Origin of the sequence: Aquabacterium sp. A7-Y, assembly GCF_026153205.1 — a bacterium.
Taxonomy (GTDB): Bacteria; Pseudomonadota; Gammaproteobacteria; order Burkholderiales; family Burkholderiaceae_C; genus Caldimonas.
In genome coordinates this window covers 1-45,542 of the sequence record NZ_JAPFBW010000047.1, presented here as the reverse complement: position 1 = coordinate 45,542, position 45,542 = coordinate 1, and the positions used below count along the sequence as shown (strand labels likewise).

Annotated in this window: 39 protein-coding genes and 1 pseudogene; 14 read left to right on the top strand and 26 right to left on the bottom strand. The window is 68.8% G+C overall.

Features of this window, described 5'->3' with window-relative positions:
• Window positions 1-1,945 (bottom strand): Rne/Rng family ribonuclease (locus OOT46_RS28300; protein WP_265406968.1); only part of this gene is annotated, 1,945 nt, incomplete at its 3' end.
• A gap of 856 nt (window positions 1,946-2,801) precedes the next feature.
• Here OOT46_RS28300 and OOT46_RS28295 point away from each other — a divergent pair.
• The 4 genes from OOT46_RS28295 (at window position 2,802) to OOT46_RS28280 (ending at window position 5,865) form a co-directional block, all read left to right on the top strand.
• Window positions 2,802-3,758, top strand: a complete 957-nt coding sequence (locus OOT46_RS28295) for an RluA family pseudouridine synthase (protein ID WP_265406971.1) — start codon at window positions 2,802-2,804, stop codon at window positions 3,756-3,758.
• Entirely contained in the window at window positions 3,755-4,423 is a 669-nt protein-coding gene (locus tag OOT46_RS28290; RefSeq protein ID WP_265406967.1) for an HAD family hydrolase, read from the top strand. The genes OOT46_RS28295 and OOT46_RS28290 overlap by 4 nt, the downstream gene beginning before the upstream one ends.
• A complete protein-coding gene (locus OOT46_RS28285; protein WP_265406966.1) occupies window positions 4,420-4,800 on the top strand; it encodes a Rieske (2Fe-2S) protein in 381 nt (126 codons plus the stop codon). The genes OOT46_RS28290 and OOT46_RS28285 overlap by 4 nt, the downstream gene beginning before the upstream one ends.
• Window positions 4,801-4,863: 63 nt before the next feature.
• Window positions 4,864-5,865 carry a S49 family peptidase gene (locus tag OOT46_RS28280; protein WP_265406965.1) on the top strand — a complete coding sequence of 334 codons (1,002 nt, stop codon included), beginning with the start codon at window positions 4,864-4,866 and terminating at the stop codon, window positions 5,863-5,865.
• 80 nt (window positions 5,866-5,945) lie between these two features.
• Here the strand turns inward: OOT46_RS28280 and OOT46_RS28275 are convergent, their stop codons facing one another.
• From OOT46_RS28275 to OOT46_RS28235, 9 genes are all read right to left on the bottom strand, one after another.
• A complete protein-coding gene (locus tag OOT46_RS28275; RefSeq protein WP_265406964.1) occupies window positions 5,946-7,094 on the bottom strand; it encodes an ABC transporter substrate-binding protein in 1,149 nt (382 codons plus the stop codon).
• Between the two features lie 129 nt (window positions 7,095-7,223).
• A complete protein-coding gene (gene ureG / locus OOT46_RS28270) occupies window positions 7,224-7,871 on the bottom strand; it encodes an urease accessory protein UreG (RefSeq protein ID WP_265406963.1) in 648 nt (215 codons plus the stop codon).
• Complete coding sequence (locus tag OOT46_RS28265) at window positions 7,868-8,566, bottom strand: urease accessory protein UreF (protein ID WP_416136268.1); 699 nt, start codon at window positions 8,564-8,566, stop codon at window positions 7,868-7,870. Before OOT46_RS28265 ends, ureG begins: the two co-directional genes overlap by 4 nt.
• A gap of 11 nt (window positions 8,567-8,577) precedes the next feature.
• Complete coding sequence (gene ureE / locus OOT46_RS28260; RefSeq protein ID WP_265406962.1) at window positions 8,578-9,204, bottom strand: urease accessory protein UreE; 627 nt, start codon at window positions 9,202-9,204, stop codon at window positions 8,578-8,580.
• Window positions 9,205-9,256: 52 nt separating this feature from the next.
• Window positions 9,257-9,907, bottom strand: a complete 651-nt coding sequence (locus tag OOT46_RS28255; RefSeq protein ID WP_265406961.1) for a LysE family translocator — start codon at window positions 9,905-9,907, stop codon at window positions 9,257-9,259.
• Between the two features lie 14 nt (window positions 9,908-9,921).
• Entirely contained in the window at window positions 9,922-11,649 is a 1,728-nt protein-coding gene (ureC, locus tag OOT46_RS28250) for an urease subunit alpha (protein WP_265406960.1), read from the bottom strand.
• 43 nt (window positions 11,650-11,692) lie between these two features.
• The gene (locus OOT46_RS28245; RefSeq protein ID WP_265406959.1) at window positions 11,693-11,998 is read right to left on the bottom strand and encodes an urease subunit beta; all 306 of its coding nucleotides are present in this window, start codon (window positions 11,996-11,998) and stop codon (window positions 11,693-11,695) included.
• Between the two features lie 10 nt (window positions 11,999-12,008).
• On the bottom strand, window positions 12,009-12,617 hold the full coding sequence (locus OOT46_RS28240) for a HupE/UreJ family protein (protein WP_265406958.1): 609 nt from the start codon (window positions 12,615-12,617) through the stop codon (window positions 12,009-12,011).
• Between the two features lie 89 nt (window positions 12,618-12,706).
• Window positions 12,707-13,009, bottom strand: coding sequence for an urease subunit gamma (locus OOT46_RS28235; protein ID WP_265406957.1), 303 nt, complete (start codon window positions 13,007-13,009; stop codon window positions 12,707-12,709).
• A gap of 76 nt (window positions 13,010-13,085) precedes the next feature.
• Here OOT46_RS28235 and OOT46_RS28230 point away from each other — a divergent pair, with 76 nt between their 5' ends.
• The 7 genes from OOT46_RS28230 (at window position 13,086) to urtE (ending at window position 23,404) form a co-directional block, all read left to right on the top strand.
• Window positions 13,086-16,565 (top strand): ATP-binding protein, encoded by a 3,480-nt coding sequence (locus OOT46_RS28230; protein WP_265406956.1) that lies wholly within the window; start codon window positions 13,086-13,088, stop codon window positions 16,563-16,565.
• Window positions 16,546-17,496 (top strand): response regulator transcription factor, encoded by a 951-nt coding sequence (locus OOT46_RS28225; RefSeq protein WP_265406955.1) that lies wholly within the window; start codon window positions 16,546-16,548, stop codon window positions 17,494-17,496. Before OOT46_RS28230 ends, OOT46_RS28225 begins: the two co-directional genes overlap by 20 nt.
• A gap of 145 nt (window positions 17,497-17,641) precedes the next feature.
• Entirely contained in the window at window positions 17,642-18,925 is a 1,284-nt protein-coding gene (gene urtA, locus OOT46_RS28220; RefSeq protein ID WP_265406954.1) for an urea ABC transporter substrate-binding protein, read from the top strand.
• Between the two features lie 167 nt (window positions 18,926-19,092).
• Window positions 19,093-20,661, top strand: coding sequence for an urea ABC transporter permease subunit UrtB (gene urtB, locus OOT46_RS28215; RefSeq protein ID WP_265406969.1), 1,569 nt, complete (start codon window positions 19,093-19,095; stop codon window positions 20,659-20,661).
• A complete protein-coding gene (urtC, locus tag OOT46_RS28210) occupies window positions 20,658-21,788 on the top strand; it encodes an urea ABC transporter permease subunit UrtC (protein WP_265406953.1) in 1,131 nt (376 codons plus the stop codon). Before urtB ends, urtC begins: the two co-directional genes overlap by 4 nt.
• A complete protein-coding gene (gene urtD / locus OOT46_RS28205) occupies window positions 21,785-22,672 on the top strand; it encodes an urea ABC transporter ATP-binding protein UrtD (protein WP_265406952.1) in 888 nt (295 codons plus the stop codon). Before urtC ends, urtD begins: the two co-directional genes overlap by 4 nt.
• 39 nt (window positions 22,673-22,711) lie before the next feature.
• Entirely contained in the window at window positions 22,712-23,404 is a 693-nt protein-coding gene (urtE, locus tag OOT46_RS28200; RefSeq protein WP_265406951.1) for an urea ABC transporter ATP-binding subunit UrtE, read from the top strand.
• 77 nt (window positions 23,405-23,481) lie between these two features.
• Here the strand turns inward: urtE and OOT46_RS28195 are convergent, their stop codons facing one another.
• Genes OOT46_RS28195 through OOT46_RS28160 form a run of 8 tightly spaced genes read right to left on the bottom strand, consistent with a single transcriptional unit; the run spans window position 23,482 to window position 34,373 of the window.
• Entirely contained in the window at window positions 23,482-24,858 is a 1,377-nt protein-coding gene (locus OOT46_RS28195; RefSeq protein WP_265406950.1) for a protoporphyrinogen/coproporphyrinogen oxidase, read from the bottom strand.
• Complete coding sequence (locus OOT46_RS28190) at window positions 24,855-28,487, bottom strand: type I polyketide synthase (protein ID WP_265406949.1); 3,633 nt, start codon at window positions 28,485-28,487, stop codon at window positions 24,855-24,857. The genes OOT46_RS28195 and OOT46_RS28190 overlap by 4 nt, the downstream gene beginning before the upstream one ends.
• Window positions 28,488-28,492: 5 nt before the next feature.
• Window positions 28,493-30,307 (bottom strand): fatty acyl-AMP ligase, encoded by a 1,815-nt coding sequence (locus OOT46_RS28185; protein ID WP_265406948.1) that lies wholly within the window; start codon window positions 30,305-30,307, stop codon window positions 28,493-28,495.
• 5 nt (window positions 30,308-30,312) lie between these two features.
• A complete protein-coding gene (locus tag OOT46_RS28180) occupies window positions 30,313-31,104 on the bottom strand; it encodes a thioesterase II family protein (RefSeq protein WP_265406947.1) in 792 nt (263 codons plus the stop codon).
• A gap of 59 nt (window positions 31,105-31,163) precedes the next feature.
• Window positions 31,164-32,081 carry an SAM-dependent methyltransferase gene (locus tag OOT46_RS28175; RefSeq protein ID WP_265406946.1) on the bottom strand — a complete coding sequence of 306 codons (918 nt, stop codon included), beginning with the start codon at window positions 32,079-32,081 and terminating at the stop codon, window positions 31,164-31,166.
• Window positions 32,082-32,092: 11 nt separating this feature from the next.
• Window positions 32,093-32,386 carry an acyl carrier protein gene (locus tag OOT46_RS28170; RefSeq protein ID WP_265406945.1) on the bottom strand — a complete coding sequence of 98 codons (294 nt, stop codon included), beginning with the start codon at window positions 32,384-32,386 and terminating at the stop codon, window positions 32,093-32,095.
• Between the two features lie 48 nt (window positions 32,387-32,434).
• Window positions 32,435-33,418, bottom strand: a complete 984-nt coding sequence (locus OOT46_RS28165; RefSeq protein ID WP_265406944.1) for an acyl-CoA desaturase — start codon at window positions 33,416-33,418, stop codon at window positions 32,435-32,437.
• A gap of 49 nt (window positions 33,419-33,467) precedes the next feature.
• Window positions 33,468-34,373, bottom strand: coding sequence for an alpha/beta fold hydrolase (locus OOT46_RS28160; protein WP_265406943.1), 906 nt, complete (start codon window positions 34,371-34,373; stop codon window positions 33,468-33,470).
• A gap of 518 nt (window positions 34,374-34,891) precedes the next feature.
• Between OOT46_RS28160 and OOT46_RS28155 the strand changes: the two are divergent.
• Together OOT46_RS28155 and OOT46_RS28150 are read left to right on the top strand one after the other, a co-directional pair.
• A pseudogene (locus OOT46_RS28155) lies at window positions 34,892-35,146 on the top strand (hypothetical protein); the annotation flags it as partial.
• A 477-nt stretch (window positions 35,147-35,623) separates the two neighbouring features.
• Window positions 35,624-35,992 (top strand): hypothetical protein, encoded by a 369-nt coding sequence (locus tag OOT46_RS28150; protein WP_265406942.1) that lies wholly within the window; start codon window positions 35,624-35,626, stop codon window positions 35,990-35,992.
• A 37-nt stretch (window positions 35,993-36,029) separates the two neighbouring features.
• Here OOT46_RS28150 and OOT46_RS28145 read toward each other — a convergent pair whose 3' ends face one another.
• The 8 genes from OOT46_RS28145 to OOT46_RS28110 form a co-directional block, all read right to left on the bottom strand.
• Window positions 36,030-36,866: an urease accessory protein UreD gene (locus OOT46_RS28145; protein ID WP_265406941.1), complete on the bottom strand. Its 837-nt coding sequence runs from the start codon at window positions 36,864-36,866 to the stop codon at window positions 36,030-36,032.
• A 76-nt stretch (window positions 36,867-36,942) separates the two neighbouring features.
• On the bottom strand, window positions 36,943-37,605 hold the full coding sequence (locus tag OOT46_RS28140) for a Crp/Fnr family transcriptional regulator (protein WP_265406940.1): 663 nt from the start codon (window positions 37,603-37,605) through the stop codon (window positions 36,943-36,945).
• Between the two features lie 130 nt (window positions 37,606-37,735).
• Window positions 37,736-38,737: an NAD(+) synthase gene (gene nadE / locus OOT46_RS28135; protein WP_265406939.1), complete on the bottom strand. Its 1,002-nt coding sequence runs from the start codon at window positions 38,735-38,737 to the stop codon at window positions 37,736-37,738.
• Between the two features lie 26 nt (window positions 38,738-38,763).
• Window positions 38,764-39,018, bottom strand: a complete 255-nt coding sequence (locus tag OOT46_RS28130; RefSeq protein WP_265406938.1) for an acyl carrier protein — start codon at window positions 39,016-39,018, stop codon at window positions 38,764-38,766.
• Window positions 38,967-40,574 carry a class I adenylate-forming enzyme family protein gene (locus tag OOT46_RS28125; RefSeq protein ID WP_265406937.1) on the bottom strand — a complete coding sequence of 536 codons (1,608 nt, stop codon included), beginning with the start codon at window positions 40,572-40,574 and terminating at the stop codon, window positions 38,967-38,969. Before OOT46_RS28125 ends, OOT46_RS28130 begins: the two co-directional genes overlap by 52 nt.
• A gap of 6 nt (window positions 40,575-40,580) precedes the next feature.
• Window positions 40,581-42,551 carry an asparagine synthase (glutamine-hydrolyzing) gene (gene asnB, locus OOT46_RS28120; RefSeq protein ID WP_265406936.1) on the bottom strand — a complete coding sequence of 657 codons (1,971 nt, stop codon included), beginning with the start codon at window positions 42,549-42,551 and terminating at the stop codon, window positions 40,581-40,583.
• A 9-nt stretch (window positions 42,552-42,560) separates the two neighbouring features.
• Window positions 42,561-43,607 (bottom strand): hypothetical protein, encoded by a 1,047-nt coding sequence (locus tag OOT46_RS28115; RefSeq protein WP_265406935.1) that lies wholly within the window; start codon window positions 43,605-43,607, stop codon window positions 42,561-42,563.
• 277 nt (window positions 43,608-43,884) lie between these two features.
• A complete protein-coding gene (locus OOT46_RS28110) occupies window positions 43,885-44,472 on the bottom strand; it encodes a helix-turn-helix domain-containing protein (RefSeq protein ID WP_265406934.1) in 588 nt (195 codons plus the stop codon).
• A gap of 74 nt (window positions 44,473-44,546) precedes the next feature.
• Here OOT46_RS28110 and OOT46_RS28105 point away from each other — a divergent pair, with 74 nt between their 5' ends.
• Window positions 44,547-45,464, top strand: coding sequence for a DMT family transporter (locus tag OOT46_RS28105; RefSeq protein WP_265406933.1), 918 nt, complete (start codon window positions 44,547-44,549; stop codon window positions 45,462-45,464).
• Window positions 45,465-45,542 lie beyond the last annotated feature (78 nt).

Sequence of the window (45,542 nt, the reverse complement as noted above, 5' to 3'; positions counted from 1 at the left end):
GTTCCTCCCGGCCGGCGTCGCGGGCATTGCGGTCGCGACCGCCGCGGCGCTCGCCGTCCTTGCGTTCACCCCGTTCACCGCGCTCACCGCGCTCACCGCGGTCGCCGCGGCGGCGGTTGTCCTGGCCTTCCTTCGGCGCGGCGGGCGCCGGGGTCGCCACCGCAGGAGCGGGCGCCGGCACCGGGGCCGGCGCCTCGACCGGGGCGAACAGCTTCTTCAGCCAGCCGAAAAATCCGCCGCTGGCCGGGGCCGGCGCGGCCACCGGGGCCGGCGTTGCCACCGGAGCGGCGGCCACCGGCGCCGGGGCGGGCGGCAGCTCGGGCTTGGCCAGCGAGATGGGGGCGGGCTGCTCGGGCAACAGGCCCTTGATCACCGGCTCCTGCTTGGGTTTGGTCTTCTCGCGCCGCGTGATGCCGACCTCGTCGTCCGGCTCCTCGATCATCGAGTAGCTGGCCTGCAGGTTTTCGACCCGCGGGTCGTCGTGGCGCAGGCGCTCGAGCTTGTAGTTGGGCGTCTCCAGGTGCTTGTTGGGCACCAGCAGCACCTTCACGCTCTGCTTGAACTCGATCTTGTTGATCTCCATCCGCTTTTCGTTGAGCAGGAAGGAGGTGACCTCGACCGGCACCTGCACGTGGACCGCGAAGGTGTTCTCCTTCATGGCCTCTTCCTGCACCATGCGCAGGATCTGCAGCGCGCTCGACTCGGTGTCGCGGATGTGGCCGGTGCCGTTGCAGCGCGGGCAGGTGATGTGCGAGCCTTCGCTGAGCGCCGGGCGCAGGCGTTGGCGCGACAGCTCCAGCAGGCCGAACTTGGAGATCGAGCTGAACTGCACGCGGGCGCGGTCCTGGCGCAGCGCGTCGCGCAGCCGGGTCTCGACCTCGCGGCGGTTTTTCGACTCCTCCATGTCGATGAAGTCGACCACGATCAGGCCGCCCAGGTCTCGCAGGCGCATCTGGCGCGCAATCTCGTCGGCGGCTTCCAGGTTGGTGCGGGTGGCGGTCTCCTCGATGTCGCCGCCGCGCGTGGCGCGGGCCGAGTTGACGTCGATGGACACCAGCGCCTCGGTGTGGTCGATCACGATCGCGCCGCCGGAGGGCAGGTTGACGGTGCGCGAGAAGGCCGTCTCGATCTGGTGCTCGATCTGGAAGCGGCTGAACAGGGGCGCGTCGTCACGGTAGCGCTTCACGCGGCCGGAATTGTCCGGCATCACGTGGTTCATGAACTGCTGGGCCTGATCGTAGATGTCGTCGGTGTCGATCAGGATCTCGCCGATGTCCGAGGTGAAGTAGTCCCGGATCGCGCGGATCACCAGCGAGGATTCCTGGTAGATCAGGAAGGCGCCCTTGCGCGCCGTGGCCGCGCCATCGATGGCGGTCCACAGCTTGAGCATGTAATTCAGGTCCCACTGCAGCTCGGCCACGCTGCGGCCGATGCCGGCGGTGCGGGCGATCAGGCTCATGCCTTTCGGGTAGTCGAGCTGGTCGAGCGCTTCCTTCAGCTCCTCGCGGTCCTCGCCCTCGATGCGGCGGGATACGCCGCCGCCGCGCGGGTTGTTGGGCATCAGCACGAGATAACGGCCGGCCAGCGAGATAAAGGTGGTGAGTGCCGCGCCCTTGTTGCCGCGCTCTTCCTTTTCAACCTGGACCAGCAGTTCCTGTCCTTCACGGATCGCGTCGGAAATCTTGGCGTTGCGCACGTCGACGCCGTCCTTGAAGAACTGGCGCGAGATTTCCTTGAAAGGCAGGAAGCCGTGGCGCTCCTCGCCGTAATCCACGAAGCAGGCTTCGAGAGAGGGCTCCACGCGGGTGACCACCGCCTTGTAGATATTGCCCTTGCGCTGCTCGCGCCCTTCGATTTCAGTCTCGAAATCGAGCAGTTTCTGGCCATCGACGATGGCCAGGCGACGCTCTTCCTGCTGCGTCGCATTGATCAGCATGCGTTTCATCAACACTCCTCTGCCGCGGCCGTTGCCGGCCGCGGGCGCTCGAACACGCCGCCTCCCGGAGTTGTCAGATCCGAGGGCGGCTCATCGATGCACAAGCAACGTGGAGGAGAACCGGAAGGAATCGCCCTGGACTGCCATGACCGCGAGGATCACGAAGACAGCGTTGGCGCATGCATCCGCAAGACCACGCCCTTTGCGAAAAGGGCGGCCCGGAGGCTCCCCGCCTCCTTCCCGCGGCGGCATGCGCGCATGCGCGCCGCGCCATGCCGAGCAGGCACCGCGTCCGGGGTCACGACCGGAAGGGCGCCTGGCAGGGAGGAAAGCGAGGGGAAGGGGAACAGCATCCGTGGGGAAGTCTCGGGAGCGGGCTGCAGGCGGGCGCCGGGTGCCGGTGCGGGCATGCAAGCCCGCGGGCATCCGACGTGACCGGCCTGCCGCCGGAAACCTTGTTGTTGGGTTCTTTCGACGTTGGCTCTACCGCAGACCGTTCCGGGCCGCCGCTTCACCTTGGGAAGCGGCCGGCCGTGCTGGCCTGCGTTGCATCACCGTTTATTTCAGGCCTCGCGTCATTCACTTCTCGACGAAAAAGGCCTGCCGACCACTTTGGTTGCCAGTGTTGCCGGCACTTTTCCGATCAGGGTCGGGAAAGTGCCGGGTAAACTCTTGAAAATCAAACACTTACAACGCAAACGTGGTGCAACGGATTATAGGGGTGAAAAGGCCGCGTCAGGTGGACCCCGCTGAAACCGCGTCCGGCGCCCCGCGCGGCGGCTCTCGCGGACGCACTCGGCAGGTGGCGGCGGCCCCGCCTTCCCGGGCGACGGCGGCCAGCCCTGCGGCCGCCCCGGCGCCCTCGGTGCAGCGCCTGCTGATCGACGAGGCGTCGGCCGGTCAGCGGCTCGACAATTTCCTGATCAAAACACTGAAGGGTGTGCCCAAGACCCATGTCTACCGCATCGTGCGCAGCGGCGAGGTGCGGGTGAACAAAGGGCGCGCGGCCGCCGACACGCGGCTGGCGCTGGGCGACGAGGTGCGGGTGCCGCCGGTCCGCATGGCCGACAAGCCGGCCGCCGCCGAGGTGCCGGCACGCGAATTTCCGGTGCTCTACGAGGACGACCACCTGCTGGCGGTCAACAAGCCGGCCGGCGTCGCCGTGCACGGCGGCAGCGGCGTCAGCCACGGCGTGATCGAGCAGCTGCGCCGGGCCCGGCCGGAGGCGCGTTTCCTCGAGCTGGTGCACCGGCTCGACAAGGAGACCTCCGGCGTGCTGCTGCTGGCCAAGAAACGCAGCGCGCTGACCACGCTGCAGGACCAGTTCCGCCAGCGCGAAACCGGCAAGACCTACGCTGCCCTCGTGATCGGTGGCTGGCCGGAAAAGCGCAAGGTCATCGATGTCGCCTTGCACAAATACCTGACCGGCGAGGGCGAACGGCGCGTGCGTGCCGTGTCCCCGAGCGCCGAGGAGGGACGCCGCTCGATCACCCTCGTGAAGGTGGTGGGCGCCTACTCCGGTTTCACGCTGCTCGACGTCACGATCAAGACCGGCCGGACACACCAGATTCGTGTCCATCTGGCGCACGAGGGCCACCCGATTGCCGGCGACGAGAAGTACGGCGACTTCGCGCTCAACAAGGCGCTGGCGCGCGGCGAGGCCGTGCCGGGCTTGCGTTTCGACCGCATGTTCCTGCACGCGCGCCGCCTGCGCTTCGATCATCCCGGCAGCGGCGAGAGCATTGAGCTGGAAGCCGCCTTGCCCAAGGAATGTAGCCAACTGCTGGGGGCCCTGGCCGCCTCCGGCGCAGAGACCCCATGACAGTTTCACGACCCCGCCAGTACGACCTGATCGTTTTCGATTGGGACGGCACGCTGTTCGATTCCACCGCTCTCATCGTCAAGAGCCTGCAGTCCGCCTGCTTCGACATGCAGGTCCCCATGCCCGCGGACCGCGACGCGGCCTATGTCATCGGCATGGGCCTCTACGAGGCCTTGGCCCATCTGGTGCCCGGCCTGCCGCCGCGGCAGTACGAGGCGCTGATCCAGCGCTACCGTCACCACTACTTCGCCCGCCAGCACGAGCTCACCCTGTTCGAGGGCGTGCTGCCAATGCTGGAGGCCGTCAAGGATCGCCACCACTGGCTGGGCATCGCGACCGGCAAGTCGCGTCGCGGCCTGAACGAGGCGCTCTCGACGGTGCAGCTGCGCGGTGTGTTCGACAGCACCCGCACCGCCGACGACACCCTGCCCAAGCCGCATCCGCGCATGCTGCAGGAGCTGATGGGCGAGTTCGGCGTCGAGCCCGAGCGCACCCTGATGATCGGCGACACCACCCACGACCTCCAGCTGGCCCTCAACGCCGGCACGGCCAGCGTGGCGGTCAGCTACGGCGCACACGAGCCGGCCTTCTTCAAGGACTACCAGCCGCGTTTCGTGGCGCACTCGGTGGCCGAGCTGGACCAGTGGTTGAGGGAGCACGCATGACCCCGGAATTGAAGGGCGTGGAGCTGTGCGAGAGCGCGGCGCTGCAGGAGCGTGGCCTGGCGGTGTCCTTCGACGTGCTGCTGTGGGGCGGTGCCGCCCGCGCCTTCGCGCTGCGCTTCGACGGTCGCCCGGTGTCCTACGTGAACCGCTGCGCCCACGTGCCCACCGAGATGGACTGGCAGCCGGACCACTTCCTCGACGACAGCGGCGAGTGGATCATCTGCTCCATCCACGGCGCGATCTACAACCCGCGCGACGGGCGCTGCGCCGGGGGGCCTTGCCCGGGGGCGAAGCTCATCGAGGTCAAGGTTGATGAACGGGACGGCAAGGTCTATTGGTATCCTTCTGCCGACGTCCAGCCTGTCTTCCAAGACTGACCGGGGCTGACGCGGCGGCTTCGTCGCTCCCTCAGCAGGCTTCCATTTTTTTCCAGGGACACCATGAGCTCCATCGATCCTGGCCATGAGGCCGGCTTGCCTGAAACGACGCCGGCGCCCGCCCCCGCGGCGGCGCCGGTCGCCGCGGGCGACAGCGCGCTGATCAACCAGCTGGCGCGCGCCTACCTCGAAGACCGGCGCCGCGAGCGCCGCTGGCGCATCTTCTTCCGGCTCGCCTGGCTGCTGCTGGGCCTGGCGCTGGTGCTGATGGCCTGGTCGCAGCGCGCCTCGACCACGGCCGAGGCCGGGCCACACACCGCGCTGATCGATGTGCGCGGCGAAATCGCCGTGGATTCCGAGGCGAGCGCCGAAAACCTGCTGTCCGCGCTGCGCAGCGCCTTCGAGGACGCCGGCTCCCAGGCCGTGGTGCTGCGCATCAACTCGCCGGGCGGCAGTCCGGTGCAGGCGGGCATCATCAATGAGGAGATCCGCCGGCTTAAGGCCCTGCACAAGAAGAAGGTCTATGCGGTGGTCGAGGAGGTCTGCGCCTCCGGTGCCTACTACATCGCGGTGGCCGCCGACGAGATCTACGTCGACAAGGCCTCCATCGTCGGCTCCATTGGCGTGCTGATGGACGGCTTCGGCTTCACCGGCCTGATGGACAAGCTCGGCGTCGAGCGTCGCCTGCTGACCGCCGGCGAGCACAAGGGTTTCCTCGATCCCTTCTCGCCGACGTCCCAGGAGGAAGTCGCCCTCGCCAAGGCGATGCTCGGGCAGATCCACCAGCAGTTCATCGCGGTGGTCCGCGAGGGCCGCGGCAAGAAGCTGAAGGAAACGCCTCAGATGTTCTCGGGATTGTTCTGGAACGGCCAGCAGGCGGTCGAGCTGGGCCTGGTGGACCGGCTCGGCTCGCTCGACTACGTGGCGCGCGAGGTGGTCCAGGCCGAGGAGGTGATCGACTACACCCCGCAAGAGAACGTCGCCGAACGCCTGGTGAAGCGCTTCGGCGCCGCGATGGGCCAGGGGGCGGTGCAGGCGCTGCGCCACATCGCGCCGCTGCGCTGATCTTCCCGCGGCACGCCGGCCGCCCGCAGCAAAAAAATGGGGCCCTTCGTCGGGCCCCTTGTCCTTGCTGACTGCCGGATTCAGCGGCGGAAGCGCTCGCCGTTGTAGTAGGTCAGCTCCACGAAGTTCGAACCTTCGTGGTCACGCGGACCGTAGCTCACCTCGTAGCCGCCCAGGTCGTAGGGGCGCATGGTCTCGAAGGCCGGCACCAGCTTGTCGCGCGTCACGTGGCGTCCGGCGCGGCGCAGGCCTTCGAACAGGATGCGCGACGCGACATAGCCTTCCAGCGAGGAATAGGAGAAGGGCGCCACGCCCGCCTTTTTCATCGCGTTCTGGTAGGCGCGAACGACGGCGATGGTGCTGTTCTCCGGGTTGGGCACGATCTGCGCGACCGTGGTGCCCTTGGCCGCCTCGCCCAGCGCGTCCATCAGCGGTTTCGTGCCGACGATGGAGAGCACGTAGGGAGCCGCGGGCACCTTCTCGCGCAGCGCCTTGTAGAAGGCCACCCCGATACCGCCGACATGCAGCGACATGATCGACGTCGGGCCCCAGGCGGCGATCTCGGCCACCAGCTTCGGGATGTCGTCGGGCGAGGGACCTAGCACGAACGGCTTCCAGTCCGTGTTGTTGTAGCGCTTGGCGGCAGCCTCGAAGGCGGCCAGGCCAGCCTTGCTGAAGGGGTTGTCGTTGTAGACGACGGCGCACTTGGTCTGGGTGGTCGTGCTCAGGTGCTGCGCGATCTTCGCGATCTCGGTGGAGTAGCCGGTGCGCGTGTGGATGACCAGCGGGTTGTGCACCCGCAGCGCATCGATGCCGGTCGCCGGCGAGATCAGCGGCACCTTGGCCTGCTGGGCCACCGGCATCAGGCCCAGCACGCTGGTGGTCCCGCCGCAGGCGAAAAAGGACAGGATCTTGTTCTGCTCGATCAACTGCTTGGCGTTGGCGGCGGCCTTCTCGGGGCTGCCGGCATCGTCGAGGCTGACGAACTCGATGCGCCGGCCGTCCACGCCGCCGCGTTCGTTGAATTCGTCGAACGCGGCCTTGATGCCCTTGTTCATCTCGACGAAGGGAAAGGCGAGCGGGCCGGTCAGCGAGGCGGTCTGGCCGACGACGATGGGGCCTTCCGTCTGGGCGCGCACCCAGCCCGGCGCGGCGACGGTGGCGGCCGCGGCGCCAGCGGCTTGTAGCACGCGGCGGCGGGAAGCGAGGTGGTTCGGGTTGAACGTCATGTCTTTTCCTTCTACAGGAAGCATATTGTTACCATGGGTTTGCAGCCCATGGCGTCCCGAAGGAGGGGGATTTCCCGAACTGGCTGTCGCTTATGTCACGCGTGCAAGGTTTTCGCGCGCGCGCAGCCGTCAGCTTGCCGTCAGCAAGCCTTTCTGCTCGATGTAGGCGATGACCTCGGACAGCCCTGTGTGCCGCTTGAGGTCGGTCATCACGAAGGGGCGGGTCGGCCGCATGCGCCGGGTGTCGGCCTCCATGACCGACAGGTCGGCGCCGACGTAGGGCGCCAGGTCGGTCTTGTTGATGACAAAGAGGTCGCTTTTGGTGATGCCGGGGCCGCCCTTGCGCGGGATCTTCTCGCCGGCGGCGACGTCGATCACGTAGATCGTGAGGTCCGAGAGCTCCGGGCTGAAGGTCGCGGCCAGGTTGTCGCCGCCGCTCTCGATGAAAACGATGTCGGCGTCGGGAAACTTCTCGAGCATGCGGTCCACCGCCTCGAGGTTGATCGACGCGTCCTCGCGGATCGCGGTGTGCGGGCAGCCGCCGGTCTCGACGCCCATGATGCGCTCGGGCTCCAGCGCCCCCGCGACCGTCAGCAGGCGCTGGTCTTCCTTGGTGTAGATGTCATTGGTCACCACCACCAGGTCGTAGCGCTCGCGCAAGGCCTTGCAGAGCATTTCGACCAGGGTGGTCTTGCCCGAGCCGACGGGCCCACCCACGCCCACGCGCAGTGGCGGCAGTTTTTTGGTGCGGCGGGGGATGGCGTGCAGAGCGGTCATGAGCGGAACAGTCGTGAGTACTGGGTTTCGTGGCGGGAAGACAGGATGGCGAGCATCGGCGTGAAGGCCTGGCGCTGGCTCTCGCCGAGCCCCAGCGCAGCCTCCACCACCTCCGGCAGCGTCTCGCACAGCCGGCCCAGGATGCGCTGGCCGGCGCTCTGACCCAGCGGCACCGCCTTGATCGCCGTCTGCACCATGTTCTCGGCCCAGCCGAAACCGAAGCACAGCAATGCCTCGCTCGGCGTGGCCAGGGTGCGGGCGGCCGCCAGCGCGAAGGCGACCGGCCAGGTGGGGGCCGGCTCGAGCGCGGCCAGGAGGCCCGCCGAGGTGTCGGCGCTGCGCTGGCGCAGCCACTCCGCGAGCGAGCGGCCCATCTGTTCGGTCTGCTGTCGCAGTTCTGAGGACTCGCGGGTCTGCACCACCCAGCGGTTCAGCGCCGCCACGGTCTCGCCGTCCTCGCGTCGCCAGGCGTGCAGGGCGGCCGCCAGCAGCGGCAGGTCGGCGCGCCCCAGGCCCAGCTGCAGCTGGTCGAGCAGCCAGTCGCCCGCCTCGGCCTCGCCACCGATCCGGCCGCTGTCGACGGCCGCTTCCAGCGCTTCCGAATAGCTGAAGCCGCCCACCGGCAGGGCCGGCGAGGCCAGCCACATCAGCTGCAGCAGCGTCGCGGGCGCGGTCGGTCCGGGGGCGGCGGGCAGCACGCGTCGCCTCAGTGCCCGTGGCCGTGTTTGCAGTGCGGGCCGTGCACGTGGATCTTCACCGGCTGCGGCTCGGTGGCCCGGGCAGGGGCGTGGTCGTGCTTGCAACCAGGGCCGTGTTCGTGGGCATGGCCGTGATGGTGCTCGTTGCCGTGGTCGTGCGAGTGCCCATGGCCGTGGCCGGCCGCCGCATAGGCGCCGCCTTCCGGCTCGAAGGCCGCCTGCTCCTCGCTGACGAGCAGGTGCATCTGGCGCAGCATGTCGGCCAGCACGTGGTCGGGTTCGAGCTTCAGGTGGTCGTCGCGGAGCTCCAGCTGCACATGCCGGTTGCCGAGGTGGTAGGCCGCGCGCAGCAGGTCGAAGGCAGAGCCGTGCTCGGGGCAGTGCCGCACCACCAGCACGGGCTGCGGCGCCGCGGCGACGCGGATCAGCGTGCCGTCCTCCGCCACCAGCACGTCGCCACCGCGCACCTGCGTCCCGCGCGGCAGGAAGACGCCCAGCCTGCGGCCCTGGGAGTCGGTCGCGTCGAAGCGGCTTTTCTGGCGCACGTCCCAGTCGAGTTGGACGCTGGCGGCGCGCTTGAGCAGCACGGGCGCGAGGCCCTGGCCTTGGGGGAGCAGTTTGTTGACGGTCAGCATGGACGGGACTCGCGAGGGGATGCAGGAAGGCCGGCAAGCATAGCCGAGCGTTTCATTTCGCCGGCGAGCGCCCGGTCAGGGCCGTCAGCACGCCCAGCCCGATGTAGGTTCCGCCGGCCAGCCAGCGACCGAGGCCGCGCGCACCGCGCCGGGCCCGCAGCAGCGGTGCCAGCGCGGCGGCCAGCGCGACGTAGCAGATGTCGCTGCAGGCGGCGATGAGCACGAACAGCGTGCCCAGCAGCAGCGCCTGCGGCATGGCGGGCGCCGCGGCCGACATGAACTGCGGCAGGAAGGCCGCGAAAAACAGCGTGGTCTTGGGATTCAGCAGGGCGACCAGGAAACCATCGCGGAACAGCTGGCGGTGCGAGCCGGGCGAGGCCACCGGGGCCGCCGCATCCCGCCCCACCGGGGTCCGCAGCGCCTGCACGCCGAGCCAGACGAGATAGGCCGCCCCGGCCCATTTGACGACCGTGAAGGCGGCGGAGGACAGCGCGAACAGCGCGGCCAGGCCCAAGGACGCGCCCAGCGCATTGCCCAGGTTGCCCAGCGCGACGCCGCACACCGAGGCCAGCCCCGAGGCGCGGCCCTGGGCCAGCGTGCGGGCGACGATGTAGAGCACGGCCGGCCCGGGCGTCAGCGCCAGCAGCAGGCTCGCGCCGGCAAAGGCCGTCAGCAGAGGCAGCGGGGGCAGCAGGGTGTCCATGGGCAAGGTCCGGGTCAGAACAGGAAATAGCGCTGGGCCATCGGCAGCACGCTGGCGGGCTCGCACGTCAACAGCACGCCGTCGGCGCGCACCTCATAGGTCTGCGCATCGACCTGCATCTGCGGCGTGTAGCCGTTGTGGATCATGTGCTCTTTACGCACCCCGCGGCAAGCCCGGACCACCCCGATGCGCTTGCCCAGGCCGTAACGTTCGCCGGCACCCGCGGCCTGGGCGGCCTGGCTCAGGAAGGTCAGCGAGGTCGCCTGCACGGCCCCGCCGTAGCTGCCGAACATGGGCCGGTAGTGCACCGGCTGCGGCGTCGGGATGGAGGCGTTGGGGTCGCCCATCGCCGCCGCGGCGATCAGGCCGCCCTTGAGGATCAGGGAGGGCTTGACGCCGAAAAAGGCCGGCCGCCACAACACCAGGTCGGCCCACTTGCCGACCTCGATGCTGCCCACCTCGTGCGCGATGCCGTGCGTGATGGCCGGATTGATCGCGAGCTTGGCGACATAACGCTTGACCCGTGTATTGTCGTGGCGTTCGCTGTCGCCCGGCAGCTTGCCGCGCTGCTGCTTCATCTTGTGGGCCGTCTGCCAGCAGCGCAGGATCACCTCGCCGACCCGGCCCATCGCCTGCGAGTCGCTGGAAAACATGCTGATCGCGCCGAGGTCGTGCAGGATGTCCTCGGCGGCGATGGTCTCGCGCCGGATGCGGCTCTCGGCAAAGGCGAGGTCCTCGGCGATGCCCGCATCCAGGTGGTGGCAGACCATCAGCATGTCGAGGTGTTCGTCGATCGTGTTGACGGTGTAGGGCCGGGTCGGATTCGTCGAGCTGGGCAGCACGTTGGACTCGCCCACCACCTTCAGGATGTCGGGCGCGTGGCCGCCGCCGGCGCCCTCGGTGTGGAAGGTGTGGATGGTGCGGCCCTTGAAGGCGGCCACCGTGTCCTCGACGAAACCGCTCTCGTTGAGCGTGTCGGAGTGGATCGCGACCTGGATGTCGGCTTCCTCGGCCACCGTCAGGCAGGTGTCGATCGCCGACGGCGTCGTGCCCCAGTCCTCGTGCAGCTTGAGCGCGATCGCCCCGGCCTCGACCTGCTGGCGCAGCGCCTCCGGCCGGCTGGCGTTGCCCTTGCCGAAAAAGCCCAGGTTCATCGGGAAGGCGTCGGCGGCCTGCAGCATGCGCTCGAGGTTGTTCGGCCCCGGTGTGCAGGTGGTCGCGAAGGTGCCGGTGGCCGGCCCGGTGCCGCCGCCCAGCATGGTGGTGATGCCCGAGCTGAGCGCCTCCTCGATCTGCTGGGGGCAGATCCAGTGGATGTGGCTGTCGATGCCGCCGGCGGTGACGATCATGCCTTCGGCCGCGATGATCTCGGTGCCCGGGCCGATGACGATGTCCACGCCCGGCTGCACGTCCGGATTGCCGGCCTTGCCGATCGCGGCGATGCGCGAGCCGCGCAGGCCGATGTCGGCCTTCACGATACCCCAGTGGTCGACGATCAGCGCATTCGTCAGCACGCAGTCCACCGCGTCCAGCGGGCCGGGGCCGTTGGGCCGCTGGCCCTGGCCCATGCCGTCGCGGATCGTCTTGCCGCCGCCGAACTTGACTTCCTCGCCGTAGCCGCCGGCAGCCAGGGTGAGGTCCTGCTCGACCTCGATGACGAGGTCGGTGTCGGCGAGCCGCAGGCGGTCGCCGGTGGTGGGGCCGAACATCTCGGCATAGGCGCGGCGGGGGACGGTGGTCATGCAGGAACCTCGAGCAAACAGGCCGGGGAGACGGACAGGGGCCTCACAAGGCGCCCTGCACCAGGCCGCGGAAGCCGAAGACCACGCGTGAGCCGGCGTAGTCCACCAGCTCGACCGTGCGCTGCTGCCCCGGCTCGAAGCGCACCGCGGTGCCCGAGGCGATGTTCAGGCGCATGCCGTGTGCGGCAGCGCGGTCGAAGCGCAGCGCGCCGTTGGTCTCGGCGAAGTGGTAGTGCGAGCCGACCTGGATGGGCCGGTCGCCGGTGTTCTCGACCACCAAGGTCAGCGTGCGACGGCCAGGGTTGAGCGGGTGGTCGCTGCCGTCGGTGAAAAGTTCTCCAGGGATCATCGCGACCTCCTCAGGCCAGTGCCGGCAGCAGCAGCGCGACGCCGAAAGCCGCCACGAGGCCGCCGGCCAGGCGCGGCCACCAGCGGCTGCGCGAGGCCACCGCCCGGCCGGCCGCGATGCCGGCAAGGTGCAGCAGCACGGTCGCGAGCAGCAGGCCGGCCAGCGCCCCCCCGGCGCTGGGCCCGGCCAGCTCGGCGCCGTGCGCCGCGCCGTGGAACAGCGCAAACAGACCCGCCACGCCGGCTGCGGCGGCTGCCGGCAAGGCCGCACGTGACGCGGCCAGCAGACCCAGCACCAGCAGCGACACGGCGATCATCGGCTCCACGGCCGGCAGGCTGGTGCCGGCCAGCCCGAGCACCGCGCCGGCGAGCAGCAGGGTGGCAAAGGCGAGCGGGCCGGCCCAGGTGCGCCATCCGCGGCCCGCGCTCCAGAACCCGACCGTCAGCATCGCTGCGAGGTGGTCCAGCCCGGTGAAGGGATGACGCCAACCGGCCGCAAAGCCATGGTGAGCGTCGGCGTCGGTGCCACCGTGCGCGAGGGCGGCGGCCGAGAGACCTGCGAAGGTGGCCGCGACCAGGACCGTGCGCAGCCGGGCGGCTCGAAGGAGGGGAGGTGCCATGGGATCTCTTCAGTTGTGTTGAAGTCGCTTCAGACAGAAAACGGGCGATTGCACCAATAGCGAGCTTTTCTGTGGCATTCGAGTGCGAGTCAAGCGATAGGTTGGTGCACCGTCACCAATTTGGTGCCATCGGGGAAGGTCGCCTCGACCTGGATGTCCGGGATCATTTCAGGCACACCCTCCATCACGTCGGCGCGGCCCAGCACGGTCTTGCCCTCGCTCATGAGCTGGGCCACCGACTTGCCGTCGCGCGCGCCTTCCATGATGGAGGCGCTGATCAGCGCGACGGCTTCCGGGTAATTGAGCTTGAGGCCGCGGGCCCGGCGGCGTTCGGCCAGCAGGGCGGCCGTGAAGATCAGCAGCTTGTCTTTCTCGCGCGGGGTCAGTTCCATGGTCCGGGGGCGGCAGGGTGGGGCAAGGCATCGAAATTGCGGCAGGGGCCGCGCTCGACCGCCCTGAATGCAAGACATGGACCCGATCACCCTGCCATCGCCCGACGCCCTCGCCGGCCCGCGGCCACCCGGCGCCGACGGCGAGGCGTTGCAGCGCGTGATCAAGATCCGCCGCGACTACAACAGCTGGGTCGCCAGCGAGACGCTGGAAGACTATGCGCTGCGCTTCACCCCGCGCGCCTTCCGCAAATGGTCGGAGCTGCGGGTGGCCAACACCGCCTTCGGCGCCGCCTCCTTCCTGGTGCTGGAAGCGGTCGGCGCGACCCTGCTGGTGGAGCACGGCTTCCTCAACGCCTTCTGGGCCATCGTCGCGACGGGGCTGGTGATCTTCCTGGCCGGGCTGCCCGTGAGCATCTACGCTGCCCGGTACGGCGTGGACATGGACCTGCTGACACGCGGCGCCGGCTTCGGCTATATCGGCTCGACCCTCACCTCGCTGATCTACGCCTGCTTCACCTTCATCTTCTTCGCGCTGGAGGCCGCCATCATGGCCTACGCGCTGGAACTGGCCTTCGACATCCCGCCCGCCTGGGGTTACCTGCTGTGCGCGCTGGCGGTCATCCCGCTGGTGACGCACGGCGTCACGGCCATCAGCCGGCTGCAGGTCTACACCCAGCCGCTGTGGCTCCTGATGCTGGTGCTGCCCTTCGCCTGGGTGCTGCACGAGAACCCCGGCGTGCTGCGCGGCCTGGTGGCCTACGGCGGGGAAGCCGGCAGCGGCAGCCACTTCGATCTGCTGCACTTCGGCGCCGCCACCACGGTCGGTATCGCGCTGATCACGCAGATGGGCGAGCAGGCCGACTACCTGCGTTTCATGCCCGAGCGCAGCGCCGCCAACCGGCGCCGCTGGTGGGCCGGCGTGCTGGCCGGCGGCCCCGGCTGGGTGGTGCTGGGTGTGGTCAAGATGCTGGGCGGTGCCTTGCTGGCCTGGCTGGCGATCAGTCACTCGGTGCCGGCCGACCGCGCGGTCGATCCCAACCAGATGTACCTGGTCGCCTACGGCTACGTGTTTTCGCATGCCGGCTGGGCGGTGGCCGCGACGGCGCTGTTTGTCGTGATCTCGCAGCTCAAGATCAACGTCACCAACGCCTATGCCGGCTCGCTGGCCTGGTCGAATTTCTTTGCGCGGCTGACCCACAGCCACCCCGGGCGGGTGGTCTGGGTGGTGTTCAACACCTTGATCGCGCTGATGCTGATGGAGCTGGACGTGTTCCAGGCGCTCGGCAAGGTGCTGGGCCTGTACGCCAACGTCGCGATCGCCTGGATGATGGCGGTGGTGGCCGACCTCGTGATCAACAAGCCGCTGGGCCTGTCGCCACCGGGCATCGAGTTCAAGCGCGCCCACCTCTACGACATCAACCCGGTCGGCGTCGGCGCGATGGGCGCGGCCTCGGTGCTCTCGGTGGCCGCCCACCTCGGGCTGCTGGGCGCCGGGCCGCAGGCCTTCTCGGCGCTGATCGCGCTGGTGACCGCCTTCGTCACCGCGCCGCTGATCGCCTGGGCCACGCGCGGGCGTTATTACCTGGCGCGCCACCCCGAGACGCCCGCCGCAGGTGCGCGGGCGGCCCATCGCTGTACCGTCTGCGAGGGCGAGTACGAAGGCGAGGACATGGCGCGCTGCCCGGCCTACCGGGGCATGATCTGCTCGCTGTGCTGCTCCCTGGACGCGCGCTGCCACGACCTCTGCAAGCCCGAGGCCCGGGTGTCGGCGCAGTGGGCGGCAGTGTCGCGGGCGCTGTTGCCGCGGCTGCTGCGGCAGCGGCTGAACACCGAGCTGGGCCACTTCCTGCTCCTGATGGGCATCAGCGTGCTGCTGCTGGCCTTTTTGTTCTCGCTGGTCTACCACGCCGAGCTGCGCTCGCTGGGCGAGCAAGCCGCCGCGCTGCAGCCGGCCTTGCGGCTCGCCTTCATCAAGGTGTATGCGGCGCTGGTGGTGATCGGCGGCGTGGTGGCCTGGTGGCTGGTGCTGGCGCACAAGAGCCGCCAGGTCGCACAGGAGGAATCCAACCGCCAGACCCACCTGCTGGTGCGCGAGATCGAGCTGCACCGCCGCACCGATGAGCAGCTGCAGCAGGCCAAGCGGGTGGCCGAGCAGGCCAACCAGGCCAAGAGCCGCTACATCTCCGCGATCAGCCACGAGTTGCGCACGCCGCTCAACAGCATCCTCGGTTATGCCCAGCTGCTGGCCGAGGACGAGAGCGTGCCGGCGCACCGGCGCCAGGCGGTCAGCGTGATCCGCCGCGGCGGTGACCACCTGCTGTCGCTGATCGAGGGCACCCTGGACATCGCGCGCATCGAAAGCGGCAAGCTGACGCTGGAGCTCAAGCCCATGCGTTTCGCGGAGGGCCTGCGGGAGATGGTGCGCATGTTCGAGCTGCAGGCGGCGGGCAAGGGGCTGGCCTTCACCTACGAACCCTCGGGCCCGGTGCCCGAGGTGGTGCGGGCGGACGAGAAGCGGGTGCGGCAGATCCTGCTCAACGTGCTCGGCAACGCCGTCAAGTTCACCTCGGCCGGCCAGGTGCGCCTGAGGCTGCGCCATGCGCGCGAGATCGCGCTGTTCGAGATCGAGGACACGGGCCCGGGCATCGCACCCGAGGAGCTCGACCGCATCTTCGAACCCTTCGCCCGCGGTGGCGCGAGCGGCAGCGCGCCGGCCGGCGGCACCGGCCTGGGCCTGACCATCAGCAAGATGCTGACCGAGCTGATGGGCGGCGAGATGACGGTGCGCTCCACGCCGGGAGTCGGCACGCTGTTTCGCATCCGGCTGTTCCTGCCGCAGACGCGCGCCGGCCTCGCCGCCCAGGCGCTGCCGGCCGCGCGGACCGGCTACCGTGGCGAGCGCCGCCGCATCCTGGTGGTGGACAACGAGGAGGACGACCGCGCGCTGCTGCTGAGCCTGCTCGCGCCGCTGGGCTTCGAGCTGCGCCAGGCCGCCTCGGGCGATGCCTGCCTGGGCTTGCTGCGCGAGGCGGCCGACGGTTTCCGGCCGGACGTCATCTTCATGGACCTCGCGATGCCCGGCATCGACGGCTGGGAGACCGTGCGCCGCATCCGCGCCGAGGGCTTGAGCGAGGCACGTATCGCCATCGTCTCGGCCAATGCCTTCGACCAGGGGCTGGACAACGACGTCGGCCTCACGCCGGCCGACTTCCTGGTCAAGCCGGTCCGGTTGAGCGAACTGCTTGACTGGCTGGGGCGGCGGCTGCAGCTGGAGTGGATCGAGGCGCCGCGGGCGCAGCCGGTCGCGCCCGAGCGCGAACCAAACGCGGAGCCGGCCGTCATCCCCTTGCCTCCGCCCGAGCGCCTGCATGCGCTGCAGCAGTTGGTCGAGATGGGCTACTTCCGCGGCATCCTCAAGCTGCTCGACGAGATCGAGGCCGAGGATCCTGCCCATGCGCCCTTTGCCGCGCAGATGCGCGAGCTGGCGCGCCAGTTCCAGTTCGACGCCATGACCCGGCGCCTTGCCGAGCCCCGCCATGACAGCCCCGTTGCCTGAGTCGCCGCTGGACCGCAGCGAGTCCGAGATCGTCCTGATCGTCGACGACGTGCCCGACAACCTCGCCGTGCTGCACGACACGCTGGACGAGTCGGGCTACACCGTGCTCGTCGCCACCGACGGCGAGAGCGCGCTGCAGCGGGCCGCCCAGGCCCTGCCCGACATCATCCTGCTCGACGCGGTGATGCCCGGCATGGACGGCTTCGAGGTGGCGCGCCGGCTCAAGGCGCGTGCTGAGACCGGCCACATTCCCATCGTTTTCATGACCGGGCTGACCGAGACCGAGCACGTCGTGGCGGCCTTCCGCGCCGGCGGGGTCGACTACGTCAACAAGCCGATCCGGCCGCAGGAGGTGCTGGCCCGCATCGTCACGCACGTGCAGGGCGCGCGCCTGGCACGGCAGGCCCGCAACGCACTCGACGCCTTCGGCCATGCCACGCTGGCGGTGCGCCTGGGCGACGGCCGGGTGGTGTGGCAGACCCCGCTGGCGCGCAAGTTCCTGCAGGACTACCTGGGCTGCCAGGATCCGCAGCTGCCGGAGGAACTGCTCGACTGGGTGAGGGCCCACAGGGGGCTGCCGGCGGGGCCGGTCGCGCCGACCCGCACGATGCTGCAGGGCGCGCGCCGGCTGGTGGTGGCCTTGCACCAGCAGACCGGCGACGACGAATGGCTGCTGGTGATGCGCGAGGCCTCGGACGCGGCCGCCATCGAGGGGCTCACGCTGGCCCTGGGGCTCACGCTGCGCGAGGCCGAGGTGCTCTACTGGGTGGTCAAGGGCAAGACCAACCGCGACATCGGCGAGATCCTGGGCGCCAGTCCCGCCACCGTGAAAAAACACCTGGAGCATGTGTTCGGCAAGCTGGGGGTGGAGACGCGCACCGCGGCCGCCTCCCTGGCGATCGGTCGGGTCGCTCAATTGGGGCAGGGCTGAGGAGGCCCGGCGCCGGTGTCGACCGGCCCGCATACGCCATGTGGCGTATTCCGTGCCGCGCTGGCGCTGCGTAACCTGCGTTCATCCGATGAGGGAGGGCCCCATCGGAGCAGACCCAAGCGCCACGTCACCTGGAGCCATCCTCATGTCCTCGAAGACCTCTCACCGCCGCACCGTGCTCAAGTCCCTGTCCGCCGTCGCCTTGGGGCTGGCGGCGCTCGGGGTGCCGTCGGCCCATGCCGCCGACACGATCAAGGTCGGTGTGCTGCACTCCCTGTCGGGCACCATGGCCATCTCCGAGACGGTGCTCAAGGACGTCGCACTGATGGCGATCGACGAGATCAATGCCAAGGGCGGCGTGCTCGGCAAGAAGCTGGAACCGGTGGTGGTCGACCCGGCCTCGAACTGGCCGCTGTTCGCCGAGAAGGCCAAGCAGCTGATCGCCCAGGACAAGGTGGCGGCCGTGTTCGGCTGCTGGACCTCGGTGTCACGCAAGTCGGTGCTGCCGGTGTTCGAGGAACTCAACGGCCTGCTGTTCTACCCGGTGCAGTACGAGGGCGAGGAGCTGTCCAAGAACGTCTTCTACACCGGCGCCGCGCCGAACCAGCAGGCCATCCCGGCGGTCGAGTACCTGATGAGCAAGGACGGCGGCGGCGCCAAGCGGTTCGTGCTGCTGGGCACCGACTACGTCTACCCCCGCACCACCAACAAGATCCTGCGTGCCTTCCTGAAGTCCAAGGGCGTCGCCGACGCCGACATCCTGGAGGAGTACACCCCCTTCGGTCACAGCGACTACCAGACCATCATCGCGAAGATCAAGAAGTTCTCGGCCGAGGGCAAGAAGACGGCCGTGATCTCCACCATCAACGGTGACTCCAACGTGCCCTTCTACAAGGAGCTGGGCAACCAGGGCCTGAAGGCTACCGACGTGCCGGTGGTGGCGTTCTCGGTCGGTGAAGAGGAGCTGCGTGGCGTGGACGCCAAGCCCCTGGTCGGTCACCTGGCGGCGTGGAACTACTTCATGAGCGTGAAGAACCCGACCAACGACGAGTTCATCAAGAAGTGGTCGGCCTACGCCAAGGCCAAGAACATCGCCGGCCACAAGGACAAGCCGCTGACCAACGACCCGATGGAGGCCACGTATATCGGCATCCACATGTGGAAGCAGGCGGTCGAGAAAGCCAAGAGCACCGACACCGACAAGGTGATCGCCGCGATGGCCGGACAGACCTTCAAGGCGCCCTCGGGTTTCGTCGCCAAGATGGACGAGAAGAACCACCACCTGCACAAGCCGGTGCTGATCGGTGAGGTGCGCGCCGACGGCCAGTTCAGCACGGTGTGGAAGACCAAGGGCCCGGTGCGCGCCAACCCCTGGAGCCCCTACATTGCCGGCAACGACACCAAGAAGGACGTTCCCGAGAAGAAGTAAGGCCAGGGCGGCAGGGGGCGACCCCTGCCCCGAGGACAACAAGAGGGCCCGGCGCTTGCGCCCGGTCCGCTGACGATCTCCAGACGACGCGCCGCCGAGGCGCGTTCCCCGAGGGACACCGTGTGAGAGTGCCGAACTGCCGACCGCTGCTGCGCTGGGCCTTGGTGATGGCCGCACTGGCCTGGAGCCTGAACGTGTCCGCCTTGAGCGCCGATCAGCTGCGCACCCTGGCGCAGGGCGACAACGACGAGCGCATCGAAGCGCTCAATGCCGCGGCTGCCGCTGGCGACCCGACGTTGCAGGCTTTTGTCCAGGCCCTGCTCGACGACCAGGTCAAGACCGCCGGCGAGCGGGTGTATCTGGTGCGCGGCGACGCGGTGATCGATGCGCTGACCGGCCAGCCCGCCAGCCTGCCGGCCGAGGCCGAGGACGTCGTCAACAGCAACCGCATGCGCCGCGCGCTGGAAGGCACGCTGGCGGCGCTCCAGCTGTTCTCGCCCGAGCCCCGGCTGCGCCAGCAGGCCATCGCCGGGCTGGCCGAACGCCTGGACGAGTCGCAACTGCCCTTGCTCGACAAGGCGCTGGCCGCCGAGGCCGAGCCGGCACTGAAGCAGCAGCTGGAGCGGCTGCGTGCCGGCCTGCTGCTGGCGGCGGAGGACCCGGCACAGCGCCTGGAGGCGGCTCGCGCCCTGGCCGCCAGCGGCCAGCCGGCCACCCGCACCTTACTGCTGGAGCGGCTCGCGAAGGAGGGCGAGTCTTTCGTGGAGCCCGATGCCGAGGTGCGCGCCGCGCTGCAGTCGGCCCTGCGCGAGGTGGAGTCGCGGCTCGCCTGGGGCGAGCGCCTGGGTGCCCTGTTCTCGGGCCTCAGCCTGGGCAGCATCCTGCTGCTCGTCGCCTTGGGGCTGGCCATCACCTACGGGCTGATGGGCGTGATCAACATGGCGCACGGCGAGCTGATGATGATCGGCGCCTATGCCACCTGGGGCGTGCAGGTGCTGTTCCGAGAGTACCTGCCGGGCGCCTTCGACTGGTACATCGTCGCCGCGGTGCCGGCCGCCTTTGCCGCCTCGGCGGCTGTGGGCGCGGTGCTGGAGCGCGGCGTGATCCGCTTCCTCTACGGCCGCCCGCTGGAGACCCTGCTCGCCACCTGGGGCATCAGCCTGGTGCTGATGCAGTCGGTGCGCTCGCTGTTCGGCGCGCAGAACGTGCAGGTCGAGAACCCGTCCTGGCTCAGCGGCGGCTTCCAGCTGATGAGCAACCTGACCCTGCCATACAACCGCCTCGCGATCCTCGTCTTCGCCGGCCTGGTGCTGGTCGGCATGACCCTGCTGATCGGCCGCACCCGGCTCGGCCTGTTCGTGCGCGGGGTGACGCAGAACCGCCCGATGGCGGCCTGCATGGGCGTCAATACGCGCCGGGTCGACACCTATGCCTTCTCGCTCGGTGCCGGCATCGCGGGGTTGGCCGGCTGCGCGCTCTCGCAGGTGGGCAACGTCGGGCCGGACCTGGGGCAGAGCTACATCGTCGATGCCTTCATGGTGGTGGTGCTGGGCGGGGTGGGCCAGGTGGCCGGCACCGTCTACGCGGCCCTCGGTCTGGGTGTGCTCAACAAGTTTCTCGAAGGCTGGGCCGGCGCGGTGTTGGCCAAGATCTTCGTGCTGGTGTTCATCGTGGTGTTCATCCAGAAACGACCTCAGGGTTTGTTCGCCGTCAAGGGCAGGAGCGCCGAAGCATGAGTCACGTCCTCACTCCCGCGCTGCCCTTGCGGCGCCGCGGCGGCCTGCTGGGTGCCCGTGCCTGGAGCGGCGTGCTGGCCACCGTGCTGGTGCTCACCGTGCTGGTGCCGCTGCTGAACCTCGCGGTGCCAGCCGACAGCATCCTGCACTTGAGCGACTACCACGTCACGCTGATCGCGAAGATCATGTGCTACGCCATCTGCGCGCTGGCGATGGACCTGATCTGGGGGTACACCGGCATCCTCTCGCTCGGCCACGGCGTGTTTTTCGCACTGGGCGGCTACGCGATGGGCATGTACCTGATGCGCCAGATCGGCACCGACGGCAACTACCGCTCGGAGCTGCCCGACTTCATGGTGTTTCTCGACTGGAAGGTGCTGCCGTGGCACTGGAGCCTGAGCGACTCCTTCGTCGCGCAGATGCTGCTGGTGGTTGCGGTGCCGGCGGCGCTGGCCTTCGTGTTCGGCTACTTCGCCTTCCGCTCGCGCATCAAGGGTGTCTATTTCTCCATCATCACGCAGGCGCTGACCTTCGCCGCGATGCTGCTGTTCTTCCGCAACGAGACCGGCTTCGGCGGCAACAACGGATTCACCGACTTCAAGCGCCTGCTGGGCATGCCGCTGGCGACGCCGCAGATGCGCATGGGGCTGTTCGTGCTGACCGGGCTGACCTTGGTCGGCTGCTACCTGTTTGCGCGCTTCCTCGTGAACAGCAAGTACGGCCGAGTGCTGCAGGCCATCCGCGACGCCGAGACGCGTGTCATGTTCACTGGCTACGACCCGCTCTGGTACAAGCTCAGCATCTGGGTCATCTCGGCCGTGATGTGCGGCATCGCCGGCGCGCTGTACGTGCCGCAGGTGGGCATCATCAACCCGGGCGAGATGTCGCCCGCGGCCAGCATCGAGATCGCCATCTGGGCCGCGGTCGGCGGGCGGGCGACGCTGATCGGTCCCATCGTCGGCGCGTTTTTCGTCAACGGCGCCAAGAGCTGGTTCACCGTCGCTTTTCCCGAGTTCTGGCTCTATTTCCTCGGCGCGCTGTTCATCGCGGTGACGCTTTTCCTGCCGCAAGGCATCGTCGGCCTTTTCAAGGGCCGCCGCCAAGACGACCCGGAGCTGCGCTCATGACCCCCGAGCTGATGGAGGCAGGCGCCGCGCTGCGCGCCCGCCATGAAGCCGCCCCCCAAGGTCCCGCCTCCGGCGGGCGGGAGGCGAGTTACGCCCGGCTGTTGCAGCCCGGCCAGGTCGATGTCACGCACGGCGCGATCCTCTACCTGGAGGACATCACGGTCAGCTTCGATGGTTTCCGGGCGCTCAACCGGCTGTCGCTCAACATCGCCGCCGGCGAGCTGCGCTGCATCATCGGACCCAACGGCGCCGGCAAGACCACGATGATGGACGTCATCACCGGCAAGACCCGCCCTGACGCAGGCCGCGCCCACTTCGGCTCGACCATCGACCTGCTGCGGCTGCGCGAGAGCCAGATCGCCCAGGCCGGCATCGGCCGCAAGTTCCAGAAGCCGACCGTCTACGAGCAGCTGACGGTGTTCGAGAACCTGGAACTGGCGCTGAAGGCCGACCGCCGGGTGCGCGCGTCGATGTTGGCGCGCCTCAACGGCGAACAGCTCGACCGCATCGGGGCGGTACTGACGCAGATCCATCTGAAGCCCAGCGCGCAGCGCGTCGCCGGCCTGCTTTCGCATGGGCAGAAGCAGTGGCTGGAGATCGGCATGCTCCTGATGCAGGACCCGCTGCTCCTGCTGCTTGACGAGCCGGTGGCCGGCATGACGGACGAGGAGACCGAGCGCACCGCCGAGCTGTTCCTCTCGCTCGAAGGCCAGCACTCGCTGGTGGTGGTCGAGCACGACATGAAGTTCGTCGAAGCGCTGACCCAGGGCGGCGCCAACGGCAAGCGCGTGACGGTGCTGCACGAGGGCAGCGTGCTGGCCGAGGGCAGCCTGGCCCAGGTGCAGGCCGACGAGAAGGTGGTCGAGGTCTACCTGGGGCGCTGACGCCACCCGGTCCTCGCCCGCATCCAAGGGAATTCGCTCATGCTCAAAGTCGAAGGCATCAACCAGTACTACGGCGGCTCGCACATCCTGCGCAAGGTCGGATTCGAGGCACACGTCGGCGAGGTCACGGTGATCCTCGGGCGCAACGGCGTGGGCAAGACCACGCTGCTCAAGAGCCTGATGGGGCTGGTGCCCGTGAAGACCGGCAGCCTGTCGCTCGACGGCCGCGACATCACGCGCGAGCCGCCCTACGAGCGGGTGCGCCAGGGCCTGGCCTACGTGCCACAGGGCCGCGAGATCTTCGGCCGGCTGACCGTCGAGGAGAACCTGCGCATGGGGCTGGCCTACCGCGGCGCGCGCACGCCCATCCCGGGCGAGCTGTTCGAACTCTTCCCGGTGCTCAAGCAGATGCTGGCGCGCCGCGGCGGCGACCTGTCGGGCGGGCAGCAGCAGCAGCTGGCGATCGCGCGGGCGCTGGCAGCGGGCCCGAAGCTGCTGATCCTGGACGAGCCCACCGAAGGCATCCAGCCCTCGGTGATCAAGGACATCGGCCGGGTCATCCGCACGCTGGCCGCGCGTGGCGACATGGGCATCGTGCTGGTGGAGCAGTACTACGACTTCGCGGCCGAGCTCGCGGACCGGTATCTGGTGATGGAGCGGGGCGAGGTGATCGCCAGCGGTGCGGGCAGCTCCATGGAGGCGGATGGCGTGCGGAGGTTGATGTCGATTTGATGCGCGTGAGCGAAACGGCCAGAGGTGCATTCACGCACTTTCTCATCGACCGCCACAAAGACCCGGTCACCGCGGTGTCATCCCGGATTTGTCTTGCCGCTGCCGACGGCGGCGCTTGGCGCCGCAGGCGCCGGTACGCGGATCGTGTCCTGCGGCGCGGCGTGAACCGCGCCGGCGGCAAGACGTGCGGTGCACGCGCGCGCCGCGACGAAGCAGGCCTCCATCGACGCCCCCTTGCGATAGTCGCCCGTGAACACCGCGCCCGCGAGCGCCGATTGCGTGTCGAGCGCGCGGTTCAGCGCCTCGATGTCGGGCGCGAACGCGCACAAGCCGGGATCGAAGGTGTGCGCCGTGACGTGAAGGCGATCGCGGCGGTCGACCGGCATGTACGGACTGAGGGTCTGCTCGGCGAGAGAGATCAGCGCTTCGTTGTCGATGCGTTGCACGATCAACGGCCGCGCGGCGCGCCCGCTGAAGGTATAGCGCACCGTCGCGAGGTCGTTCGCACCGTAGGCCCCAGCGTTGCTGAGGGCGTGGCTTTCGTCGAACAGCACGGCGCGAATCTCGGGGCGAAACACGGGCCGGCGATAGTGCGCGACGATCACGTGGACCGGGAAGTAGCGGACCTGGGCGAGCCGCGCCGCCAGCTCGGCGGCATGCGGCTGCGCCAGCTCGGCGGCGAACGGCGCCGGTAGTGCCACGCACACGGCATCGGCGGCGAGGCGCTGGGAGTGCCCGCCGGCGTCATCGACGATCACGCCGCGCACACGCCGGTCCTCGACCTCGAGTGCCCGCACGCGCGTGTTCAGCCGCACACTGACGGTTGTCGCGAATGCCTCGATCAATCGCTCCATGCCCGACGACAACTGATCGTACGAGTCGAGCGCGACGCGCAGATTGCTGCCGAAGGTGGAGAGATAAACCTCGTCGGATTCGGCGCCATTCATGCGCACCACCATCGGCCGTATCCAGTCGCGGCAGAAGCGCGCGCCAAAGAGGTCGCGCAGCACCGGGCGATCGTGCCGCGCCGACACGGCGTGGAAAAACGGCGAGTCGGCGAAGCCGTCGTCCGGGTGGCGGCGAATGCGCTGCGCGAAGCGGAAAAAACGCCACAGGTCGCGTGGCGCGTTGCTCGCGAGCAGCTGGTACAGCGCGCGCCAGCCCTTGCGCTGGTCGAAGGCGACGAGCCGTCCGTTGACGACGCGCGAGGTGTTGATGCCGAAGTACTCGAAATCGTCGACGCCCAGCGCGCGGCAGAATTTCCGGAACTCGGTGTAGCGCGAACCGATGTTCTTGCCGCCGAGCGAGATCGGGCGATCGCCGAGGCGCGCGAACGCCAGCCGGCCGCCGAGTTGCCTGCCGGCTTCGATCAGCGTCACGTCGGCGCCCGCCTCGCGCAGATAGTACGACGCTGCGATGCCGGAGATGCCGCCGCCGACGACGATCGCTTTCATGAGGCCTCCCCGAGCTGCGTCTCGGTACCCATCACCGCGACACTGCCGCGATCGGTGCGCATGCGCTGGTATTCGGCCGCCTCGAGCACGCGCCCGCGCCCCCGCACCTGGCCGAGCACGGCGCCTTTTTGCACCACGTGCGTGACGCTGTCGATGTAGGTCAGAACGCCATCCTTGAAATGCGATTCGGCGTGATCGAGCATCATGAAGAAGGCGCCGTCCACGTCGGCGAAGCGGTCGAATTGCGCGGCCAGCTCCGTCAACACGAACTTGCGTCCGGCGTCAATGCCGAAGTAGGCGTGGGCGGAGGCGGTGATGAGCTGGCGCACCGCTTCGATGACGTACATGCCCGGGAAATGATCCTGGGCGTGATCGAAGAAGAAGGCATGCGCGAGATCCTGCGTCGCTTCGCCGAACACGAGGCGCGGCGTGATCTGCTCCTGGCGCGCGAGCAGCACGTTGCGCTCGCTTCGCTGGTGCACCCATTCGCACGGCACGCGCACGGCGGGACCGGGCAAGGACCGCTGCGCCCACTGCCGGCACTGCGCGAGCGCCTGCTCGATCGCCGACGGCGCGGGTGGCGCCATGCCGGCACGCGGTCGGCTCGTCGCGGCGACGGCGCCCTCAACCGCAGTGCACTGCGCCAGCAGCTCGCCCACGGTCCCGCCCTTGAAGAAGAAGCTGAGCGGAATCTGCGCGAGTTCCGGCAGCTGCGCACTCAGTGCGGAGGTCAGCTCGACGAGCATGATGGAGCTGAAGCCCAGATCGTCCACGAGGCGCTGCTCCGGTTGGAGCGCACCGGCCTCGGTACCACCGACTCGCGCGATCGCGGCGAGCAGGAGCACGCTGCGATCGGTCCGAGCGCCGAGCGGCGGGCACGCCGTCTCGTCCGCCTCGACCAGATGCAACGCCGCTGCGTCGCGCACGGGCGGCGGCGCTTTCGACGCCGGGTGCACGCTAGGATCGGCGAGGTTGAGCGGGTAGCGCTGGTGTTGAAACGGGTACTTCGGCAGCGTCATGAGCCGATCGGCGCCGCAGCCGCCGCCGCGCGCGAGATCGACGTCGAGTCCCGTGCAGTGCAGCTCGCCGAGCGCGCGCAGGATCGCGCCGCGATCGTCCTGGCCGCGCGCAAGGCTCGTGATCGCGGCCGCACGCTCGCCGAGCGTGGAACGGATCAGCGTGGTCAATACGCCGGCGGGTCCGATTTCGAGAAACAGCGTGCAGCCGGCGGCGTGCGCCGCGAGCGCGCATTCGCGAAACCGCACCGGCTCGCGGACCTGCGCCGCCCAATAGCGGCCGTCAAGCTGCGTGTCGGGCGCGATTTCATCGCCGGTGACGTTCGAATAGAAGCGCACGTCGCCGCCCGGCGCCGCAGCGGGCATCGAATCGGCATAGGCGGTGAACGGCGCGAGCATCGGATCCATCTGCGCCGAGTGAAACGCATGCGACACCGGCAGCTCGCTCGAGCCATGCCCGTCGGTGAGTGTCGCGCGCAAGGTCTCCAGTGCGCGCCTTGGACCCGACACCGTACACAGGCGCGGCGCGTTGTCTGCCGCGACCACGACCTCGGGCGCGCATTCGCGCAGCCGGTCACGTAACTCGTCGACGGCGGCGTCGACCGCGAGCATGCCACCCTCGCCCGGGAGCGCCTCGATCAGCGCGCCGCGTTTGGCGACGAGCGCGAGCGCCTCGTCGAAACCGATTCGCCCGGCGATGCAGGCGGCGGCGTACTCGCCGAGGCTGTGGCCGAACGCGAATGCCGGCCGCACGCCCCAGGCCTGCCAGAGCCGCGCGAGCGCGCAGCCGAAGACGAAAAGCGCTGGCTGCAGGCAGCTGGCGCGCCGCTGCGCTGCCGCGTCTTCCCACAAGACCTGCGCGAGCGTGCAGCCCGTCAGCGTGGCGAAGCGTGCGCCGGCGTCGTCCAGCATCCGGCGAAACGCGGGTTCGTGCGCGTAAAGCGCCCGTCCCATGCCGAGATACTGCGCGCCTTGACCGGTGAAGACGAACGCGACCTTGGGTTCCTTGCGCTGCGCTGTCGCGACGATCAGCGTGTCGGCATGACCATGGCGCGCATAGGCGCGCAGCGACTGCCGCAGTGGTTCGATGGAGTCGGCGACGAGCGCGGCGCGTGTCGCGAAGCGGGCACGGGACGCGTTCCAGGTTGCGCAAAAGACGCCGAGATCGGTGCGCGGATGACGGTCGATATGCTCGTCGAGACGATGCGCGTACTCGCGCAGCGCAGCTTCGCCCTTTGCTGAAAAGCACAGCAGGGCGGGGAGCGGCGGCGCGCTCGCCGTCGCGGCCGCGGGTGGCGGCGCGGACGCGAGCACCAGATGCGCATTGGTGCCGCCGATGCCGAAGCCGCTCACGCCGGCCATGCGCGGCCGCCCCTGGGTCACGGGCCAATCCATCAGATGCTGCGGAACCGCGAGGCGATATTCCGCGAACGGAATGTCGGGGTTGAGCTCCGCCGAGTGCAGGCTCGCCACGAGCTTGCCGTGCTTGAGCATCAGCGCCACCTTGATCACGCTCGCGATGCCCGCAGCGCCTTCGAGATGCGACAGGTTGCCCTTCACCGAGCCGATGTGGCATGGATCGTCCGGCCCACGCACGCCAGCCATGATGCCGCCGAGCGCGCGCCCTTCGATGAGATCGCCGAGCACGGTGCCGGTGCCGTGCGCCTCGATGTATTGCAAGTCCTGCGGCTGAATGCCGGCGTCGGCGAACGCGAGGCGCAGCAGGTCTTCCTGCCCCCTGCGACTCGGCGCCGTCAAGCCGTTGCTGCGCCCGTCCTGATTCACCGCGCCGCCGCGCAGCACGGCGTAGATCCTGTCGCCGTCGGCGAGGGCGTCGGCAAGACGCTTCAGGATGACGACGCCAACGCCGTCGCTGCGACCGAGGCCATCAGCGTAGCGGCTGAACGGCTTGCACACGCCGTCTGGCGCGGCGAGACCGGCCTTGGTGTAGAACAGAATCATGCCGGGATGCATCACCAGGTTCACGCCGCCGGCGATCGCGAGCGGACACTCGTTGTTCTGCAGCGCGCGGATCGCGGCGTGAATCGAGACCAGCGACGACGAACACGCCGTCGCGTACGCGATGCTCGGCCCTTTCAGGTCGAAGTGAAACGACACGCGGTTCGGGGCGATGCAGTCGTGGCTGCCGGGACCGGTGAGGCCGTCGATGCCGGCGAGATCAGCGAACTGAATCCGGCCCCATTCGCAGCCCATGACGCCGATGAAGACGCCGGCCAGCGTGCCGGCAAGGGTGGTCGGGGCGATATTGGCGTCTTCGAGCGCGTGCCACGTGACCTCAAGCAGCAGCCGCTGCTGCGGATCCATGCGCCGCGCTTCGCGCGGCGAGACGCCGAAGAAGCTCGCATCGAAGAGGTCGGCTCCTTCGAGGTAGCCGCCTTTGCGAGAGTTCGTCTTGCCCGGCTGCTTCGGGTCGGCCGCGTAGAACTCATCGACGTCCCAGCGCTCGGGCGGCAGCTCGCGCACCGCGCAGCGCCCCTCGCGCAGCAGCTCCCAGTATTCGTCGGCGGAATTCGCGCCCGGAAAGCGGCAATCCATGCCGATGATGGCGATGTCCTGGTCCGGTCGCTCGCGTCTGATCGATTCGGGCTGCATGCGTACTATCTCCCATGGCTGTCGGTGCCGACTCCACCGTCGAGCGGCGTGGGTGTGGCGGCGTGCGGCAGCGGCGCCATGCGCTCGGCGTCGATTCGCTCCAGCGTGCCTTCCAGATAGCGCAGGCGCGTTTCCGCGCGTTTGATCTTTCCGCTCGACGTCTTCGGAATGCTGCCCGGTGCGACGAGCACGACGGCATTCAAGGTCAACTCGAACTCGTCGAACACGGCCCTGCGGATCGCGGCGACGGCCTGCCCGTGGTTGATCGAGTGCCGCGCGGTGCGCTCGACTTCCTGCGCCAGGATGACGTCCTGCCGTTTCGCGGTGCCGGCGCGCGGCACCGCGAATGCGGCGCTCGATCCGGCGCGCAGCCCCGGGTGCGCCGCCTCGGCGATGCGTTCGATGTCCTGCGGATAGAAATTGCACCCGCGCGCGATGATGAGGTCCTTGAGCCGGCCGGCGATGTAGAGCTCGCCCGCGTCGAGGAAGCCGAGATCGCCAGTGCGCAGGAAATGCCGCGTCGGGTCGTCCGCCAGCGTGGCGTGGAAGGTTGGCTCCGAGACATCGGGCTGGCCCCAGTAGCCGCGCGGAATGTGCGGGCCGCTCACCCAGACTTCGCCGATCGATCCGCCGGGGAGTGCTCGCCCGGACTGTGGGTCGACGATGCGCAGCGTCTCGCCAAGCAGCGCCTGCCCGCAGCCGACCGCGCGTGTCGCGTCCGAAGCGTCGGCGCTCGGGCGCACCACGCCCTGCGACAGCGCGGACTTGCTGACGACCTTAACGACGGGCTCGCGCTCGGGCGGCCCGCCGGAGACGAGCAGCGTCGCTTCGGCCATGCCGTAACACGGATAGAAGGCATCGCCTCGAAAGCCTTTCGGCGCGTAGACCTGCGCGAAAGCGTCGAGCGTTGCGGCGCGCACCGGCTCGGCGCTGTTGAAGGCGACGCGCCAGCAGGACAGGTCGAGCGCTTCGCGCAGCGCCGTCGGCGCGCGCTCGACACAAAGATCGTAGGCGAAGTTCGGACCGCCGCTCACACGCGCACGATAGTGCGAGATCGCCTTGAGCCAGAGCCAGGGGCGCTGCGCGAACACGGCGGGCGGCATCAGCACGCACAGCGCGCCGAGATGGAACGGCTCGAGCACGTTCGAGATGAGTCCCATGTCGTGAAACAGCGGCGCCCAGCCCACGTAGGTCGAATCCGCGTCGCTGGCGAACGCGATCCTCATCATCTCGAGATTCGCGTCGAGATTGCGCGCGCTCACCATCACGCCCTTCGGCGCCGAGGTCGAGCCCGAGGTGTACTGCAGAAACACCAGCGGATCGTCGCCGGTGTCGATGGGAGTGAAGGGGGCGTCGTCGCCGGTGTCGAAGGTGTCGACGGCGATGAATTCGATCGAGCCGAGTTCCGGGATCTCCCGAAACTGCCGCGCCGTCGCGCCGAGAGAGCCGGATGTCGTCAGCGCGAGGCGTGGCATGCAGTCGCGCGCGATCGCAAGCGCCGAATCGCGCAAGCGACGGCTGCGCGGCGTGACCATCGGCACCGCCACGACGCCGGCGTAAAGGCAGGCGAAGAAGGCGACCACGAACGACAGGCAGGTCGGGAAGAGGAACAGCGCGCGTTCGCCGGCTCCAGCCGTCGCGGCGAGGCGCACGGCGAGTGCACGCGCGCGCCGGTCGAGCTCGCGATAGGTGAGCGTTTCCTCCTCGACGTTGTCTTCGCCGAGGCAGACGAACGCGCGCCGATCGCCGGCCTGCGACACATAGGCCCGCAGCCGCTCGACCAAGGAGAGGTGTTTGCCGCCGTCCATGTGCTGGGTCATCGGCGTCAGACGGTGGCGGGCGCGACTGCCCGCGTGTCGGGCGCGGCGGCGTCGGCGCAGGCTGCGCGCGTGAGCTCGGCGACCACCACGTCGGCGAGCCGGGCTATGCCTTCGCTGGAGAAGAAGTGCGCGCCCGGCAGTGTTCTCATCATGAAGGGCCCGGTGGTTTGCGCGCCCCAGGCGCCCACCTCCGCTTCGGTGGCGATGCTGTCGGCGACGCCGCGAAACGCGTACAGCGGACAAGCGAGCGGCGGTTGCGGTTCGTAGACGTAGCGATCCGACATTTCGAGATCGGCCCGCAGCGCCGGCAGGAGATGGTCGCGCCACTTCGATTGGCGCATGACACCTTCCGGCGTGCCGCCGAACTCGGCGAGCCGCGCCATCAATTCGGGCTCCGGCAGACCGTGCAGCGCGCCGAGCGCGAGCGGACATTGCGGCGCACGCCGTCCCGAAACGAAGAGGGCGAGCGGCGCGCCGTAGTCCTCGCGACGCGCCCAGCGCGCGAACTCGAACGCGACGAGTGCGCCCAGGCTGTGGCCGTAGAGCGCGAATGGACGATCGACGCGCGCCGCAAGGCGCGGGAAAAGGTGCGGCAGCAATGGCGGCACGCGCGTGTACGGTCGCTGTGCCGAAGCGGGATCGCGCCCCGGCAGCTCGACGCGCTCGAGCGCAATCGTCGCGGGCAGGCGTCGGATCCAGGCGTTCAGGCTCGCGGCGCTGCCACCCGCATGCGGGAAACAGAAAAGCTGCGCCATGGCCTCCCTCGCGCCGGCATCCTTGCCTGAAACCCTGCTCACGGCATGCTCCTCTCGCACTGCACCCAATGGCGCCTACACCAACGAACAGGCGATACCCGCTACGCCACCGCCATGGTCGCCCAGCGCGCGGAGATCGGACGCAGCGTCACCCGATAGAGCGCGAGCTTGCCCATGTAGAAGCCCATGGACGACTGCTTCAGATAACGCTCGTAGCGCTTCACCACGTCCTCACCGACTCGATCGATCGCCGCGTCGCGGTGCGCGCGCAGGTTCTGCGCCCACACTTCAAAGGTCTTGGCGTAGTGCAGGCGGTCGTTGCGCACTTGCACGATCTCCAGGATCCCGTCCGCCGCCTCGGCGATCTCGCCGAGGCGTGGCAGGTCCGAGGCCGGAAAGATCTCGTTGTTGATGAAGGCGCTTGCCTCTTCGCGCTTCATGCTGCCGAACGCGATCGTCTGCAGCGACAAGCGCCCGTCGACTGACAGCCACGCGTGGCAGCGGCGGAAGAAGTCGCGGTACACGGCGATCTTGTCTGCGACGCTGTCCTCGGGTTTGGCAAAGTGCTCGAACGCGCCCACCGACACGATCGCATCGTAGGGTGCGATCGGTTCGTGTGCGGTCCAGCTTTCGAGCCGCACGTCGGTGTTGCGCAAGCCGAGCGAGCGCACGAACGCCGCCTGATCCGGGCTCAATGTGAGCCCGACGACACGCTCGACCATGGCACAGTTCGCCGCCGCGCGCAGCAGCGCACCCCAACCGCAGCCCACGTCCAGCACCGTGCGGGCATGCGCGGCGCGCGCCTGGGCCAAGTGGTAGTCGATTTTGCGATGCTGCGCGCGCGCAAGGTCGTCACCATCCTCCCACAGCGCGCAGGAGTAGGTCATCGTTTCGTCGAGCCACAGGCGATAGAACTCACGGCTCACGTCGTAGTGGTACTGGATGGCATGTGCCGAGCCGCCGTAGCCGGACTCGGCGTCCTCATGCGGACGCGGCTGCACTTCGACCGATACACTCATGGCGCGCCCCGTCAGCGTTTCGCGGCGGCCAACTTCGCCATCAGATCCGTGACGAGATTGCTGATCGTCACCTGCTCGAAGATCGCCGACGGCGGCACTTCGATGCCGAGCCATTCCTCAAGATCGAGGATCATGGCGGTGGCCACGGCCGAATCGAGGCCGAAGCTGTGAAACTCCCCGTCCGGATGGATCTCGCTCGCCGGAATATTCAGCGTGCGTGCAATGTAGTCGATGCACCAACGCTCCAGGCTCTCAGCGTCGACCGACTTGTCCTCGGGTGTCACTTCAACGGCTGCCGTGCTCATGCGCTACCTTCCTTGATGGGGAAATCGAAGTGGAACCATTCGAAGCGTCTAGCCGCCGGACGTCGCCAGGCGCGCCTGGACTTGGCCCGGGTCCGGCACCTTGATTTCGCTGGCCAGGCCGAGCGTCGCAAGCAGACGGATCAACCAGTAGCCCGGATCGATGCGATACCAGGACAGTCCGAACGAGGCGGAATAGAGAAAGGCGTGGTGATTGTGGTGCCATGCCTCGCCGAACGTGAACGGGGCGAGCCAGGCATTGTTGCGGCTCTGGTCGCGCGTCTTGAAGCGGCGCGTGCCGGTCAGGTGGCAAATGGAATTGAGCGACCAGATGCCGTGCTCGAGCACGAACATGCGCACGAATCCGCCCCATAGAAAACCGGTCAGCACGCCCGACCAGGACAGTGTCACGATGCCGCACAGCGCCGCGGGCAGCGCGAACCCGAGCAGAATCCAGGCGTAGTAGTGGCGGCTGATGAACATCAGCGTGTGGTTGCGCAGCAGGTCCGGGGCGTAGTGCACGACGTTCGGATACGGGTGCGCCATCATCCAGGTGAAATGCGCGTGCACGAAGCCGCGCAGCTTGCCCTTGAAGCCGCTGCCGCTCAGATTCGGCGAGTGCATGTCGCCTTCGCGGTCGCTGAACTCGTGATGGCGGCGGTGCATCGCAACCCACGAGATCAATGCGCCCTGGCCTGCCATGGCGCCGAAGATCGCAAGCGCTGCGGCGACCCACGGGTGAGTCTTGAACGTCGCATGAGCGAACAGCCGGTGATAGCCGACGGAGATGCCGAAACCCGTCAGGATCCAGAGCGCGACCGCGACGCCGACCTCGGCCGCACCGATGGGATACAAGGGCAGCAGTCCGATCGCCAGCAGCGTTCCGAAAAGCGGCAGTACGTCGAAGAGCAGGAAATGCTTGCGCTGAATGCGGTGGAGATAGGCGTCATCGATGACCTTGCGCCGCTTGAAGCCGGTCGGATCATCGGATGTGAACAGCGCCCCGTACTGCTCCTCATGCTCCGGATACAGCATCGTCCTTCTCCCTGTGTAGATACGTGTCGCTGCCGAGCGCGCGGTGACGTCACCTGTCTTGTGCACACAGCGTCGTAGGCGCCGGATCGAGGACTTGCCCCCTGTGCATCCAGGCCTGGATCGTCTGTACGACCACCTGCGGGCGCTTCGCCCAGTTGAAGTGACTTGCCTTCTCGAGGCCCGTGGCGTCCGGAGCGAAGTGGCGTCGCGTGACCGGTGCGTTCTCGAGCTTGCGCAGCAAGTTCTCCACCGATGCGCGCGGCGCAAGCCGATCGAGCTCGAAGGAGATCGCGAGCACGGGCTTGGTCAGTTGCCGCAGCGAGCGTTCATAGTCGTGCGTGCCATTCACGATCTCGTAGCGCCCGGTGAGGCAGTTGTTCGACCAGTCGCGCACCATCGTGCGCGCTTCGTTTCCGGCGAAGCCGAATCTCCCGGCCGGTACGTAGCCGAGCAGGGTGCCGAGCGAGCGGAACAGGAGGGTCGTGCCGAGCACACGCCAGCGCATCAGCCCCGACCAACCCTTGTGGTGCACGTTGCAGGCGGCAATCAGGATCAGTCCATCGGCCGCTTCCGGCTGCACGCTCAGGTAGAGCGCGCTCAACTGGCCGCCGAGGCTGTGTCCGAGGAGCCAGCGGCGGCTCGCCGGGAAGCATTCGTGGACCTTTTCCGTGAGCGCGGGCAGGTCGAGACGCAGAACCTGGTCGTAGCCGAAATCGCAGGCGCGTGAGGCGCGCACCGAACTCGTGTCGACGCCGCGCAGATCGCTCAGCACCGCGTGCACGCCGCCCTGGCGCAACGCCAGCGCCAGGTCCGTGTAGAAAGCGCCCTTGACGCCCATCGCGGGCAGACATATCACGACCGGTGCGGCGGCGTGATCGGCGCGATAGGCGCGCAACGATGCGCGGGCGCCGTCGCGCGCGCAATACTCGATGAGCTCAGGGGCGGTGGCGTCCATGAGACTCTCCTGAAGTGCGCGCGATGGTGTCGGGCGACCGGCGCCGGCGTTGAAGCCTTGCGCATGACGGGAGGATGGACCACGCTCGGCGAATCGGGAACTCATGTGACGAACGCGGTGCTGCCGGACGGCCGCTGCTGCGGAAGCGACGGAACGTGCATCTAATGCGCAGGGTGAGCGGCTCATGAGCCTCAATCTAGGCGTGATGTGCCCGCGCCGCTCCCCTAGATGTGACGGCTTGCAATAGAAATGATCCAGCCTCGTTTCCCACGTGCAGCAGGTCATGCCGCCGAGGGTAGGCCGTGCTGGGCTGCGCGGCTCAGGTCGTCGACGTCGGAGCGAATTCGCTGGCGCTTGTAGGACCTCTCGATCCAGTTGACGATGTCCAGTCGGGCCAGGCGCGGCTGTCGTAGCGCATCTGATGGACACGTTCTACCTTCGATGTGTTGAAGAAGCTTTCGATGATCGCGTTGTCTTAGGCGTTGGCCGACCTGCTCATCGACATGCCGACCCCGTCCTACGAGCGGGTGCGCCAGGGCCTGGCCTATGTGTCGCAGGGTCGCGAGATCTTCGGCCAGCTGTCGATCCCGGAAAACCTGCGCATGGGCTGGCCTACCGTGGCGCGCGCACGCCCGTCCCCCAAGCTGCTGATCCTGGACGATCCCACCGAAGGCATCCAGCCCTCGGTGATCAAGGACATCGGTCGGGTCATCGCGCGCGGTGCGGGCAGCTCGATGGAGGTGGACGGGGTGAGGCGGTCGATGTCGATTTGACACCGCACGGTGGCGTGGCGGGTACGGGTGTTCGTAGCGTCAATGGCGACTGCGCGACTCGCCCGGATAGGGTTCTTGTCTGTCCTCTCGCGCAACGGGTCGGACAGTGGGAAGGAGCGCACCTCGTCGGCATGGCTACTCGTACGGGTGTTGCTGACATTGGCGGTTGAAGGTACCGCGCGCCGAGCCAAACTGACCAGGCGTGATGAGGTGAGCGTTCACCTCGTGATCTTCTGTCTGGGCTTTCACACTCAAGGAGGCGATATGTCCCAGCTTTTTGCGTCCTTTCTCGGTGCTGTATTCCTCTTCGGATTCCCAACATTGGCTTCTGCCCAATGTCCTTGGAACAGCACATGCAGCGACTCCTGTCTTCATTGGCCCTATTTCGGCGCCTATTCCAAGAGCAGCTTTTACTGTACGAAATGCGCTCAGGTATGCCCTTCCCGGTGAAAACGCACGCGGGAGAACTGGACGGGCTTGGAGTCGCTGATCGAGGTTCCTGACGGACTCGGCGTCGATGTGGCGGAGACTCGGGCCCGCATCATCCAGCAGTTGGCCGCAGAAGGCAGGGCCGGCGTGCGCTTGTTATCGGAAGAGATTCGCAGAATCGACTACTTCGGTGGCGACGCGCATCGGGTTGCCTTTCTCAGGGTGACGGCGAGCTATGAACATCCGATGTATCCCAAGGAGAGCCGATCCCTTGACCGCACGGTCGTCGCCTTCTCGCGCGATAGCGGCGCAACATGGACATTCAATGTGCCAAGCTGTCTTTCGACCGACACAGTGGCTGCCTTCGTTCCTGGCTACGCAGGCGTTCCGCCAATCACTGAGCAAGGCCTTCCGTAGCGCTCGATGACACCACGTGGCAGCAGCAAGGCGGCGTTCAGGTCCGCCACACCCGCGGAGCGACATCGGCACCGTCCCACAGCACCCGCCGCCAGCGCGCCCGCACGCCTTGCAAGGCCTGCCACAGCGGCTCGCTTCGATCGGCCAGCGCCCGCACCACCACCACCCGCGCATCGGGCGAAGTCGCCCCCGCCCGCGGCACCGCCTGCTCGGGCCACCCCTCGCGCGCCGCATCGAGCAAAGCCTGCCGTTCGGCAGAACTCCACGGCGTGCCGCTGGCGCACCACATCGTCGCGAGCACGCTTTGCCCGTCCCAGCCCAGCGGGCTGGCGAGCAGGCGCTGGGTCAGCGGCTGACCGGCATCCAGCAGGCCCCGCTCCAGCCACACGCCGGGCAACTCCAGGTGCTGCTCGAAGCTGCCGCGCTCGAAACCTTGGCCGGCCGCCGGCAGTCCGAGGGCCAGCAGATCCCAACCCATCATCTGGGCGCCGGCTTCCAGCTCGAAGCGCTGTCGATTGACCGCCCGCGTGCCGCTGTAGGCGATGGTCTCCAGCGGCAGCCATTCCAGCCGCCCGCCCGCGGCCACCGTGGCCTGCACGTCCTGCAGCGCCTCAGCACCGGCGCTGCGGTAGAAGCGTGTTGCGCCCGGCGTCGTCAGCAGTGCGTGAGCCTGGGGTCCGACGCGCACGCGCAGCTGCAGCTCGTCACCGCCCACCAGGCCGCCTGGCGGGTGCACCAGCACGTGATGGCAGATGCCCGGGCCTTCCGGGTAGAGGGCCGCCAACACCCGCATCGGTCCGTCGTGGCGGTCGTGGGCGACGGTGCGGCCGCCGTCGCGTCGGTAGGTGAGATCGAGGTGGCCCAGCCAGCCCATGGTCGGTGTCGGTCGGCGCGGGGCCGTCGCAGCGGAAAGCCGGCAGTGTAGAGCGCTTCGGCGGCGTGCGCGCGCCTCAGCCGCCACCGGCAAAACGCCGCAGCCCTTCCAGGTCCAGCACCGTCAGCCCGCGGTGCTCGATGCGGATCAGGCCGGCCTGCTGCAGCCGCTGCAACGCCACATTGGCACGCTGGCGCGAGACGCCCGAGAGCAGGCCGACCTCGACCTGCAGCAGGTCCACATAGGGGCCTGGTTCGGGATAGAGGTCGGGATTGAACAGGCTCGCCAGGCAGCGCGCCAGGCGGGCGTCGGGGCCCAGCAGGCGGTCGTATTCGAGCAGGCCGATGAACAGCCCCAGCCGCGCGTTGAGCAGGTTCAGCAGGTAGTGGTTGAAGGGCAGGCTGGTGCCGCGCAGCCATTCGAAGCTGGCGCGCGGCAGCAGCGCCACGCGGGTGTCGCGGATCGCGATGATGTCGTAGCGGCGCAGCTCTTTTTTCAACAGCGAGCCTTCGCCGAACCAGCCGCCGGCCACCACGCCGGCGAGCGTCGCGGTGCGGCCCTCGGGCGAGGTGACCGACATCTTGGCGAGGCCCTCGATGATGCCGATCCAGTGCTCCGCCGGCTCGCCAGTGCGGCCGATGTAGCCGCCGGCCGGGACCCGGATCTCGCGCACATCGCTGGCGACACGGTCGAACTCCGCGGGCGTCAGGTTGCGACCCCAGCCGGAATTGCGGAGCATGTCTATCAGTCGGATCATGGGCGCTCGGGGATGGACGAGCGCCCATTGTAGAAAGCAGTTCGGCCTCCACGGTCTCCCGAGGCCCCCCTAGCTTGCAGGCCCTTGCCCTGTCGGTGAGTCACCGGCCCGCTCAGTCCTGCCCCCGGATCACCGGCTCCAGCAAGGTCGCGCCGGCATGCAGGTAGGCCGTAGCGCGGCGCTTGGCCTCGATGTCTCGGTAGATGTGGCCGGCCGCCTCGGCGTTGAGGCCCAGCGCCACCGCCAGCTCGGCGGCCGGCACACGGTGGTTGTGCGCCCACAGCGCAAGGTCCATCTGCTCGTAGGGCAGCGCGAAGTAGAACTCGTCCTGGCCCTGCGGCAGGCTGTAGGTGTCGGTGGTCGGCCGGGCGCTGCAGATCGCTTCGGGCAGGCCCAGGTGCCGGGCCATCGCATAGACCTGCGTCTTGTAGAGGTGGGCGATGGGCTTGAGGTCGGCCGCGCCGTCGCCGTTCTTGACGAAAAAGCCCTGGTCGTATTCCAGCCGGTTGGGCGTGCCCACCACCGCATGGTGGAGGCGGTCGGCATGGAAGTACTCGACCGTCTTGCGCACGCGCTGCTTGTAGTTGGTGGCCGCGACGATCTGCAGGTATTCCCGCACGGGCAGGCGGGCTTCCTGCTGCCGGCCCTCGGGCGACTGCACCACCAGCCGGAAGAAGTTGATGCCCCCGGCGCTGCCGCCGGCAATCACGATCTTGTTGCGCCAGCCCTCGCCATAGTCGGGAAAGACCGCCCGTATCGCCGCGTCGCGCTGCCGGTAGCAGCCCAGCGCGGCGAGCGCCGGCGCGATGTCGTGCACCTCGTAGGCAATGCCCAGGTGCTCGGCCAGCGCGCGGCCGCGTTCGGTGCTGTCGGGGCTGGAGTCCTGCTCGGGCAGCAGCAGGCCGAACACCCTGGCCGGCCCCAGGGCCCGCACGGCCAGGGCCGCACAGGCCGAGCTGTCGATGCCGCCGGACAGCGCGACGACCACGCCGCGGCGGCGCAGCCGGGCCAGCGTGTCGAGCATCCAGGCGGCAATGCGACTTGCCTCGGCCTCGCAGTCGAGCGAGAGGGTGTCCGGGTCCAGCGAGCGCGGAAAGTCGAAGTCGGTCTGCATGGGGGCTGGCCTTGTCGATCCTGCGTTCAATGCACGCGCAGCTTGCGCAGCACGAAGGCCTCGATGTTGTCGAGCGTGTCGAGGTTCTCGGGCACCATCTCGTCGTCGTCGATGCGGAGGCAGAAGGCCTCTTCCAGGAAGGTGATGAGCTCCAGGAAGCCGGTCGAGTCCAGCACGTGGTGCTCGATGAAGGAATCGGCGTCGCCGAAGCGCGCCACCTGGGACCCCATCAGGAAGTTGTCGGTAAGGTAATGGCGGACCTGCTGCTTGATGTTGGGCATGGTGGCGTGTCGTCAGGGTAGGGAAGGGGGGAAACGGCGGCCGCGGCAAGCCCGGCCTTGTGGATCTTTCCGGACTCGGTGCGGGGCAGGGCGTCGACGAAACACACCGACTGCGGCACCATGTAACTCTCCAGGCGCGCCATGCAGTGGCGCATCACCTCGCGTTCGCCGAGGCAAGCGCCGGGGCGCAGCACCACATAGGCCTTCACGGCCTGGCCCAGGGTCTCGTGCGGCACGCCGACGACGGCGGCGTCCTGCACCGGGTCCAGCGCATAGAGGGCGTCCTCGACCTCGCGTGGGCTGACCTTCTCGCCGCGGGTCTTGATCAGATCGTCCTGGCGGGCGACGAAATAGAGATACCCCTCGGCGTCGCTGCGGAAGATGTCGCCGGTGTAGAGCACCTGCTCGCCGGGCAGCGGGCCGGGGCGCAGGCGCCGGGCGCTTTCCTCCGGCTGCTCCCAATAACCGCGCATCAGGTGGCTGCCGCGCACCACCAGCTCGCCGGAGGCGCCGTGCGGCAGGCGCTGGCCCTCGGCATCGACCAGCCAGCATTCCTGGTTGGGCATGCCGCGGCCGACGCTGCCCGGCCGGCGCGCCAGCTCCTCCGGGGGCAGATAGCTGATGCGCTTGCACTCGGTCTGGCCGTACATCGAATACAGCCGCGCCTGCGGCAGCCGCTCGCGCAGGGCCGCGATGTGGCTCTCCGGCAGGGCCGCCGCCGCGCTGGTGAGCAGGCGCAGCGCCGGCAGCCCCTGCTGCGTGAAGCCCTTCTGCGCGAGCAGCAGCGAGAACATCGTTGGCACCCCGGGGAAGACCGTGACGGCCTCGCGCGCCAGCGTTTCGACGATGCGTGCCGGGAAGCTGAAGGAGCGCTCCAGCACCACGGTGGCGCCCAGCGTGAAAGCCATCAACACCTGGTAGAGCCCGTAGCCGAAGCTCAGCGGCAGGGCGTTGAGGAGGATGTCGTCCTCACGCAGGTCCAGGTAGGCCATGACCGAGGCAGCGGCGCTGCGCATGCTCAGGTGGGTCTGCATGACCCCCTTGGGACTGCCGGTGGAGCCCGAGGTGTAGAGGATGGCGGCGAGGTCCTGGTCGATCCGCTCCACCGGCCGCGGGACGCCGCCGTCGGCAGGGCCGGGGAAGGGCTGCTCGATGCCCGTCGCCGCGCCCCCCACGACGCCGCACAGGCGCAGCTCGGGGCAGCGTTCCAGCGCGGGCCGATAGACCGGCGCCAGTGCAAGCTGTGTCAGCAGCGCGGCCGCGCGGGTGTGCTGCAGCAGCCGGGCCAGCTTGTCGGTCTTGGTCGAGGCATGCAGCGGCACGAGCACTGCGCCGGCCTGCAGCACGCCGAACAGCGCCGCGACCCATTCGACCCCGTTGTCCAGCAGCAGCGCGACCCGGTCGCCCGGCGCGACACCGGCGGCCTGCAGCTCGGCCGCCACCTGCGCGGCGCGCCGCTCGACCTCGGCATAGCTCAGTCGATCGACGCCGCTGACCAGTGCGATCTTGTCGGGGCAGCGCCGGGCAGTGGCTTCGAAGGGGTGGTGCAGCAGCATGGCGGCTCACGCAAGGGCGGCGAGGGGGGCCGGCGTCGCGGCAGCGGGCGGGCGGTCCACCATCTGCTCGTGCAGCAGCAGGGTCGAGACGATGCCGACGAAGGCCATGTTGTCGCCGAAGCCCAGGGCCCGGCCGGCGCGGCACTTCTCCAGCAGCCGGGCCACGGCCGGCGGGTCGAAGTAGCCGGAGTCGGCGAGCTTGCGGGGTGAGAGCAGCTCGGCGACGTAGTCCACCGGGCGGCCGGCCTCGAAAAAGCAGCCGCTGTCCGGGGCGCGGTAGGGCTGCTTGGTGCGCTGTCGCACGCTCTCGGGCAGCAGGCCGGCCATGGATTGCTTCAGCAGGTGTTTCTCGGTCAGGCCGCGCAGCTTCCAGCTCGCCGGCAGGCGGTTGGCGAATTCGATCAGGGCGGTGTCGAGGAAGGGGTGGCGGCATTCGACCGACGCGGCCATCGCGACCCGGTCGCCCTGGCTGGAGAGCAGATAGCCGGACATCAGCGTGTGTGCCTCGATGTACTGGTCTTGCGCCAGCGGCTCCCAGCCGATGGCCCCGGCCGGCAGGTTGGCCTCGATCGCGCTCAGCGGGTCCCAGCCCGCCAGCGCCTGCTGCAGCTCGGGCGCGAAAAACTGCCAGCAGCGTTGCGTGGTGGTCCAGCGTGGCAGGTGGGCAAAGCCGGGCCGGCCCAGGTGCTCACGGCCCTCGGCGAAAAACCGCCGGGCAAACAGGCCGCCGCCTGCGGTCGGCGAATGCGGCAGCCAGGGATAAAGCCGCTCCAGCAGGCGCCCGCGCCAGGCCGACTGCGGTTGGCGCGCCATGAAACGTCGCACCTTGGCTTCCTTGAAGAGGTCGTAGCCGCCGAACACCTCGTCGGCGCCTTCCCCGGTCAGCACCACCTTGTAGCCGGCCTGCCGCACCTGGCCGGCGAGCAGCATCATCGGCACGGGGGCGGTGCGCAGCACCGGTGACTCGATGTGGCCGATGGCGCGCGGGAAGGCTGCGGCGATGTCGGCGCGGGTGCAGCGCAGCGCCGTGTGCTCGCTGCCGAGGTGCTCGACCAGCGCCTGCTGATGGGCGCTTTCGTCGAACTCGGCGTCTTCGAAAGTCAGCGAGAAGGTGCGCAGCGGCGTGTCGCTGTGGTGGCGGATCAGGCTGGCGATGACCGAGGAGTCCAGCCCGCCGCTGAGGTAGGCCGCCACCGGCACGTCGGCCCGCAGCTGCAGTCGCAGCGCGGCGATCAGGCGCTCGCGCAACTCCGCGGCAGCCTCGGCTTCCTGGCGTGGTCCGTGTGCGACGAAGCTGCCGGCCGCCGGGAAGGTCCAGTCCCAATAGCGCCTGAGCGTCGTGCCGTGGGCATCGGTGATCAGCAGGTGTCCGGGTGGCAGCGACTGCACACCTTCGAACACCGAGCGCCCGCCCAGCGGTGCCCAGCAGGTGAACAGCTCGCCGAGGGCCTGCCGGTCGAGCCGGCGCGGCAGCGCCGGGTCGGCGAACAAGGCCTTGACCTCGGAGGCGAACAGCAGCCGTCCGCCCTGGCGCGCGTAGAACAGCGGCCGGATGCCGCTGCCGTCACGCGCCAGCACGAGACGCTCGCGCCGCGCGTCCCACAGCGCGATCGCGAACTGGCCGTTGAGGTGGTCGACGAAGCTGTCGCCATGGCGCTGGTAGAGGTGCAGCAGCACCTCGGTGTCGCTACGGGTGCGGAAGCGGTGGCCGAGCGCCTGCAGCTCGCGGCGCAGCTCGACGTGGTTGAAGATCTCGCCGTTGAAGACCAGCGATAAGCTGCCGTCCTCGCTGTGCATGGGCTGCGTGCCACCCTCGAGGTCGACGATGCTGAGCCGGGCGTGGGCCAGGCCGATCGGGCCCTGTGCCCACACGCCGCGGGCGTCGGGCCCGCGGTGGTGCAGTTGCCGGATCATGGCCTGCAGCAGCTCGCGCGGTGGCGTGCTGCCGGGGGAGTGGATGCCCGCGATGCCGCACATCGAAACGCCTCAGTCGTCGTCGCGGTCGAAGGCCGTGAGGTAGAGGCTGTCGGGCCCCGTGAAACCGGCCACGGCGCCGGGGTTCAGGAAGATGGGGGCGTGGGACTCGCGCATCCGGAAGCCGGCCTGCCGCAGCGCCTGCACCACCTGCGGTCGGCCGTGGAACTCCAGCTGCACGGTGGCGGCACCCGCCGCGCGGGCGACCTCGCAAAAGCCGCTGAGCAGCGGCAAGGTCGCGGCGTCGGGATCGACCGAGAAGAAGTCGCTCACCACGGCGCTGTCCGGCTGCAGCCGCCAGGCCACGTAGCCGAGCGGCCAGCCCTGTTCGTCGCAGGCCAGCGACAGGCGCCAGGGCACGCCGGTGTGCCGCGGGTAGCGCCAGCTCAGCATGGCGGGCGAGCGCTCGGACAGCAGCAGGTCGCGGCGCCGCCGTTCCCAGAGGATCGCCAGCGCCGGATCGTCGGGCTCGATCTCGTGCCAGCTCAAACCGGCCGAGTGGCGCCGCAGGCGCAGCCGGTCGAGCGCGGCGAGCAGCACGTCGCCGGGCGCAGCCAGCAGCGGCTGCAGCCAGGACGGTACCCGGCGGCGCAGCAGCACACGGCTGCGCAGCAGCTTGCCGTAGCGGGTCGCGCCGCCGACCGGGGTCATGCCGGCGCGGGTGCACACCGCCGCCGACTTGCTGTTGGGGAAACCGTAGACGAGATCGAAGCGCGCCTGGCCGATGTCCAGGCAGCGCCGCATCAGGGTCAGCGCGGGGCCGAGCGAGCGGTGCGCCTGCGCGACCACGTAGTCGGCCATGCCGGCCGCCTTGAGGCAGCGCTCGCCGAACCAGAACAGGCGCTCGTGCAGACATTGCACGCCCACTGCCTGGGAGCTCGCTTCCTCACGCAGCAGCACACACGCGCCGGGTCCGGCGGGATTGGCGAGATAGCCGCGCTGCAGCTTGTCTTCGGCCCAGGGCCGGGTCACGCCCGGCAGGTTCTGCGACCACAGGAAGGCCAACGTCGCCTCGTTGCCGACGATGGCCGATTCCTGGGCAATGTATTTGGACGCCATGGACTTGCGACGCCACACGGATGCACCCCTGCGGCCGAAGCGGCGCACCGCGCCCGCCCCGGCCAGATCCCCTCCCGCCGCCTACACGCCGGCTTGGACCCCTCCGCGGTTCTCTTTCTCCTTGGGGCGGGATCGTAACTTCATGTTCCTGTCACGGAAGCCCTCCACCCCCTAGCCAGGGGGCTGGCTGGAACCCCCTGAACAGGCGGTATCCGAAGGCTGGGGCGAGTTTGTTGTCCAAGGCGGGAGCCTTGATGGCGCTGCGGTGGACGCCCTTTCAGGCCGGTCCGGCAACGACATTTCTCACAAATGTCGTGAACGTGGTGCTCTCGTTGCAGTAGGCGTAGGCCTGGTCGGAGGGGAAGAGGCAGGAGTCGCCGCTGTGCAGGACGCGGCGGCCGGACACCTCCAGCAGGCAGAGCGTGCCGTCGGTCACGTAGAGCATTTCGTGGAAGCCGGCCGGGTCGGGCTCGGCGTCGTAGCGGTCGCCCGGCGCGAGGCGGAACTCCCACAGCTCCACGGCACCCCGCGGCAGCGGCAGGCTCTGCAGCAGCAGCGCATGGCTGCCCGGCACGGCGCCGCGCCAGGCGAGCACGGGCTGAGGTTTCTGGCTTTCTCCCGGCGGCCGCAGCAGTTCGGCGAAGGTCACGCCGAGGGCCGCGGCCACCCGGTCCAGCGTGGTCAGGCTCACGTTGGTGTCACCGTTCTCGAGCCCGACCAGCATGCGCCGGCTCACACCCGACGCCCCTGCCAGCGCCTCCTGGCTGAGGCCGCGTGCCAGGCGGGTGGCGCGCAAGTTGGTTGCCACGTGGCGCAGCACGGGCGGCAGGTCGGGGGGCAGGACCGGGGATGGCCGGGATTTCATTTGCGCAATATACTGCGCTTCAGTGTGCAGTATGCTGCACATTCCTTCACGTTGACTGTCCTTGCCGTGCCCTCATGAGTTCGACCCTGGCCCCCGCCGACAGCGCCTTGCCGTCCTTGCGCCCCGCATCCAACCGCCTGCGCGAGGCCGTGCTGGTGTTCATCACGATGATCTGGGGCGGGACCTTCCTGATCGTGCAGACGGGCTTGCAGTGGAGCGGGCCCTTCGGATTCGTCGGCTTGCGTTTCGGCATCGCGGCTCTGCTCGTCGCGGTGGTGCTGCGCCGGCGTCTGGCTGGCCTGACGCGGCGTGAAGTGCAGGCAGGCGCCTGGATCGGGGTCGCGGCGTTTTTCGGCTACACGCTGCAGACGGTCGGGCTGCAGGGCATCTCCAGCAGCAAGTCGGCCTTTTTGACGGCGCTGTATGTGCCCATGGTGCCGCTGCTGCAGTGGCTGTTCCTGCGCCGCCCGCCGCGCCCGGCAGCACTGGCTGCGGTCGTGCTGGCCTTCGTGGGTACGGTGCTGTTGTCCAATCCGCTGGGCTTGGACCTGGGCTTCGGCTGGCACGATGCGTTGACGGTGGGCTGTGCGTTGGCGGTCGCGGTGGAGATCGTCCTGATCAGCCGCTACGCTGAGGGCTGCGACGCGGCGCGGCTGGCTTTCGTGCAATTGCTGGTGGTGGCGCTGCTGTGCGCGCCGGTTGCGTGGTGGCGGCAGGAAGGCTTGCCCGAGGCTACGCCGGCCTTTCTGGCCTGCGTGCTGAGCATGGCCTGCGCCAGCGCTTTCATCCAGTTCGCGATGAACTGGGCCCAGCAGACCGTCTCGGCCACCCGTGCGACGCTGATCTATGCGATGGAGCCGGTCTGGGCCGGCATCGTCGGCCGCCTCGCGGGCGAGCGGCTGGGCCCGCTGGGGCTGATCGGCGGAGCGCTTATTGTTGCGAGCGTGGTGCTGAGTGAGCTGCGGTGGCCGCGAAGGGCTGGGCGGGATTGATGGGCTGGCTTGTGGCTTTGGGCTTTGGGCTTTGGGCTTTGGGCTTTGGGCTTTGGGCTGACGAGTTTCTGTCTTTGA

Coding starts and splice junctions, on each gene's coding strand:
- OOT46_RS28290 (WP_265406967.1), top strand. CDS start 3,755: ATGACAGTTTCACGACCCCGCCAGTACGACCTGATCGTTTTCGATTGG.
- OOT46_RS28285 (WP_265406966.1), top strand. CDS start 4,420: ATGACCCCGGAATTGAAGGGCGTGGAGCTGTGCGAGAGCGCGGCGCTG.
- OOT46_RS28280 (WP_265406965.1), top strand. CDS start 4,864: ATGAGCTCCATCGATCCTGGCCATGAGGCCGGCTTGCCTGAAACGACG.
- OOT46_RS28275 (WP_265406964.1), bottom strand. CDS start 7,094: ATGACGTTCAACCCGAACCACCTCGCTTCCCGCCGCCGCGTGCTACAA.
- ureG (WP_265406963.1), bottom strand. CDS start 7,871: ATGACCGCTCTGCACGCCATCCCCCGCCGCACCAAAAAACTGCCGCCA.
- ureE (WP_265406962.1), bottom strand. CDS start 9,204: ATGCTGACCGTCAACAAACTGCTCCCCCAAGGCCAGGGCCTCGCGCCC.
- OOT46_RS28255 (WP_265406961.1), bottom strand. CDS start 9,907: ATGGACACCCTGCTGCCCCCGCTGCCTCTGCTGACGGCCTTTGCCGGC.
- ureC (WP_265406960.1), bottom strand. CDS start 11,649: ATGACCACCGTCCCCCGCCGCGCCTATGCCGAGATGTTCGGCCCCACC.
- OOT46_RS28245 (WP_265406959.1), bottom strand. CDS start 11,998: ATGATCCCTGGAGAACTTTTCACCGACGGCAGCGACCACCCGCTCAAC.
- OOT46_RS28240 (WP_265406958.1), bottom strand. CDS start 12,617: ATGGCACCTCCCCTCCTTCGAGCCGCCCGGCTGCGCACGGTCCTGGTC.
- OOT46_RS28235 (WP_265406957.1), bottom strand. CDS start 13,009: ATGGAACTGACCCCGCGCGAGAAAGACAAGCTGCTGATCTTCACGGCC.
- OOT46_RS28230 (WP_265406956.1), top strand. CDS start 13,086: ATGGACCCGATCACCCTGCCATCGCCCGACGCCCTCGCCGGCCCGCGG.
- OOT46_RS28225 (WP_265406955.1), top strand. CDS start 16,546: ATGACAGCCCCGTTGCCTGAGTCGCCGCTGGACCGCAGCGAGTCCGAG.
- urtA (WP_265406954.1), top strand. CDS start 17,642: ATGTCCTCGAAGACCTCTCACCGCCGCACCGTGCTCAAGTCCCTGTCC.
- urtB (WP_265406969.1), top strand. CDS start 19,093: ATGGCCGCACTGGCCTGGAGCCTGAACGTGTCCGCCTTGAGCGCCGAT.
- urtC (WP_265406953.1), top strand. CDS start 20,658: ATGAGTCACGTCCTCACTCCCGCGCTGCCCTTGCGGCGCCGCGGCGGC.
- urtD (WP_265406952.1), top strand. CDS start 21,785: ATGACCCCCGAGCTGATGGAGGCAGGCGCCGCGCTGCGCGCCCGCCAT.
- urtE (WP_265406951.1), top strand. CDS start 22,712: ATGCTCAAAGTCGAAGGCATCAACCAGTACTACGGCGGCTCGCACATC.
- OOT46_RS28195 (WP_265406950.1), bottom strand. CDS start 24,858: ATGAAAGCGATCGTCGTCGGCGGCGGCATCTCCGGCATCGCAGCGTCG.
- OOT46_RS28190 (WP_265406949.1), bottom strand. CDS start 28,487: ATGCAGCCCGAATCGATCAGACGCGAGCGACCGGACCAGGACATCGCC.
- OOT46_RS28185 (WP_265406948.1), bottom strand. CDS start 30,307: ATGACCCAGCACATGGACGGCGGCAAACACCTCTCCTTGGTCGAGCGG.
- OOT46_RS28175 (WP_265406946.1), bottom strand. CDS start 32,081: ATGAGTGTATCGGTCGAAGTGCAGCCGCGTCCGCATGAGGACGCCGAG.
- OOT46_RS28170 (WP_265406945.1), bottom strand. CDS start 32,386: ATGAGCACGGCAGCCGTTGAAGTGACACCCGAGGACAAGTCGGTCGAC.
- OOT46_RS28165 (WP_265406944.1), bottom strand. CDS start 33,418: ATGCTGTATCCGGAGCATGAGGAGCAGTACGGGGCGCTGTTCACATCC.
- OOT46_RS28160 (WP_265406943.1), bottom strand. CDS start 34,373: ATGGACGCCACCGCCCCTGAGCTCATCGAGTATTGCGCGCGCGACGGC.
- OOT46_RS28145 (WP_265406941.1), bottom strand. CDS start 36,866: ATGGGCTGGCTGGGCCACCTCGATCTCACCTACCGACGCGACGGCGGC.
- OOT46_RS28140 (WP_265406940.1), bottom strand. CDS start 37,605: ATGCTCCGCAATTCCGGCTGGGGTCGCAACCTGACGCCCGCGGAGTTC.
- nadE (WP_265406939.1), bottom strand. CDS start 38,737: ATGCAGACCGACTTCGACTTTCCGCGCTCGCTGGACCCGGACACCCTC.
- OOT46_RS28130 (WP_265406938.1), bottom strand. CDS start 39,018: ATGCCCAACATCAAGCAGCAGGTCCGCCATTACCTTACCGACAACTTC.
- OOT46_RS28125 (WP_265406937.1), bottom strand. CDS start 40,574: ATGCTGCTGCACCACCCCTTCGAAGCCACTGCCCGGCGCTGCCCCGAC.
- asnB (WP_265406936.1), bottom strand. CDS start 42,551: ATGTGCGGCATCGCGGGCATCCACTCCCCCGGCAGCACGCCACCGCGC.
- OOT46_RS28115 (WP_265406935.1), bottom strand. CDS start 43,607: ATGGCGTCCAAATACATTGCCCAGGAATCGGCCATCGTCGGCAACGAG.
- OOT46_RS28110 (WP_265406934.1), bottom strand. CDS start 44,472: ATGAAATCCCGGCCATCCCCGGTCCTGCCCCCCGACCTGCCGCCCGTG.
- OOT46_RS28105 (WP_265406933.1), top strand. CDS start 44,547: ATGAGTTCGACCCTGGCCCCCGCCGACAGCGCCTTGCCGTCCTTGCGC.